General features: G+C 72.3%; 56 protein-coding genes (1 of these 56 running past the window's edge). 45 read left to right on the plus strand and 11 right to left on the minus strand.

The annotated features are described in order from the left end of the window. The 3 genes from J2X60_RS12320 to J2X60_RS12330 all read left to right on the plus strand — a co-directional run. Window positions 1-271: the final stretch of a sugar ABC transporter permease gene (locus tag J2X60_RS12320; protein ID WP_309778796.1), read on the plus strand. Its footprint begins 746 nt before the window's first position; the window shows 271 of its 1,017 coding nt (coding positions 747-1,017); its start codon lies beyond the left edge, outside the window; it ends in the stop codon at window positions 269-271. Then, the gene (locus J2X60_RS12325; RefSeq protein WP_309778797.1) at window positions 268-1,143 is read left to right on the plus strand and encodes a carbohydrate ABC transporter permease; all 876 of its coding nucleotides are present in this window, start codon (window positions 268-270) and stop codon (window positions 1,141-1,143) included. Before J2X60_RS12320 ends, J2X60_RS12325 begins: the two co-directional genes overlap by 4 nt. Window positions 1,144-1,253: 110 nt before the next feature. After that, entirely contained in the window at window positions 1,254-3,587 is a 2,334-nt protein-coding gene (locus tag J2X60_RS12330) for a glycoside hydrolase family 3 N-terminal domain-containing protein (RefSeq protein WP_309887949.1), read from the plus strand. Window positions 3,588-3,668: 81 nt separating this feature from the next. Here the strand turns inward: J2X60_RS12330 and J2X60_RS12335 are convergent, their stop codons facing one another. Then, window positions 3,669-4,460 (minus strand): SDR family oxidoreductase, encoded by a 792-nt coding sequence (locus J2X60_RS12335; RefSeq protein WP_309887822.1) that lies wholly within the window; start codon window positions 4,458-4,460, stop codon window positions 3,669-3,671. A gap of 92 nt (window positions 4,461-4,552) precedes the next feature. On the opposite strand from J2X60_RS12335, the gene J2X60_RS12340 reads away from it, so the two are divergent. Continuing rightward, the gene (locus J2X60_RS12340; protein WP_309887824.1) at window positions 4,553-5,044 is read left to right on the plus strand and encodes a MarR family winged helix-turn-helix transcriptional regulator; all 492 of its coding nucleotides are present in this window, start codon (window positions 4,553-4,555) and stop codon (window positions 5,042-5,044) included. Between the two features lies 1 nt (window position 5,045). On the opposite strand, the gene J2X60_RS12345 is transcribed toward J2X60_RS12340, so the two are convergent. After that, the gene (locus J2X60_RS12345; RefSeq protein WP_309887827.1) at window positions 5,046-5,984 is read right to left on the minus strand and encodes an NAD-dependent epimerase/dehydratase family protein; all 939 of its coding nucleotides are present in this window, start codon (window positions 5,982-5,984) and stop codon (window positions 5,046-5,048) included. A gap of 55 nt (window positions 5,985-6,039) precedes the next feature. Here J2X60_RS12345 and J2X60_RS12350 point away from each other — a divergent pair, with 55 nt between their 5' ends. From J2X60_RS12350 to J2X60_RS12365, 4 genes are all read left to right on the plus strand, one after another. Next, a complete protein-coding gene (locus J2X60_RS12350) occupies window positions 6,040-6,387 on the plus strand; it encodes a MerR family transcriptional regulator (RefSeq protein WP_309887829.1) in 348 nt (115 codons plus the stop codon). A 55-nt stretch (window positions 6,388-6,442) separates the two neighbouring features. Continuing rightward, on the plus strand, window positions 6,443-8,005 hold the full coding sequence (locus J2X60_RS12355; RefSeq protein ID WP_309887831.1) for an LCP family protein: 1,563 nt from the start codon (window positions 6,443-6,445) through the stop codon (window positions 8,003-8,005). A gap of 37 nt (window positions 8,006-8,042) precedes the next feature. Then, window positions 8,043-8,804, plus strand: a complete 762-nt coding sequence (locus J2X60_RS12360) for a sulfite exporter TauE/SafE family protein (RefSeq protein WP_309887833.1) — start codon at window positions 8,043-8,045, stop codon at window positions 8,802-8,804. A 62-nt stretch (window positions 8,805-8,866) separates the two neighbouring features. After that, window positions 8,867-9,442, plus strand: a complete 576-nt coding sequence (locus tag J2X60_RS12365; protein ID WP_309887835.1) for a TetR family transcriptional regulator — start codon at window positions 8,867-8,869, stop codon at window positions 9,440-9,442. A gap of 3 nt (window positions 9,443-9,445) precedes the next feature. Here J2X60_RS12365 and J2X60_RS12370 read toward each other — a convergent pair whose 3' ends face one another. Then, on the minus strand, window positions 9,446-9,787 hold the full coding sequence (locus tag J2X60_RS12370; protein WP_309887837.1) for a DUF4190 domain-containing protein: 342 nt from the start codon (window positions 9,785-9,787) through the stop codon (window positions 9,446-9,448). An 87-nt stretch (window positions 9,788-9,874) separates the two neighbouring features. On the opposite strand from J2X60_RS12370, the gene J2X60_RS12375 reads away from it, so the two are divergent. Continuing rightward, entirely contained in the window at window positions 9,875-10,264 is a 390-nt protein-coding gene (locus J2X60_RS12375) for a hypothetical protein (RefSeq protein WP_309887839.1), read from the plus strand. A 20-nt stretch (window positions 10,265-10,284) separates the two neighbouring features. Here J2X60_RS12375 and J2X60_RS12380 read toward each other — a convergent pair whose 3' ends face one another. The 3 genes from J2X60_RS12380 to xylA form a co-directional block, all read right to left on the minus strand. After that, window positions 10,285-11,271: an acetylxylan esterase gene (locus J2X60_RS12380; protein ID WP_309887840.1), complete on the minus strand. Its 987-nt coding sequence runs from the start codon at window positions 11,269-11,271 to the stop codon at window positions 10,285-10,287. A 107-nt stretch (window positions 11,272-11,378) separates the two neighbouring features. Continuing rightward, complete coding sequence (locus J2X60_RS12385) at window positions 11,379-12,848, minus strand: FGGY family carbohydrate kinase (protein WP_309887843.1); 1,470 nt, start codon at window positions 12,846-12,848, stop codon at window positions 11,379-11,381. Next, complete coding sequence (xylA, locus tag J2X60_RS12390) at window positions 12,841-14,034, minus strand: xylose isomerase (protein ID WP_092384350.1); 1,194 nt, start codon at window positions 14,032-14,034, stop codon at window positions 12,841-12,843. Before xylA ends, J2X60_RS12385 begins: the two co-directional genes overlap by 8 nt. A 97-nt stretch (window positions 14,035-14,131) precedes the next feature. On the opposite strand from xylA, the gene J2X60_RS12395 reads away from it, so the two are divergent. The 14 genes from J2X60_RS12395 to J2X60_RS12460 all read left to right on the plus strand — a co-directional run bounded on the left by J2X60_RS12395 (window position 14,132) and on the right by J2X60_RS12460 (window position 28,749). Then, on the plus strand, window positions 14,132-15,310 hold the full coding sequence (locus J2X60_RS12395) for a Gfo/Idh/MocA family protein (RefSeq protein ID WP_071295275.1): 1,179 nt from the start codon (window positions 14,132-14,134) through the stop codon (window positions 15,308-15,310). A gap of 51 nt (window positions 15,311-15,361) precedes the next feature. Then, window positions 15,362-16,009: a ThuA domain-containing protein gene (locus J2X60_RS12400; RefSeq protein ID WP_070419197.1), complete on the plus strand. Its 648-nt coding sequence runs from the start codon at window positions 15,362-15,364 to the stop codon at window positions 16,007-16,009. Next, the gene (locus J2X60_RS12405) at window positions 15,994-17,106 is read left to right on the plus strand and encodes a Gfo/Idh/MocA family oxidoreductase (protein ID WP_309887847.1); all 1,113 of its coding nucleotides are present in this window, start codon (window positions 15,994-15,996) and stop codon (window positions 17,104-17,106) included. The genes J2X60_RS12400 and J2X60_RS12405 overlap by 16 nt, the downstream gene beginning before the upstream one ends. 31 nt (window positions 17,107-17,137) lie before the next feature. Next, window positions 17,138-18,187, plus strand: a complete 1,050-nt coding sequence (locus tag J2X60_RS12410) for a sugar phosphate isomerase/epimerase family protein (RefSeq protein ID WP_309778812.1) — start codon at window positions 17,138-17,140, stop codon at window positions 18,185-18,187. Window positions 18,188-18,312: 125 nt separating this feature from the next. Then, window positions 18,313-19,575, plus strand: a complete 1,263-nt coding sequence (locus J2X60_RS12415; protein WP_309887849.1) for an ROK family transcriptional regulator — start codon at window positions 18,313-18,315, stop codon at window positions 19,573-19,575. Then, window positions 19,572-20,609 (plus strand): NAD(P)-dependent alcohol dehydrogenase, encoded by a 1,038-nt coding sequence (locus J2X60_RS12420; RefSeq protein WP_309887851.1) that lies wholly within the window; start codon window positions 19,572-19,574, stop codon window positions 20,607-20,609. The genes J2X60_RS12415 and J2X60_RS12420 overlap by 4 nt, the downstream gene beginning before the upstream one ends. A gap of 109 nt (window positions 20,610-20,718) precedes the next feature. Further along, window positions 20,719-22,095 carry an MFS transporter gene (locus J2X60_RS12425; protein WP_309887853.1) on the plus strand — a complete coding sequence of 459 codons (1,377 nt, stop codon included), beginning with the start codon at window positions 20,719-20,721 and terminating at the stop codon, window positions 22,093-22,095. A 68-nt stretch (window positions 22,096-22,163) separates the two neighbouring features. Continuing rightward, window positions 22,164-22,457 carry a hypothetical protein gene (locus J2X60_RS12430; protein WP_070416800.1) on the plus strand — a complete coding sequence of 98 codons (294 nt, stop codon included), beginning with the start codon at window positions 22,164-22,166 and terminating at the stop codon, window positions 22,455-22,457. Continuing rightward, window positions 22,454-24,328: an alpha/beta hydrolase gene (locus J2X60_RS12435; protein ID WP_309887855.1), complete on the plus strand. Its 1,875-nt coding sequence runs from the start codon at window positions 22,454-22,456 to the stop codon at window positions 24,326-24,328. The genes J2X60_RS12430 and J2X60_RS12435 overlap by 4 nt, the downstream gene beginning before the upstream one ends. After that, window positions 24,325-24,822, plus strand: coding sequence for a hypothetical protein (locus J2X60_RS12440; RefSeq protein ID WP_309887857.1), 498 nt, complete (start codon window positions 24,325-24,327; stop codon window positions 24,820-24,822). The genes J2X60_RS12435 and J2X60_RS12440 overlap by 4 nt, the downstream gene beginning before the upstream one ends. Window positions 24,823-24,871: 49 nt before the next feature. After that, on the plus strand, window positions 24,872-25,381 hold the full coding sequence (locus J2X60_RS12445) for a hypothetical protein (protein WP_309887859.1): 510 nt from the start codon (window positions 24,872-24,874) through the stop codon (window positions 25,379-25,381). 126 nt (window positions 25,382-25,507) lie between these two features. Then, a complete protein-coding gene (gene glmU, locus J2X60_RS12450; protein ID WP_309887861.1) occupies window positions 25,508-26,941 on the plus strand; it encodes a bifunctional UDP-N-acetylglucosamine diphosphorylase/glucosamine-1-phosphate N-acetyltransferase GlmU in 1,434 nt (477 codons plus the stop codon). A gap of 54 nt (window positions 26,942-26,995) precedes the next feature. Further along, entirely contained in the window at window positions 26,996-27,973 is a 978-nt protein-coding gene (locus J2X60_RS12455; protein WP_022907051.1) for a ribose-phosphate diphosphokinase, read from the plus strand. Continuing rightward, entirely contained in the window at window positions 27,970-28,749 is a 780-nt protein-coding gene (locus tag J2X60_RS12460; RefSeq protein WP_217637356.1) for a putative protein N(5)-glutamine methyltransferase, read from the plus strand. Before J2X60_RS12455 ends, J2X60_RS12460 begins: the two co-directional genes overlap by 4 nt. A gap of 100 nt (window positions 28,750-28,849) precedes the next feature. Here the strand turns inward: J2X60_RS12460 and J2X60_RS12465 are convergent, their stop codons facing one another. Next, window positions 28,850-30,433 carry a molybdopterin-dependent oxidoreductase gene (locus J2X60_RS12465; protein WP_309887864.1) on the minus strand — a complete coding sequence of 528 codons (1,584 nt, stop codon included), beginning with the start codon at window positions 30,431-30,433 and terminating at the stop codon, window positions 28,850-28,852. 179 nt (window positions 30,434-30,612) lie between these two features. On the opposite strand from J2X60_RS12465, the gene J2X60_RS12470 reads away from it, so the two are divergent. Further along, entirely contained in the window at window positions 30,613-31,302 is a 690-nt protein-coding gene (locus J2X60_RS12470) for a hypothetical protein (RefSeq protein WP_071303141.1), read from the plus strand. A 77-nt stretch (window positions 31,303-31,379) separates the two neighbouring features. Here the strand turns inward: J2X60_RS12470 and gndA are convergent, their stop codons facing one another. Then, the gene (gene gndA, locus J2X60_RS12475) at window positions 31,380-32,837 is read right to left on the minus strand and encodes an NADP-dependent phosphogluconate dehydrogenase (RefSeq protein ID WP_083414028.1); all 1,458 of its coding nucleotides are present in this window, start codon (window positions 32,835-32,837) and stop codon (window positions 31,380-31,382) included. Window positions 32,838-32,948: 111 nt separating this feature from the next. Between gndA and J2X60_RS12480 the strand changes: the two genes are divergently transcribed. Continuing rightward, window positions 32,949-33,488, plus strand: a complete 540-nt coding sequence (locus J2X60_RS12480; protein ID WP_309887868.1) for a gluconokinase — start codon at window positions 32,949-32,951, stop codon at window positions 33,486-33,488. On the opposite strand, the gene J2X60_RS12485 is transcribed toward J2X60_RS12480, so the two are convergent. Next, window positions 33,475-33,714, minus strand: a complete 240-nt coding sequence (locus J2X60_RS12485; RefSeq protein WP_309887870.1) for a hypothetical protein — start codon at window positions 33,712-33,714, stop codon at window positions 33,475-33,477. The genes J2X60_RS12480 and J2X60_RS12485 overlap by 14 nt on opposite strands. Window positions 33,715-33,928: 214 nt before the next feature. Here J2X60_RS12485 and J2X60_RS12490 point away from each other — a divergent pair, with 214 nt between their 5' ends. The 5 genes from J2X60_RS12490 (at window position 33,929) to J2X60_RS12510 (ending at window position 37,445) form a co-directional block, all read left to right on the plus strand. Then, window positions 33,929-35,248, plus strand: coding sequence for a histidine kinase (locus J2X60_RS12490; RefSeq protein WP_309887872.1), 1,320 nt, complete (start codon window positions 33,929-33,931; stop codon window positions 35,246-35,248). Next, window positions 35,245-35,937: a response regulator transcription factor gene (locus J2X60_RS12495; RefSeq protein WP_309887874.1), complete on the plus strand. Its 693-nt coding sequence runs from the start codon at window positions 35,245-35,247 to the stop codon at window positions 35,935-35,937. The genes J2X60_RS12490 and J2X60_RS12495 overlap by 4 nt, the downstream gene beginning before the upstream one ends. 44 nt (window positions 35,938-35,981) lie before the next feature. Next, a complete protein-coding gene (locus J2X60_RS12500; RefSeq protein WP_305739221.1) occupies window positions 35,982-36,185 on the plus strand; it encodes a ribbon-helix-helix protein, CopG family in 204 nt (67 codons plus the stop codon). Next, on the plus strand, window positions 36,182-36,562 hold the full coding sequence (locus J2X60_RS12505) for a type II toxin-antitoxin system death-on-curing family toxin (protein WP_309778827.1): 381 nt from the start codon (window positions 36,182-36,184) through the stop codon (window positions 36,560-36,562). The genes J2X60_RS12500 and J2X60_RS12505 overlap by 4 nt, the downstream gene beginning before the upstream one ends. A 64-nt stretch (window positions 36,563-36,626) precedes the next feature. Beyond that, window positions 36,627-37,445 carry a sugar phosphate isomerase/epimerase family protein gene (locus J2X60_RS12510; RefSeq protein ID WP_309887875.1) on the plus strand — a complete coding sequence of 273 codons (819 nt, stop codon included), beginning with the start codon at window positions 36,627-36,629 and terminating at the stop codon, window positions 37,443-37,445. 102 nt (window positions 37,446-37,547) lie between these two features. Here the strand turns inward: J2X60_RS12510 and uxaC are convergent, their stop codons facing one another. Both uxaC and J2X60_RS12520 read right to left on the minus strand, forming a co-directional pair. After that, window positions 37,548-38,987: a glucuronate isomerase gene (uxaC, locus tag J2X60_RS12515; protein ID WP_309887877.1), complete on the minus strand. Its 1,440-nt coding sequence runs from the start codon at window positions 38,985-38,987 to the stop codon at window positions 37,548-37,550. A gap of 11 nt (window positions 38,988-38,998) precedes the next feature. Next, entirely contained in the window at window positions 38,999-40,036 is a 1,038-nt protein-coding gene (locus J2X60_RS12520) for a LacI family DNA-binding transcriptional regulator (RefSeq protein ID WP_309887879.1), read from the minus strand. A 187-nt stretch (window positions 40,037-40,223) separates the two neighbouring features. Here J2X60_RS12520 and J2X60_RS12525 point away from each other — a divergent pair, with 187 nt between their 5' ends. From J2X60_RS12525 to pth, 15 genes are all read left to right on the plus strand, one after another. Beyond that, complete coding sequence (locus J2X60_RS12525) at window positions 40,224-41,582, plus strand: extracellular solute-binding protein (RefSeq protein WP_309887881.1); 1,359 nt, start codon at window positions 40,224-40,226, stop codon at window positions 41,580-41,582. Beyond that, window positions 41,582-42,613, plus strand: coding sequence for a sugar ABC transporter permease (locus J2X60_RS12530; RefSeq protein ID WP_309778831.1), 1,032 nt, complete (start codon window positions 41,582-41,584; stop codon window positions 42,611-42,613). The genes J2X60_RS12525 and J2X60_RS12530 overlap by 1 nt, the downstream gene beginning before the upstream one ends. Continuing rightward, window positions 42,610-43,563: a carbohydrate ABC transporter permease gene (locus J2X60_RS12535; protein ID WP_071303147.1), complete on the plus strand. Its 954-nt coding sequence runs from the start codon at window positions 42,610-42,612 to the stop codon at window positions 43,561-43,563. The genes J2X60_RS12530 and J2X60_RS12535 overlap by 4 nt, the downstream gene beginning before the upstream one ends. Window positions 43,564-43,656: 93 nt before the next feature. Continuing rightward, entirely contained in the window at window positions 43,657-44,493 is an 837-nt protein-coding gene (locus J2X60_RS12540) for a sugar phosphate isomerase/epimerase family protein (RefSeq protein ID WP_309887883.1), read from the plus strand. Next, the gene (locus J2X60_RS12545; protein WP_309887885.1) at window positions 44,490-45,686 is read left to right on the plus strand and encodes a Gfo/Idh/MocA family oxidoreductase; all 1,197 of its coding nucleotides are present in this window, start codon (window positions 44,490-44,492) and stop codon (window positions 45,684-45,686) included. The genes J2X60_RS12540 and J2X60_RS12545 overlap by 4 nt, the downstream gene beginning before the upstream one ends. Beyond that, window positions 45,683-46,570 (plus strand): sugar phosphate isomerase/epimerase family protein, encoded by an 888-nt coding sequence (locus J2X60_RS12550; RefSeq protein WP_309887887.1) that lies wholly within the window; start codon window positions 45,683-45,685, stop codon window positions 46,568-46,570. The genes J2X60_RS12545 and J2X60_RS12550 overlap by 4 nt, the downstream gene beginning before the upstream one ends. Continuing rightward, window positions 46,567-47,853 carry a mannitol dehydrogenase family protein gene (locus J2X60_RS12555; RefSeq protein WP_309887890.1) on the plus strand — a complete coding sequence of 429 codons (1,287 nt, stop codon included), beginning with the start codon at window positions 46,567-46,569 and terminating at the stop codon, window positions 47,851-47,853. The genes J2X60_RS12550 and J2X60_RS12555 overlap by 4 nt, the downstream gene beginning before the upstream one ends. Further along, on the plus strand, window positions 47,850-49,202 hold the full coding sequence (manD, locus tag J2X60_RS12560; protein WP_309887892.1) for a D-mannonate dehydratase ManD: 1,353 nt from the start codon (window positions 47,850-47,852) through the stop codon (window positions 49,200-49,202). The genes J2X60_RS12555 and manD overlap by 4 nt, the downstream gene beginning before the upstream one ends. Before the next feature lie 17 nt (window positions 49,203-49,219). Then, complete coding sequence (locus J2X60_RS12565) at window positions 49,220-50,191, plus strand: hypothetical protein (protein ID WP_309887893.1); 972 nt, start codon at window positions 49,220-49,222, stop codon at window positions 50,189-50,191. An 83-nt stretch (window positions 50,192-50,274) separates the two neighbouring features. Next, window positions 50,275-51,492 (plus strand): histidine kinase, encoded by a 1,218-nt coding sequence (locus J2X60_RS12570; RefSeq protein ID WP_309887895.1) that lies wholly within the window; start codon window positions 50,275-50,277, stop codon window positions 51,490-51,492. Next, the gene (locus J2X60_RS12575; protein ID WP_309887897.1) at window positions 51,489-52,145 is read left to right on the plus strand and encodes a response regulator transcription factor; all 657 of its coding nucleotides are present in this window, start codon (window positions 51,489-51,491) and stop codon (window positions 52,143-52,145) included. The genes J2X60_RS12570 and J2X60_RS12575 overlap by 4 nt, the downstream gene beginning before the upstream one ends. A gap of 7 nt (window positions 52,146-52,152) precedes the next feature. Then, entirely contained in the window at window positions 52,153-53,118 is a 966-nt protein-coding gene (locus J2X60_RS12580) for a hypothetical protein (protein WP_309887899.1), read from the plus strand. Window positions 53,119-53,414: 296 nt separating this feature from the next. Continuing rightward, on the plus strand, window positions 53,415-54,791 hold the full coding sequence (locus J2X60_RS12585; RefSeq protein WP_309887901.1) for an RbtT/DalT/CsbX family MFS transporter: 1,377 nt from the start codon (window positions 53,415-53,417) through the stop codon (window positions 54,789-54,791). A gap of 278 nt (window positions 54,792-55,069) precedes the next feature. Beyond that, the gene (locus tag J2X60_RS12590; RefSeq protein WP_309778841.1) at window positions 55,070-55,702 is read left to right on the plus strand and encodes a 50S ribosomal protein L25/general stress protein Ctc; all 633 of its coding nucleotides are present in this window, start codon (window positions 55,070-55,072) and stop codon (window positions 55,700-55,702) included. 30 nt (window positions 55,703-55,732) lie between these two features. Beyond that, window positions 55,733-56,317 carry an aminoacyl-tRNA hydrolase gene (gene pth, locus J2X60_RS12595; RefSeq protein ID WP_070416779.1) on the plus strand — a complete coding sequence of 195 codons (585 nt, stop codon included), beginning with the start codon at window positions 55,733-55,735 and terminating at the stop codon, window positions 56,315-56,317. The last annotated feature ends 56 nt before the right edge of the window (window positions 56,318-56,373 follow it).

A 56,373-nucleotide genomic window follows, 5' to 3' on the forward strand; every position in this document is an offset into this window, starting at 1 on the left:
CCGCATCTGGGCGTTCCTGTCGATCATCGGGTCGCTCCAGCTGTTCGACCTCGTCTACATCATCTGGGGGCAGTACATCGCCTCGACCGCCGGGACCTCGACGATGGCGACCTACATGGTCGGCAACGGCCGCCTGTCCGGCAACTACGGGTACGGCAACGCCGTCGCCGTGGTGATCTTCCTCATCTCGCTGGTCGTCGCCCTCGTCTACCAGCGGTTCGTCCTGCGCCGCGACACCGCCGGCGCCCTGACCGAGAAGAGCGACCGATGACCGCCACCGCCTCCATCGTCGCGCCGAAGCGCCGCCAGCGTGACACCGGACCCGTCCGGCGTGAGCGCAACCTCGGCACGTACTTCATCGCGCTGCTGTTCATCGCCGTGTGCATCGGGCCGGTCGCGTACATCGTGCTCGGCGGGTTCCGCACGAACTCGCAGATCACCGCGAGCCCGGCAGGGCTGCCGAACCCGTGGCAGATCGGCAACTACGTCAACGTCCTGACGAGCGGCGTGTTCTGGCAGCAGCTCGGCAACTCGGTGATCGCCGGCGTCACCACCACCCTCGGCGTGGTCGTGCTCGGCCTCATGGTGAGCTTCGTGCTCGCCCGGTACCGGTTCCGGGGGAGCGGCGCGCTCTACTCGCTGTTCGCGGCCGGTCTGATGTTCCCGATCACGGTCGCCATCACGCCGCTCTACATCCTCGTGAAGGACCTCGGCCTGACGAACAACCTGGCGGGCGTGATCCTCCCGCAGATCGCGTTCGCCCTGCCGACGACGGTCATCATCCTGGTGCCGTTCCTCCGGGCGATCCCGGACGAGCTCGAGGAGGCGGCCGCCATCGACGGCGCGAGCAAGCTCGGGTTCTTCTTCCGGATGGTCGTCCCGCTCTCGCTCCCCGGCGTCGTGACGGTTGGCATCCTCGCGTTCATCGGCAGCTGGAACAGCTACCTCCTGCCGCTGTTCATCCTGAACGACGCGTCGACCTACACGCTGCCGCTCGGGGTCCAGGCGTTCGCGTCCCAGTACTCGGTCGACACCGCCCGGGTGCTCGCGTTCACCTCGCTCTCGATGATCCCGGCGCTCGTGTTCTTCGCGATCTTCCAGAAGCGCATCGTCGGCGGCCTGACCGGGGCGGTGAAGGGGTGACGGCGACGGACGCGACACGGACCGTCGGACGCGAGCCGTGCCTCCAGTCCGACCCGCGCCGCGTCGAGGACGCGACCGGCGCCGACCGCGCGACCGCCCTGCTCGCCGCCATGACGCTCGAGGAGAAGACCGCGCAGCTCGTCGGCTACTGGCTCGACCAGAACGGCGTGGTCGCCCCGATGCAGGGGGAGATGGCGGCGCACGACGACGCCGACGGCCGCACCCTGGCCGACGTCACGCGCCACGGCCTCGGCCAGTTCACCCGCGTCTACGGCACCCGCCCCGTCGAGCCGGACGAGCGCGCGGCGTGGCTGTGGTCGGAGCAGCGACGACTCAAGCGCGAGACGCGACTCGGGATCCCCGCACTCGTGCACGAGGAGTGCCTCACCGGGCTCGCCGCCTGGAAGGCCGCCACGTTCCCGACGCCGCTGGCGTGGGGCGCCGCCTTCGACCCGGAGCTCGTCGAGCAGGTCGGCGAGGCGATCGGCGACTCGATGCGGCAGCTCGGCGTGCACCAGGGCCTCGCCCCGGTGCTCGACGTCGTCCGCGACCCACGGTGGGGGCGGGTGGACGAGTGCATCGGCGAGGACCCGTACCTCGTCGGGACGATCGGCACCGCCTACGTCCGGGGCCTGCAGCGCGCCGGGGTGGACGCGACGCTCAAGCACTTCCTCGGGTACTCCGCGTCGCAGGCGGGGCGGAACCACGCTCCCGTGCACGCCGGGCCGCGCGAGGTCGCGGACGTCTTCCTGCCGCCGTTCGAGATGGCGCTGCGCGACGGCGGGGCCCGGAGCGTCATGAACTCGTACGCCGAGGTCGACGGCGTGCCGGTCGCGGCGAACGGTGACCTGCTCACCGACCTGCTCCGGGGACGGCTCGGATTCGACGGCACGGTGGTCGCCGACTACTTCTCGGTCGCGTTCCTCGAGGTCATGCACGGCGTCGCCGCCGACCGTGGCGAAGCGGCCGCACTCGCCCTCACCGCGGGCATCGACGTCGAGCTGCCCACCGGGGACGCCTACCTCGGGCCGCTCGTCGACCGTGTCCGCTCCGGTGACGTCGACGAGTCGCTCGTCGACCGTGCGGTGCTCCGTGTGCTCCGGCAGAAGGAGCGGCTCGGGCTGCTCGACCCGGACGCGTTCGAGGACGAGCCGCCGACCGGGATCGACCTCGACACCCCTCGGCACCGGGCGCTCGCGAAGGCGCTCGCGGCGCGGTCGCTCGTGCTGCTGTCGAACGGACCCGAGGCCCCGGTCCTGCCCCTGGCCCCGGGGGCGTCGGTGGCGCTGATCGGGCCGAACGCCGATCGCGCCGAGGCCCTGCAAGGGTGCTACTCCTTCGCCAACCACGTGCTCGCCGCGCACCCCGACCTGCCGCTCGGCTTCGCCATCCCGACCGTGCGCGAGGCGCTGACGGAGTCGCTCGGGGCCGACACCGTCCGGTTCGCCGCGGGCTGCTCCGTGACCGGCGACGACCGCTCCGGGTTCGACGACGCGGTCGCGGTCGCGGAGCGCTCCGACGTCGCGGTGGTCGTCGTCGGCGACCAGGCCGGACTGTTCGGCCGCGGGACCGTCGGCGAGGGGAACGACACCGAGTCCCTCGACCTGCCGGGCGTCCAGCGCGAGCTCGTCGAGGCGGTGGTCGCCACCGGCACGCCGACCGTCGTCGTGCTCCTGACCGGACGGCCGTACGCCATCGGGTGGGCGCTCGACGGCGACGCTCCCCGTCCGGCCGCGGTGGTGCAGGCGTTCTTCCCCGGCGAGGGCGGTGGTCTCGCGATCGCGGAGCTCCTCACCGGCGCCGCCGCACCGTCCGGTCGCCTGCCGGTCTCGCTCCCGCGGGCTGCCGGTGCCCAGCCGTACACGTACCTGCACCCGCGCCTCGGCGGGCCGTCCGACGTGACCGCGACCGACTCGACGCCCGTCCGGCCGTTCGGGTTCGGGCTCTCGTACACCTCCTTCGCGTACGAGGACCTCGTCGTCGACCCGACCGTGTCCAGCGCGGGGGCCTTCGACGCGTGGGTGACCGTCCGGAACACCGGGGAGCGTGCGGGCGAGGACGTGGTGCAGGTGTACGGGCACGACGTGCAGGGGAGCGTCACCCGGCCGGTCGCCCAGCTGCTCGGGTACGCCCGGGTCGCGCTCGGCCCGGGGGAGTCCGTGCGCCTGCGGTTCAGCGTGCCCGTCCAACGCTTCGCGTTCACCGACCGCGCCCTGCGGAAGGTGGTCGAACCCGGGGACGTGGAGGTCTGGATCGCGTCCCACGCCGCGGCGTCCGGACCGACCGGTGGGGTGCGCGCCGACGGGATCGTCGCGGTGGGCGGCGGGACCGGCCCCGCGCCCGTCCCCGGGTCCGCCACGGCGCGTGCGGTCGTCCGCGTCACCGGGCCGGTGCGCGAGGTCGAGCCGTCCGACCGGCGCACGGTCACCTGGGAGCGGGTCTGACCGCACCGACGACGGGACGGACGGGAGGCGCGGTGCGGGCTCGCACCGCGCCTCCCGTCCCGTTCGTGGCCGGTGTCCGGATCAGAGCATCCCGGTGAGCACCCCGCCGTCGGCGCGGACCGCCGCCCCGTTCGTGGCGGACGCCCGCGGGCTGGCGAGGTAGGCGACGAGGTCCGCGATCTCCTCGGGCCGGATGAACCGTTCGAGCAGGGTCGTGTGGTTCTGCCCGATCACCGCGGCCTGCACGGCCTCGACCGGGGCGTCCTGCGCGGCCGCGATCGTCTCGATCGTGGCCGCGACCCCGTCGGACCAGGTCGGGCCGCCGAGGACGGTGTTCACGGTGACGCCGGTCCCGCGGGTCCGCTTCGCCAGGCCGTTGCCGAGCGCGATCACGGCGGCCTTCGTGACGCCGTAGTGCACCATGTCGACGGGCACGTTCACGCCGGACTCGCTGCCGACGAACACGATCCGGCCCCAGCCGCGCTCGAGCATCGGGTCGAGCAGTGCCCTGCACAGCCGGACGCCACTCATCAGGTTGACGTCGAGGTACCGCTGCCACTCGGCGTCGTCGACCGATCCGAAGTCGGCCAGGCCGAACAGTCCGACGTTGTTCACGAGCACGTCGACCTCCGGGAGCTGCTCGAGCAGCGCGTCCACCTGCGCCGGGTCGGCGAAGTCCGCCGGGATCCCGGACACCTCGGCGCCGGGAAGTGCCGCTCGCAACCGGGCGACGGCAGCGTCGACCCCCGTGCGTTCCCGTCCGTTCAGCACGACGCGGGCTCCCTCCGCCGCGAGGGCTGCTGCGACGGCGTACCCGATGCCCTGCGTCGAGCCGCTGACGAACGCCGTCCGGCCTCTGATGTCGAGATCCACGTCGTACTCCTGTCGTGTCAGTTCACTTGCCTGGGCAAGTCAATGTACGCAGGTTCACTTTCCTGAGCAAGTCATGCTGGTACGCTCTCCCCATGCTGGACGACGCCACCACCACCGGGCTCACCGCTGAGGAGCTCGAGGTCTGGGTCGCCCTCGCGACCGTGCTCGAACGACTGCCGACCGCGCTCGACGCGCAGCTGCAGCGTGACAGCGGCCTGACGCACTTCGAGCACGGCGTCCTGTTCGCCCTCGACAGCGAACCCGACCGGACGCTGCGGATGAGCGTGCTCGCCGCCGCCGCGAGCTGCACCCTGTCGCGGCTGTCCCGCGCGGTGACGCGGCTGGAGCAGAAGGGGTGGGTCCACCGCGTGGTCGACCCGACCGACGGGCGGTTCACCCTCGCCGTGCTCACCGACAGCGGGCACGAGCGGGTCGTGGCGTCCACGCCGGCGCACCAGGCGCTCGTCCGGCGGGTGGTCTTCGACGCGCTCACGCCGGCCCAGGTGCGGCAGCTCGGCGCGGTCAGTCGACGCATCGCCGAGGCCGTCGGCGGGACACCGGTCTGGTCCCCGCCAGCGCGGTGAGTCAGGGGCGCGGCGGAGCCGTGTAGGACCCGTTCCGGACGTCCTCGACGAGTGACCGCTCCGACGGGTCCCAGCCGTAGGTGGCCCGTGCCTTCGTCGCGAGGAGGTGCGTGGACGTCGTCAGCGTCCGGACCGCCGGGCCCATCTGCGCCTCGGCGACCTCGAGCGGGACGGAGACGCTCGGGGTGCCGGTGAGGGTGCCGATCGCCTCCGCGAGTTCCCGGAAGGTGAACGGCACCGAACCGACCGCGTTGACGACGCCGGCGACCGGGTGCTCGATCGCCCGGACGTACAGGTCGGCGAGGTCGTCGACGTGCACGGGGTACCAGGCGTTCGTACCGTCGCCGATGTACGTCGCGGCGCCGTTCGTGACCGCGGCCTCGATGAGGCCGGTGACGAGCCCGGTCCCGCCGCGACCGAAGACGAGCCCGGCGCGGACGGCGATCCCGGTGATGCCCGGCGCGCCGAGCACGATGCGTTCGGCCTGTGCCTTGACCGGCTGGGCGCTGACCTCGGGGAGCACTGCGTCCTCGGTGACGTCCGTCGGGTCGAAGCCGTAGACGAGTCCGGTGGAGGTGTAGACGACGGGCTTCGGGGCGGTGCCCGAGGTCCCGGTGGTTCCCGGCGTTCCGTTCGTTCCGGCGGGTTCTGCTGCTCCGGCGGTGACGGCGCGGACGGCCGCGAGCTCGTCCTCGGTCGACTGCGCGGTCGGTGCGTAGTCCGAGGCGGCGTACACCACCGCGTCGGCCGCCGCGGCTGCGGTGCGGAGCACCTCGGTGTCGGTGATCGAGCCGGCGACGGGTACTGCGCCGGCCGCTCGCAGGCGGGCGGCGCTCTGCTCGGAGCGGGCGAGCGCGGTGACGGAGTGGCCGGCGGAACGGAGGTGTTCGACGAGGACCGAGCCGAAGTAGCCGGTGCCGCCGATGACGAAGATCTGCATGGACGGCACGCTAAACTCTGACATCAGTGTCAAGGTCAAGCGAGGAGCAGCGACGATGCAGATCGGCGATCTGAGCCGGGCCAGCGGGGCGAGTGCGCGGTCGCTGCGCTACTACGAGCAGCTCGGGTTCATCCGACCGGAGCGCCGGGCCAACGGCTACCGCGACTACGACGAGTCCGACGTCGAGACCGTCGGCACGATCAAGATGCTCCTCGACCTCGGGCTGCCGACGGCGCTCATCGAACAGGTCCTGCCGTGCACCCGCGGCCGGAAGGTCGAGGACCAGTGCTCGGGCATCATCGACCAGGTCGTCGCGATCCGGGACGACATGGACGCGCGGGCGCAGCGGCTCCTCGCGACGAGGGACGCCCTGTCGGAGTCGCTCTCGCGCGTCGGACGCTGAACCGCTCCGCAGGCGGATTCCGCACGCGTGCAGCGACCGTCCCTAGGGTGACGCCATGCATGACGAACCTGACGGGGGCCAGCACCCGATCGTGCCGACCGAGCGCGGTGCCGTGCGACACGGTCGCCAGCGGCGCGCAGCCCGCACCCTCTTCCCGGCGATCGGCGGCGTCCTCGCGATGGCACTCGTGCTCACGGGCGGGTACGCGGCCTGGTCCTACGCGCAGCTCGACAGCGCCGTGACCAAGGTGCACGTGGCGCTCCCGCACCCCTCGGCGTCCGCCGACGTCGACGGGTCGGCCGAGAACATCCTGCTCGTCGGGGACGACCACCGTCCGGCCGACGCCACCCCGCAGGAGCTCGCCGAGCTCGGCACGCAGCTCGACGACGGGGCGACGAACACCGACACCATGATCGTGCTGCACATCCCCGCGGGCGGGGGCAGCGCGACGATGATCTCGTTCCCGCGCGACTCGTGGGTGCCGATCCCCGGCCACGGCACGTTCAAGCTGAACAGCGCGTTCTCGGACGGCGCGGCGAACGGCGGCGGCGACGCCGGGGGCATGCGCCTCCTCATCCAGACCATCGAGAACATCAGCGGCCTGCAGATCGACCACTTCGTGCGCGTCTCGCTGCTCGGCTTCTACCAGCTCGTGAAGGCGCTCGGGCCGATCCAGGTCTGCCTGAACGAACCCGCCCACGACCCGAACTCGAACGTCGACCTCCCGGCGGGGAACTCGACGCTGAACGCCTCGCAGGCGCTCTCCTTCGTCCGGCAGCGCGACGGGCTCCCGCGCGGTGACCTCGACCGCGAGGTCCGCCAGCAGTACTTCCTTTCGCAGGAGGCCCGCAAGGTCCTCTCCGCCGGCACCCTCCTCAACCCGGTGAAGGTGTCCGACCTGCTGCACGGTGTCGGGGACGCCGTGCAGATCGACGACGGCCTGAGCATCCCGAGCCTCGTCAACACGTTCCGCAGCATCGACCTGTCGAGCATCCGGTCGACGACCATCCCCACCGCGGGGACCCCGACCATCGACGGCTACTCGACGGTGGCGGTGGACTTCGGCGCGGTGCCGGCGTTCATCCAGGGCATCGTGGGCGCGCCCGCGGCGTACACGGCGGCAAAGGCGGCGTCCCCGTCGAGCGTGCACGTGTCCGTGCAGAACGGCGGCTCCCTGCCGGGAGGTGCGACGGCCGCCTCGGCAGCGCTCACGGCGAAGGGGTTCGTGGTCGGGGCGCCGAGCGACACCACCACCACGGCGGCCACGGTCGTCGAGTACCCGAAGGGCGCCGAGGCCGCCGCGAAGGCCGTCGTCGCGGCGGTCCCCGGAGCCACGGCGGTCCGCTCGACCACGGTGTCGGGGGTGACGCTCGTGCTCGGGACCGACGGGCGCACGGTCGGGGCCGCGGGGGCTGCCGGGTCCGGTTCCGGCGCGGGTTCGGGTTCGCCCGGCTCCGGCTCTACTGGCTCGGTTTCGGCTGGCTCGGGCGCTCGCTCCGGGTCGTCCGGCTCCGGCGCCTCCGGTTCGTCCGGTGCCGGGTCGTCCGCGCCCGCGGCCACCCCGTCGTCCACCCCGGTCGGCAACGCGTACGGCAAGCAGGGCACCTGCATCAACTGATCGCACCCCCGGCCACCGCGCCGTGTCAGCATGGAGCGTGCTGACCGTCGGGATCCTCGTCGTCGCGGGCGTGGTGGCCGGGGTGATCGGCACCGCCGGCGGCATCACATCGCTCGTGGCCTACCCGGCGCTGCTCGCCGTCGGGGTCCCACCGCTCGCCGCGAACGTCACGAACTCCGTCGCGCTGATCGGCAGCGGTGCGAGCTCCGCGTTCCGGGCTCGTCACGAGGTCCGCGCCGAACCCGCGGTCCTGCGTCGCTGGATGCCGACGACCGTCGCCGCCTCGCTCGCGGGCGCGGTGCTCCTGGTCGTCACACCGGCACACCTCTTCGACCGCATCGTCCCGTTCCTCGTGCTCGCCGGGGGACTGCTCCTGCTGCTGCAGCCGTTCATCGACCGTCGTCGTGCCCGGGCCGCCGGTGACGCCGCGGGTGGGCACGGCACCGCCGCAGCGGCCGGGATCGTCGGGGTCGGCGTCTACAACGGGTACTTCGGCGCCGGGTCCGGTGTGCTCATGATCGCCGTGCTGCTGCTCACCGGGGAGCCGTCCCTGCACCGTGCGAACGCCGTGAAGAACGTGCTGCTCCTCGCCGCGGACCTGTTGCCGGCGGTCGTGTTCGCGGTGTCCGGGCACGTCGTGTGGTCCGCCGCCGTGGCCCTGGGCGCGGGGGCGGTGGTCGGCGGTCTCATCGGACCGACCGTCGCCCGGCGGGTGCCGCACGGGGTCCTCCGCGTCGCGATCGCGTGCTGCTCGGTCGCGCTCGCCGTGTACCTGTTCGTCACGGTGGCGTCGTCCTGATCCGCGGGGACGGTGGTCGCTGACGCCCCGGGACGACCGTCCGGATCGGTACGGTGGTCGGCATGGCACGATTCACGCCCCCAGCCGCCGACGCCGTCCGCGTACGCCTCCTGCTCGCCGCGCGCGACGAGTTCGCCGCGGCGGGGCTCGTCGGCGGCAAGGTCGAGCGGATCGCCGCCGCCGCGTCGAGCAACAAGGCGCAGGTCTTCCACTACTTCGGCAGCAAAGAAGGGCTGTTCGACGCCCTCGTCGAGCAGACCGTTGCCGAGACCTTCGACCTCGTCCCGCTCGACACCGACGACCTGCCCGGGTTCGCCGGCCGGTTGCACGACTCGTGGACCGAGCGGCCCTGGGCCCAGCGGCTGGCGACCTGGCACCGGCTCGAGCGTGCGGCGGCCGCTCCGCTCGAGGCGATCGTCGAACGCCGGACCACGATGGTCGCCGAGGTCGAGCGGGCGCAGCGGGCCGGCGTCCTGCCGCGCAGCTACCGACCCGCGGTGCTGCTCGGCCTCGTGCTGCACCTCGCGGCGTTCTGGAGCGAGGCCTCCGCGGAGTCCGAGGCCCTGACGCGCGCGGTGGTGCCGACGCGGCGACGGCAGATCGTCGTCGACGCGGTAACGTCACTCGTCGGTAACTGACGGTCAGGAGCCCTCGCCGAACGGCAGGCCGAGGGCGAAGGGCACGCCCAACCCGAGGAAGCCGGACGCGGCGACGGCGGCCGGCAGCACGACCGTGACGAGCGTCAGCGTCGCGCCGATGAGCACCGCCGCGAAGGCGAGGCCGTCGCCGCGCTCGCCGGTGCGCCGGACCTCACGGCGGGCGATGAACCCGACGATGACCCCGCCGATCGGCGCGACGAAGGCGAGCGCGATGGCCACGACCGCGATGAGGCTCAGCGGAGCGACCGCGGTCGGAGCACCAGCGGTCGGCGCGGCGTCGGGTCGGGTGGCGGGCACGTGGGCTCCGGGAGCGATGTCGGTCACGGCGACCGAGCCTACGAGTGCGACGACCGACGGGGGAGTACCCAGTCCTGGTGGCGTGGAGGCACTCCGGTGTGCCACGCTCGGTCCGTGGATGACGGACTCCTCTACGACCTCTGCAGCCGGGCGCGGCGCGTGCAGATGCGAGCCGGCGGGTCGGAGCCGGCGCTCCGCGGGCTGACGGACTTCATCTCCGCCGCAGCCGACCCCCGGGGTACCTACTCCGACGCAGCCCTCGTGGCGCTCGTCGAAGCGGCGCCGGACCCGGTCGGGTTCCGGTGGGGGTTGGAGCGGCTCGAGGCGGTGAGCGCCATCCGGACCGTCCCGCCGTCGGACTACTCCGCCGACGAGGTGGCCGAGTACGAGGATGCCCAGGCGGCCCTGCTGCGCCGGATCGGCCGCGACAGCGGGGAGCCCACGTCGGGCCCGGTCCAGGTGGTGAAGAACGTCCTGGAGCAGTTCGTCCGCCGCTGGTACTGACCCGCGCGTCGCCCGGCCGCTCAGTCCCGCTCGCGCAGGAACGCCACCTGCCGCTCCCAGTGCGCGAACCCACCACCCTCGTGCCCGTTGTACGGGTACACCTCGATCGCCTTGTCCACCGAGCCGAGCGCGTTGTACGCCGCGAAGGTCGTCCGCGGCGGGACCACGTCGTCCATGAGCGCGACGGAGAACAGCGCCGGCGCGGTGATCCCCGCCGCGAAGTGCACCCCGTCGAAGTACGCGGCCGTGTCCCACACGGTGTCGATCGCGTCGCGGTGCACGGACAGGTACCGCGCGAGCTCGAGGTACGGACCACCCACGGCGACGGCGGTGCCGTTCTCCCAGTCGCTGAGGAACGCGACGTCGGGCAGCAGCGCCGTGATCGGGCCGACGTGGGCCTCGACGAGCGCGGCCGCGGCGATGGTGATCCCGCCGCCCTGGCTCCCACCGGTCAGCGCGATGCGGTCCGGGTCGACGCCCGGCAGCGAGCGGACGGTGTCGACGAGTCGGACGGCGTCGGTGTACACGCGCCGGTAGTAGTGGTCGGCGGGGGACCCGATGCCGCTCGTCATCCAGCCGCCGATGTGCGGGCCGGAGCCGTGCGGGTCCGGGGTGTCGCCGCCGGAGCCCCACCCGCTGCCCTGGCCGCGGGTGTCCATCACGACGTGCACGTACCCGGCGAGGGCCCACGAGACGCGTTCGCCCGGCAGCCCGCGACCACCGTTGTAACCGAGGAACTCGACGACGACCGGCAGCGGCCCGGCGGCGTCGACCGGCCGCGAGACCCAGGCCCGGACGGGGTCGCCGGCGAAGCCCGGGAAGGTGAGGTCCTCGATGACGAGTCCGGTCACCGGGGTGTCGGCGGCGGCGAGGACGGGGTCGGTGCCCGACCCGGCGGCCCGTGCGTCGGCGACGGTGTCGGCCCAGAAGGCGTCGAAGTCGTCCGGCCGGCGGACGTCGGGTCGGTAGGCGCGCAGGGCGTCGAGGGGCAGGTCGGTGTACGGCATGTGGTCTCCTCCGGGGACGATGATGCCCCCGACGCCGTGGTGGACGGCGTCGGGGGCGGGAGTGTCCGCGAACGGACGAACGGACGGACGGACGGACAGGCAGCCGCTCAGCGCGCGGCGGCCCGGTACTGCTCGAGCACCTCGGGGTGCGGGTCGCCGGCCACGACCGTGGTCGCCGTCTCCCACGCCGGCAGGCTCCCGGTGAGCACCCACGCCGCCTGCTTCGCCGCGCCGGCCGCCACGTACTCGCCCGGCTCCGGCACGAGGACGTCACGACCGAACACCTGCGCAGCGACGACCCGCACGGCCTCGTTGCGTGCGGCACCGCCGATGAGCAGCAGCCGCTCGACGGTGACACCGGTGCCCTCGACCGCAGCGAGGCCGTCCGCGAGCGCGCACAGCATCCCCTCGACCGCGGCCCGGGCGAGGTGCGCCCGGTCCGTCGTCCCCGGCGTCATGCCGAGCAGCGAGGCCGTCGCGTCCGGTCGGTTCGGCGTGCGCTCGCCGACGAAGTACGGCACGAGCACGAGCCCGTCGGCACCCGCCGGCGCCTGCAGCGCCAGCTCGCCGAGCGCGTCGTGGTCCACGCCGAGCAGGCCGCCGATCACCTCGAGCACGCGCGCCGCGTTGAGCGTCGTGACGATCGGGAGGCGCGACCCGCTCCCGTCGGCGAAGCCCGCCACGGTCCCGCTCGGGTCGCGCACCTCGGCGTCGGTGACCCCGAAGACCGTGCCGCTCGTGCCGAGGGACACCGCGACGTCACCCGGGCCGAGTCCGAGGCCGAGCGCTGCCCCGGCGTTGTCGCCGAGTCCGGCGCCCACGAGCAGCCCCGCAGGTGCGTCGGCACCGTTCGGCAGTGGCACGTCCGCGGTGAGCGTGCCCATCGCCTCGTCGGGCAGGACGACCCGCGGCACGACGACGGAGTCCGGGGAGCCCGTGGCACCGGCGACGCGCATCGGTCGTCCGAGCGCCGACTCGAACAGCTCCGCGTCGTACTCGCGCCGCACCGGGTCCCAGTAGGCCGTGCCGCTGGCGTCGGAGCCGTCGGTGGCGAGGGCGTCGAGGTCGGGGCCGAGCGGACTCTCGTCGGCCGGGCCGTACCCGCGCAGCCGCCACGACAACCAGTCGTGGGGGAGGGCGACGGCCGCGACCCGGCCGGCGTTCTCGGCCTCCGCGTCGCGGAGCCACCGCAGCTTGGTACCGGTGAACGACGCCACCGGCACCAGACCCGTGCGGGCGACCCATGCCTCCTGGCCGAGCTCCGCGACCATCTGCGCGGCCGCGTCGGCACTGCGGACGTCGTTCCACAGCAGCGCGTCGCGGACCACGCGGCCGTCCGCGTCCACCGCGACCATGCCGTGCTGCTGCCCGGCGATCGCGACGGCACCGACGTCGGCGAGCCCGCCGGCGTCCGCGACGGCGGTGCCGAGCGCGTCCCACCAGTGGCGGGGGTCGACGGACGTGCCGTCCGGGTGGGACGCGCGTCCCTCCCGGACGACGGCGCCGGTCGCGGCGTCACGGATCGTGACCTTGCAGGACTGGGTCGACGAGTCGACCCCTGCGACCAGGTCAGCCACGAGCGCCCATGAGGTGCTCGATGGCGAGCTGCTGCAGCTTCACGAAGCCGAAGCCCTTGCCGCCGAAGTACGCGTCGGCGTCGAAGTCCTCGTACGCGGAGCGGTCCGCGAGGAACGCGTCGTACGACTCGCCGTCGTTGAGGGTGGGGGTGCTGAGCTCGCCGACCTTGGACGCCTCGAGCGCTGCCTGCACCTCGGGGTCGGCGCGGAACGCCTGCGCGCGCTCCTTGAGCAGGAGGTACATGCGCATGTTCGCGGCCGCGGAGTCCCAGACGCCCGTGATGTCCTCGGTGCGGCTCGGCTTGTAGTCGAAGTGGCGGGGGCCGTCGTACGCCGGGCCGCCCTGGGGTGCACCGTGCTCGAGCAGGTCGACGAGCGAGAACGCGTTCTGCAGGTCGCCGTGCCCGAAGACGAGGTCCTGGTCGTACTTGATGCCGCGCTGACCGTTGAGGTCGATGTGGAAGAGCTTGCCCTGGTAGAGCGCCTGGGCGATGCCGGCCGTGAAGTTCAGCCCGGCCATCTGCTCGTGGCCGACCTCGGGGTTGATGCCGAAGAGTTCCGGACGCTCGAGCGTCTCGGTGAACGCGATGGCGTGGCCGAGGGTCGGCAGCAGGATGTCGCCGCGGGGCTCGTTCGGCTTCGGCTCGATGGCGAACCGGATGCCGTAGCCCTTGTCGGTGACGTACTGGGCGAGCAGGTTCACGGCCTCGCGGTAGCGCTCGAGCGCGGCCTGCACGTCCTTCGCGCTGTCGTACTCGGCACCCTCGCGGCCGCCCCACATCACGAACGTCGACGCGCCGAGCTCGGCGGCGAGGTCGATGTTGCGCAGGACCTTGCGGAGCGCGAACCGGCGCACCTGGCGGTCGTTCGAGGTGAAGCCGCCGTCCTTGAACACCGGGGCGGAGAAGAGGTTCGTCGTGACCATCGGCACGACGATGCCGGTGGCGTCGAGAGCACCCTTCAGGCGGTCGATCTGCGTCTGGCGCTCGGCGTCGGTCGAGCCGAACGCGAAGAGGTCGTCGTCGTGGAAGGTCAGGCCGTAGGCGCCGAGCTCGTCGAGCTTCTCGACGGCCTCGACCACGTCGAGGGCGGGGCGGGTCGGGCCGCCGAAGGGGTCGGATCCGTTGTAGCCGATGGTCCAGAGACCGAAGGAGAACTTGTCTGCACGGGTGGGCGTCGTTGCCATGGTGGTCACCGTTCGTCGTCGAAACAAAATGTTGCCGCGCCCAACATAAGCGGTAGTGTTGACTCTGGCAAGGACGTGATCGCAAGGGAGCGAGCGGATGGCACAGGACCGACTTCGAGTGGCCATGGTGGGCCACGGCTTCATGGGAGCCGCGCACTCACAGGGGTGGCGCACCGCACCGAGGTTCTTCGACCTCGGGGTCGAACCGGAGATGGCCGTCATCGTCGGCCGTGACCCGGAACGGACCGAGGCGGCGCGGCAGCAGTACGGCTGGCAGGCCGCGTCCACCGACTGGCGCGCCGTGGTCACCGACCCGGACATCGACGTCGTCGACATCTGCTCGCCCGGCTCGTCCCACGTCGAGGTCGCGATCGCGGCGCTCGAGGCCGGCAAGCACGTCCTGTGCGAGAAGCCCCTCGCCAACACCGTCGCCGAGGCCGAGGCGATGACCGCGGCGGCCGCCGCCGCACGGGCGGACGGCGTCCGCGCGATGGTCGGGTTCAGCTACCGCCGGGTGCCCGCCATCGCGTTCGCGAAGCGGCTGGTGGAGGACGGGAGGCTCGGCACCGTCCGACAGGTCCGCGCGCTCTACCTGCAGGACTGGCTCGCCGACGAGGACGGCCCGATGACGTGGCGGCTCGACAAGGCGCTCGCCGGCTCCGGCTCGCTCGGTGACATCGGCGCGCACGCGATCGACCTCGTCGAGCACGTCACGGGCGCACAGCTGTCGACCGTGTCCGGCACCCTCGAGACCTTCGTGACCGAACGTCCGCTGATGGCCGAGGGCGTCGGGCTGTCCGGCACCGCCTCGACCGAACGCGGGCAGGTCACCGTCGACGACGCCGCCTTCTTCCTCGGACGGCTCGCCGGTGGCGCTGCCGACGGGGCGATCGGCACGTTCGAGGCGACGCGCTACGCGACCGGCCGGAAGAACGGCCTCACGCTCGAGATCAGCGGGTCGGCGGGCGCGATCCAGTTCGACCTCGAGTCGATGAACGAGCTGCGCTTCTACGACGCCACCGCACCCGCGGGGGAGCAGGGCTTCCAGCGGATCCTCGTCACCGAGCCCGAGCACCCGTACATGGCCGCCTGGTGGCCGACCGGGCACCTCATCGGGTACGAGCACACCTTCAGCCACGAGGTGAAGGACTTCGTCGAGGCGATCGTCGCGGGCACCGACCCGTCGCCGTCGTTCGAGGACGGGCTGCACGTGCAGCGGGTCCTCGACGCGGTCGAGCGGAGCGCCGCCGACGGCAGCGCCTGGACGGTGATCTGAGTGGCTCCGACGAAGCACGCCCTCGTCGTCCGCGGCGGGTGGGACGGGCACATGCCGGTCGAGACCACCGACGCGTTCGTGCCATTCCTGCGGGACAACGGGTTCGACGTGCAGGTGTCGGACTCGACCGCGGTGTACGCCGACGAGTCGGTCATGGCGGACGTCGACCTGATCGTGCAGGTCGTCACGATGTCCACCATCGCCGACGACGAGTTCGCCGGGCTGCAGCGGGCCGTCCTCGGCGGCGCCGGCCTCGCGGGCTGGCACGGCGGGATCGCGGACGCGTTCCGCAACACCGCCGACTACCTCCACATGATCGGCGGCCAGTTCGCGCACCACGCGGGCAAGCACCCGTCGGAGCGCACCGGCGAGCAGTCCGACAACTACATCCCGTACACGGTGCACATCACCGACCTCGGCCACGAGCACCCGATCACGCAGGGCATCGAGGACTTCGACCTCGTGACCGAGCAGTACTGGGTGCTCTCCGACGAGTACAACGACGTGCTGGCGACGACCACGCAGGAGGCGCGGGACTTCGACGCCTGGAACCGTCCGGTCACGGCGCCGGCGATCTGGACCCGGCAGTGGGGCGAGGGACGCGTGTTCGTCTCGGCACCCGGGCACCGGCTCGAGGTCGTCGAGTCGCAACCGCTCCGCACGATCATCGAGAGGGGACTCCTGTGGGCAGCCCGGTGAACGGTCCGGCACTGCGGGTCGGTGTCGTCGGTGTCGGCAACATCAGCCAGCAGTACTTCGAGCACTTCCCGGCGCTGCCCGGCCTGGCGCTCACGGCCGTGGCGGACCTCGACGTCGACCGTGCCCGGTCGGTCGGCGACGCCCAGGGTGTCCGGGGCACGAGCGTCGACGAGCTCCTCGCCGCGGACGACGTCGACGTCGTGCTCAACCTGACGATCCCGGCCGCGCACGCCGAGGTGGCCACCCGGGCCCTCGACGCCGGCAAGCACGTCTACGGCGAGAAGCCGCTCGCACTCGCGACGGCCGAGGCCGCACCGGTGCTCGAACTGGCCGAACGCTCGGGCCTGCGGGTCGGCAGCGCGCCGGACACCGTGCTCGGGACGGGGATCCAGACCGCGCGCGCAGCACTCGACGACGGGCTGATCGGCGACCCGGTCGGTGCCGCGGTGTCGTGGAGCGCCCCGGGACACGAACTCTGGCACCCGGCGCCAGCGTTCTACTACCAGCCCGGCGGCGGCCCGCTGCTCGACATGGGGCCGTACTACCTGACGAGCCTCGTGCAGTTCTTCGGCCCCGTCGCCCGGGTCAGCGGCAATGCCACCCGCTCCACTCGTGAGCGGACCATCGCGACCGGGCCGTTCGCCGGCGCACCGATCCCCGTCGACGTCGACACCCACGTCGTCGCCGTGCTCGAACACGCCAGCGGAGTCGTCTCCACGGTCACCGTCTCGTTCGAGGTGTGGGCGACCCGGGCGCCGCTGTTCGAGGTGCACGGCACCGCGGGCAGTCTCGCCGTCCCGGACCCGAACCGCTTCTCGGACCCGGTGTCGATCGCGACGGCCGACGACCGCGAGTGGCGCGAGCTGCCCGTGTCGGCCGGGTACGCCGACGCCGGTCGCGGGTACGGACTCGCGGACATGGCGCACGCGATCGCGACCGACCGGCCGCACCGGGCGTCGGGGGACCTCGCGTTCCACGTGCTCGAGGTCATGGAGGCCGTCCAGACCGCCTCGCGGGAGCACACCGTCGTCACGGTGGCGTCCCGCGTCGACCGGCCGGAGACGGTCCCCGCCGGCGCGACCCCGGGATCATGGTGACCAGCACACGCAGCGAGGAAGGACGACGACGATGACGACGACGGACGGAACCGACGAGGCCGGGACGACCCGCGCCTCCAGGCCGGTCACCCTCTTCACCGGCCAGTGGGCCGACCTGCCCTTCGAGGAGGTCGCACGTCTCGCTGGCGAGTGGGGGTACGACGGCCTCGAGATCGCCTGCTGGGGCGACCACCTCGACGTCCGCCGCGCCGCGACGGACCCGGCGTACGTCGCGGACCGCAAGGCGATCCTGGAGCGCAACGGGCTGCAGGTCTGGACGATCGCGAACCACCTCACCGGCCAGGCCGTGTGCGACGACCCGATCGACCAGCGGCACGAGGACATCCTCGCGCCGCACGTGTGGGGCGACGGCGACCCCGAGGGCGTCCGGCAGCGTGCCGCCGAGGAACTGCAGTGGACCGCGCGTGCCGCCGCGGCGCTCGGCGTCGACACCGTCACCGGGTTCTCCGGATCCTCGATCTGGAAGACCGTCGCGGGCTTCCCACCCGTGCCCGCGTCGATGATCGACGCCGGGTACCAGGACTTCCACGACCGGTGGTCGCCGATCCTCGACGTGTTCGAGGAGGTCGGCGTCCGCTTCGCGCTCGAGGTGCACCCCTCCGAGATCGCCTACGACTACTGGACGGCGAAGCGGACGCTCGAGGTGTTCGCCGACCGCCCCGCGTTCGGGTTCAACTTCGACCCGTCGCACTTCGTCTGGCAGGACCTCGACCCCGCCGCGTTCCTGCTCGACTTCGCCGACCGCGTGTACCACGTGCACTGCAAGGAGTCGGTGAAGCAGCTCGACGGGCGCAACGGACGACTGTCGTCGCACCTGCCGTGGGGCGACCCCCGGCGCGGGTGGGACTTCGTCACCGCCGGGCACGGGGACGTGCCGTGGGAGCGGGTGTTCCGCGTGCTGAACCACATCGGGTACGCCGGGCCGACGAGCGTCGAGTGGGAGGACGCCGGCATGGACCGGCTCGTCGGCGGCCCGGAGGCACTGGCGTTCGTCCGGAAGCTGGGCACGATCGCGCCACCCGAGGCCGCGTTCGACGCGGCGTTCTCGCGCTCGCGGTAGCGCGGCCCGCGGCGCCGAGACTCGGCCATGCGGACGGTTTCGCGGCGCGGAGTCCGCGAAACTGTCCGCCGGCCCGAGACTCGGGCCGGCGCCAACCCACCCACCACCGACCAGACGAGGGACCGATGACGAGCACGACCGCCGCGACGCCTGCGCCCGCGCCGGGCAACGCGGCGCGCGTCCTCCGGCTCGTCCACGAGGAGGGGCCGATCACCCGCGCCGAGATCACCCGGCGCACCGGCCTGAACCGCTCGACGACCCTCGCGCTCGTCGGCGAACTCGTCGACCGCGGCCTCCTCCACGAGGACCTCCCCGCAGCCGGTGCACCGGGGACCGGCGTCGGGCGGCCGAGTCCGGTCGTCCGGGCCGCGCCGGACGTCGTGGCCGCCGCGGTCACGGTCGAGGTCGACGCCGTCTCGGTGGCCCTCGTCGGGCTCGACGGCACGGTGCGGAGCCGCCTCGTCGAACCGCAGCACCGTCCGCCCACGCCCGCAGAGGCCGTCGGGACCGTCGCCGGGCTGCTCGACCGGATCCGTCCGGGGTCGGCCGGCACCGCGACGCTCCGGCTCGTCGGGATCGGGGTCGCCGTGCCCGGGACGGTCCGGGTGGAGGACGGGACCGTCCAGTACGCACCGCACCTCGGCTGGCACGACGCGCCCTTCGCCGGGCCCCTCGCCGAACGGACCGGGCTGCCGGTGCGGGCCGCGAACGACGCCAACCTCGGCGCCTGGGCGGAACGGCTCGCCGGCAGCGGCCGGGGCGTCGACGACCTCGTGTACCTCAACGGCGGCGCGAGCGGCATCGGCGGCGGGGTCATCACGGCCGGCCGACCGCTGAGCGGTACCGACGGGTACGCGGGCGAACTCGGACACACCTTCGTCGCGGCGAACGGCATCCGGTGCCACTGCGGTGCCGTCGGCTGCCTCGAGACCGAGGCCTCCCGTGACGCCCTGGCGACCGCGGCCGGGACGGCTCCGGACGACCTGGTCGCCCTCGCCGCGGCGCTCGCCGAGGGCCGACCCGAGGTCGAACGGGTCGTGGACCGCCAGGTGGCAGCCCTCGCCACGGCCCTCCGCAACGCGATCCACACCGTGAACCCGTCGGTCGTCGTGCTCGGCGGCTTCCTCGGCGTGCTGCTCGACCACGTCGGCGACCGGATCCTCGACGACGTCCGAGCGCAGTCGATGACCGGGACCGCCGACCGGCTCCGCATCGTGCCGGCCGCGCTCGGGTCCGACGTGCTCGTGCACGGGGCCGCCGAGATCGCGTTCGGCGCCCTGCTGCGCGACCCGGACCGGATCACCGACGCGGTGCCGGCCACACCCACCCCCACGATCACCCACCACTCCGGCCGCGACGACGCGGCCGAGGAAGCGAGAACCGCATGACCTCCACCCAGCGTGTCAGCGTGCTGCTCGGCACCCAGGACCTCACCGTCGAGGACCGCCCCGTCCCCGCCGTCGACCCCGGCGACGTCCTCGTCCGGGTCGCCGCGGTCGGCGTGTGCGGCTCCGACGTGCACTACTACCGGCACGGGCGGATCGGGGACTTCGTCGTCGAGGAGCCCCTCGTGCTCGGCCACGAGCTCTCCGGCACGATCACCGCGGTCGGCGAGGGCGTCGACCCGTCCCGCGTCGGGGAGCGCGTGGCGATCGAGCCGCAGCGACCGTGCCACCGCTGCGCCCAGTGCCTCGCCGGGCGGTACAACCTCTGCCCGCAAATGCGCTTCTACGCGACGCCCCCGGTGGACGGGGCGTTCGCCGAGTTCGTCACGATCGAGTCCGAGTTCGCGCACACGCTGCCCGACTCGGTGTCGTTCGAGGCCGGAGCCCTGCTCGAGCCCCTCTCCGTCGGCATCGCCGCGGTCCGCAAGGCCGGGATCGTCCCCGGGTCGAGCGTGCTCATCGCCGGGGCCGGTCCGATCGGCATCATCTGCGCGCAGGCCGCGAGGGCGTTCGGCGCCTCGCGGATCGTCATCAGCGACCTCGTCCCGGAGCGCCGCGAGCGTGCGCTCTCCTTCGGTGCGACCGAGACCGTCGACCCCACCGTGGTCTCCGTGGCGCCCGACTTGCCGCCGTTCGACGCCTTCATCGACGCCAGTGGTGCACCGCGGGCCGTCTCCGACGGCATCAAGGCCGTGGGACCGGCCGGGGCCGCCGTCCTCGTCGGGCTCGGCAACTCCGAGATGACGCTGCCGGTCGAGCACATCCAGAACCTCGAGGTCACCGTCACCGGGATCTTCCGGTACACCGGCACGTGGCCGGTCGCGATCGAGCTGGTCGCGTCGGGACAGGTGGACCTGGACTCGCTGGTCACGGGTCGCTTCGGTCTCGACGACGTCCGCGAGGCCCTCGAGAGCGACACCGACCCCGAGTCGCTCAAGTCGGTCGTCTACCCGGGCGGCGTGCCGTCCGCGACGTGACCGGACGACGGACGGGAGGGACGGGGCGGGCCCGCACCGTCCCTCCCGTCCGTCCTGTGGTCCCCTCTGGGGCCACCGCCGCGACACCCGGACGCGCTACGGTTCGCGCATGACGGCTTCACCCGCGGCTGCCGTGCCGCAGCGCACCGACCGCCGCGCCCTCGTGTCCTGGGCCATGTGGGACTGGGGATCCGCGGCGTTCAACGCGGTCGTCACGACCTTCGTCTTCAGCACGTACCTGGCGAGCCGTGCGTTCGTCGACCCGGTGCTCGTCGCCGACACGTCCGCCGCCGGGAAGGCGCTCGTCGAGCGGGAGCTCGCGCACAACGCGGCCGTCGTCTCGACGGCACTGACCATCGCCGGCGTCGTCGTCGCGCTCGTCGCCCCGGCGGTCGGACGCCTGGCGGACACGTCCGGGCACCGGCGCCGGTCGGTGCTCATCGCCACGATCGGCATCGCGCTCTCGATCGGCGGCATGGTGTTCGTCGCGCCGAGCCAGCCGTACCTGCTGCTCGGGGCGGCCCTGCTTGGCATCGGGACCGTCGCCTACGAGATCGCGAGCGTCGGCTACAACGCGATGCTCGGACAGGTCGCGTCGGGGGAGCAGACCGGACGCGTCTCGGCGATCGGCTGGGCGGCCGGGTACTTCGGCGGCATCGTGCTGCTCGTCGTCCTGCTCGTGCTCTGCATCCAGGACTTCGGCGGGGGCGACGTCGCGGGGCTCCTGCAGCTCCCCGCGACCGTGGCCTCCGGGCAGTGGGACGTCCGCGTCGCGATCGGCATCGCCGCCGTGTGGCTCGCCGTGAGCTCGATCCCGCTGTTCGTCACCGTCCCCGAGGCCGCGCCGGACCGTTCGCGCGCCGGCAGCCTGCTCGGGGCGTACCGGGACCTCGGGCGGGACATCGCTCGGCTCTGGCGCGAGCGCCGGAACGTCCTGGCGTTCCTGCTGGCGAGCGCGGTGTTCCGCGACGGCGTCGGCGCCGTGTTCACCTTCGGCGGGATCGTCGCCGCGCAGGTGTTCGGCTTCAGCCCGTCGCAGGTGATCCTCTTCGCCATCGCGGCCAACATCGTCGCGGGCATCGCCACGTTCCTGTCCGGCCGGCTCGACGACGGGTTCGGGTCACGCGCGATCATCACGGTGTCGCTCGTCGGTCTCGCGGTGTGCGGGATCGGCGTGTTCGCGGTGGGGAACGTCACCGCGGGCTTCTGGGTCCTCGGCCTGACGCTGGCGCTGTTCGTCGGGCCGGTCCAGTCGTCCTCGCGGGCGTACCTGGCGCGGTTGGCGACGCCCGGCCGCGAGGGCGAGCTCTTCGGCCTGTACGCCACGACCGGGCGCGCGGCGTCGTTCCTCGCGCCGGCGCTGTTCGGGGTGGCGGTGACGGTCGGCGGGTCGACGCGGTACGGGATCCTCGGGGTCGTCGTGGTGCTGGTGGCGGGGCTGGTGCTCACGGCGTTCGTGCGGCGGGAGCCGGTGGGCGGGCGCTGAGTCCGAGCGTGTCGGAGACCGTGGTGCTATCGTCTCCGACGTCCACGGGGGAACGACGGGGGGAACACATGGGGGCCGCAGAACTGCGGATCGAGTCGGAGACGCTCGCGGCGGTCGCGACCGCGCTGACCGACGCCCGGACCGCGCTCGGTGCGGACACCGCCCGGTTCACGGGCCTCGACACCGGTTGCCTCGGCGTGACCGAGGTGGTCAGCCGCACCGCCGGCCTGTCGCTCGCCCACCAGGGCATGATCGACGCCGTCGACGCAGCCCTCGAGCAGGCCGCGACCTTCCCGCACGACCTCGGTGCGCAGGTCGACGCGCAGGAAGCCGCCCTCGCGAAGCAGGCGGACGGCAAGTGAGCGGCGAGGAGCCGGACGTCGGCGACCCCGCCGGCATCACCGCATTGGGGAAGCACTGGCACGACCGGGCCGACGCCGTGCAGGACGCCCTGGCGAAGATCGCCTCGGCGTCCGACGTCACCGCGTCGCCGACGTGGAAGGGCGACGCGCAGACCCGCTTCGCGGCGCTGCTCGACGAGATGCGGCCGAGCGCGTCCGGCCTCGTGGCGCTCTTCGACGCCGCCGGGGACGCCTTCGACCAGTACGCGAAGGACGTCCAGCGCATCAAGGACGACGCGGACGCGGTCCGCCTGCAGCGCGGGACCGTCGCGGCCGAGCTCGCCGGACAGCAGCTCACGCTGCCGGCCCTCCGCTCCGCCGCGAAGGCCGACGACGCGACCGAGGCGGACGCCAAGAGCCTCGCGAACGCGGAGCGGGCGATCACCGATGCCGGCGACCGGTCCGCGGCGCTCGACGCGCAGTGGGAGCAGCTCGTGCAGGACCGCACGACGGCCGACCAGGCGCTGCTCCGGGTGATCACCGGCCCCGAGACGCTCGGACGCCTCGGCAGCATCGAGGGACGTGGCGTCGGCGCGTCCGACGAGGACCTCGCGTCGATGCTCGCGGGCCTGTCGCCGACCGAGCTCGGCGCGCTCCTGATGCTCGACCGCAACCTCGCCGACCGCATCGCCGACATGTCGCCCGACGAGGTCGCCGCGCTCTGGAAGACCCTGGGCGGTGGGAACGACACGACCGGCGCCGAGCACAGCGCCGCCCAGGACGCGCTCATCGCATCGCTGCCCGCGGTCGTCGGCAACCTTGCGGGGCTGCCGGCCTGGGCGCGGGACCGGGCGAACCGGATGACGCTCGTGTCGGCCGTGGCCCAGGCCGAGCAGGACCTCGCGGACGCGAAGGACCGGCGCGTGGGGCTCGGGTGGCCGGCGTCGCAGGCGGCGGACCAGTCGATCGAGGCGGCGCAGGCGAACCTCGACGCGTACCGGAACATCGAGAAGACCCTGGCATCGACGGCGAAGCCCGGTCGCGCGCTGCTCACGCTCGCCACGGACCACCAGCCGCCGCTCGCTGCGGTGGCGGTCGGTGACGTGGACACCGCGGAGAACGTGACGTACATGGTGCCCGGGATGGGGACCACCACGAAGGACACCTCGGGGTGGACGACCGGGGCGCAGAACCTCTGGCGGGCGCAGGAGGACCTCGACGACTCGGGCACCTCGCACGCTGTCGTGGCCTGGATGAACTACGAAGCTCCTCCTGCCCCGCCGGCTTCCTGGGGCGTGCTCCACGGCGACGCGGCGCGAGCGGGTGCGACCCGCCTCGCGGACGACCTGTCGGGCTTCCAGGCAGCGCGGACCGACCATCCCACACTCAACGTCGTCGGACACTCGTACGGCACGACGACCGGCGCCGACGCGCTGCACGGCACGGGCGTGCACGTCGACAACTTCGTGGCCGTCGCCTCCGCCGGCATCGAAGGGGACGTCGGTGGTGCGAAGGGGATCGACGCCGACCACGTCTACGCCGGACAGGGGACGTCGGGGCTGCCGACGGCGGACCCGAACGACAACCCACGCGACCAGTACGCGTGGCTCGGCCGGCTCGGCAGCGGTCGTGCGGACCCGATGGACTCGTCGTTCGGCGCCACGACCTTCGGGACGAACGGTGGGGACCCGTCGGAGGGCGCCGGGGTCACGATGCACGACCCGATCGGCTACGGCGGGGGGACCGGCTACTTCAACCTCGGAACCGAGTCCCTGAACAACGTCGCGAGGGCCACGATGCACGACGGGGTCGGCATGACGCCCGCTGACGACGCCGGGTTGAGCGATCATGACAAGACCCTGCTCGACAACATGATGGGACCGTCACTGTGATCAGACGATCGACGACGATCGGGATGGTGCTGCTCGCCACGATCCTGCTCGCGGGCTGCGCGGCGGGCACCCCGACCAAGGAGGACACCGTGCAGGCTGCACCGACCGCAGAGCACCAGCGCCGACAGGCGGCAGACTACGTCGAGGAGACGATGCGCCGTTCGGGGGTCGACTGGGACGCGGACCAGTCCGACGAGTACGCGCAGGACTGCGTGCTCGCGGACGGCTCGGCGGGCGCGCTCTACAACATCGTCCGGACCGGTGCGGGCGTCGACGACCCGGAGGCCGTGACGAAGGCCGTGGGCACGGCCTGGGTGGCGGACGGACTGAAGGTGGAGTACTCGACGGACGAGATGACGTCGGGTGCGAAGCGGTACCTTGTGAACGGCGGCGGCGGCGCCGTCGAGCGCATCCAGTTCGGCGCGGCGACGACCAAGACCACCATGAGCGGCGTGTCGAAGTGCGGCACCGGGAACGCGGCGGACCTCGGCTGACCGCGCGCCTCGCAGCCGGACTCCTCCGACATCCGACGGGACCGAGACGGTGAGCGGACGCGCCCGAGGCGCGGCAGCGGGGACCGTGCTCGCCCTGACACTGACGCTCGCCGCGTGTTCCGTTCCGCCGACCGGCCGCACCCCGGTGCAGAGCACACCGAGCACACCGACCGTCCAGCACCAGCGTGATCTCGCCGCCGCCTACGTCGACGCGACCATGCAGACCTCGGGCGTCACGTGGGACGACTCGCAGGCGAACGAGTACGCCCAGGAGTGCCTCCTCGGTGACGGCACGTCCGGAGCGCTCGACAACCTCGCCCGCATCGGCGCGGGTGTCCCCGATCCCGAGGCTGCGGTGCGGACCGTCGGCCGGTCGTGGGCTGCGGACGGGTTGACCGTCAAGTACTCGAAGTCGTCGCTCAACGACGGCAGTCGGGAGTTCGTGGTCAAGGGGGCCGGTGGTGACGTCGAACGCATCGAGTTCGGGGCGGCGAGCACGCGCAGTTCGCTCGCTGCGGTCTCACACTGCGGCACGGGTGACGCGGCGGACCTCGGCTGACGCCTCCCGTCGGGCGGTGCCCGGAGGCGCGGTGCAGGCCCGCCCGCCGGCTGCGGTTCCGCGCACGGTTGCGCCCCTGGCGCGGTTCCGCCGGACTCCGCAGCGAGCGTGCGCCAGGATGGAGCCATGACCGACCAGCGCATCGCCGTCGTCGTCCTCGCCGCCGGGCAGGGCACGCGCATGAAGTCGTCCACCCCGAAGGTCCTGCACCGCCTCGCCGGGCTGCCGCTCATCGCGCACGTGCTCCGGACGGCGTCGTCCCTCGAGCCCGAGCACGTCGCCGTCGTCGTGCGGCACGAACGGGAGCTCGTCGCGGCCGAGGTCACCGAGCGTGCCCCCGACGCCATCGTGGTCGACCAGGACGACGTCCCCGGCACCGGCCGTGCGGTCGAGGTCGCGGTGCAGGCGCTTCCGGCGGACTTCGACGGCGCCGTCATCGTGCTGTCCGGCGACGTGCCGCTGCTCGACGCGGCGTCGCTCCGAGCACTCGTGGACGCTCACGTCGGCGGCGGCAACGGCGCCACCTTCGTGAGCGCGATCGCACCGGACCCGACCGGCCTCGGCCGCATCGTCCGCGACGCCGACGGGGCGTTCGTCGGGGTCGTCGAGCACAAGGACGCGACCGCCGAGCAGCTCACGATCACCGAGGCCAACGCGGGCATCTACGCCTTCGACGTCACGCACCTCCGTGCGGTCCTGCCGTCGCTCACCACGGCGAACGCGCAGGGCGAGAAGTACATCACCGACGCGCCGGCACTCATCGGAGCGCGGGGCGCGCGCATCGACGTCGTCACGCTGACCGACCCGTGGCTGGTCGCCGGCATCAACGACCGGGCGCAACTCTCCGACGCCGCCCGGGTACTCAACGCGCGCATCGTGCGCCGCCACCAGCTCGCCGGGGTCACCGTGCAGGACCCGGCGACGACGTGGATCGACCTCGACGTCTCGATCGAACCCGACGCCGAGGTCCTCCCGGGCACCCAGCTCATCGGCGCCACTGCGATCGCCTCGGGCGCGGTCGTCGGGCCGGACACCACCCTGCGGGACACCGAGGTCGGCGTCGGCGCCGTGGTGAACCGCGTCGACGCGACCCTCGCGGTGATCGGTGACGGCGCCTCCGTCGGACCGTTCGCCTACCTGCGACCGGGCACGATCCTCGGCGACGGAGGCAAGATCGGCACCTTCGTCGAGACGAAGAACGCGACGATCGGCCGGGGCAGCAAGGTGCCGCACCTGTCGTACATCGGCGACGCCGAGGTGGGCGAGGACTCGAACATCGGCGCGAACACGATCACGGCGAACTACGACGGGGTGCACAAGCACCGGACCGAGGTCGGCTCGAACGTGCGTACAGGGTCGCACAACGTGTTCGTCGCCCCGGTTAGGATTGGTGACGGAGCGTACACCGGCGCGGGTACGACCGTCCGCAAGGACGTCCCTGCCGGGTCGCTGGCGATCAGCTACGCCCCACAGCGCAACACCGACGGATGGGTCGAGGAACACCGACCCGGTTCGCCGGCTGCCGAGGCCGCTCGGCGCGCGAACGGCGAACAGATCTGACGGCTCTCGGGCCGATCAACACGGCCCCGCGGGGTCAGGGAGTGAGCACCGCACTTGTCCGGAATCAAAACGACCGGCCAGAAACGACTCGTCCTCGTCTCAGGGCGAGCACACCCGGCGCTCTCGGCCGAGATCGCCGAGGAACTCGGCGTGGACCTCGTCCCGACCGATGCACGGACCTTCGCGAACGGGGAGCTCTACGCCCGCTTCGACGAGTCGGTCCGCGGCTGTGACGCGTTCGTCATCCAGTCCCACACCGCGCCGATCAACGAGTGGCTCATGGAGCAGCTCATCATGGTCGACGCCCTGAAGCGCGCGTCGGCGAAGCGCATCACCGTCGTCGCGCCGTTCTACCCGTACGCGCGGCAGGACAAGAAGGGCCGTGGTCGCGAGCCGATCTCGGCGCGACTCGTCGCCGACCTGTTCAAGGCCGCTGGTGCGCACCGCATCATGAGCGTCGACCTGCACGCCGCACAGATCCAGGGCTTCTTCGACGGCCCGGTCGACCACCTGTTCGCCATGCCGGTCCTGCTCGAGCGCTTCCAGCAGACCCTCGACCCGTCGACGCTGACGGTCGTCTCGCCGGACATGGGCCGCGTGCGCGTCGCCGACATCTGGTCGGAGAAGCTCGGCGCGCCGCTCGCCATCATCCACAAGCGGCGCGACCCGCTCGTGCCGAACCAGGTGTCCGTGCACGAGATCGTCGGTGACGTCTCGGGTCGCGTGTGCCTGCTCGTCGACGACCTGATCGACACCGGCCGCACCATCGCCAAGGCAGCAGAGGCGCTCAAGGCCGCCGGTGCCACCGGCGTGGTCGTCGCGGCGACGCACGCGGTGTTCTCCGACCCCGCGACGGAGCTGCTCCAGAGCGAGTTCATCGACCGGGTCGTCGTCACCGACACCCTGCCGCTGCCGGAGGACAAGCGCTGGGACCGCCTCGAGGTCCTGCCGATCGCACCGCTCATCGCCCGCGCCATCCACGAGGTCTTCGACGACGGGTCGGTCACCTCGATGTTCGACGGCGCCGCTTGACCGCACCCGTGCGCGACGCGCTCGCGGCCCGGCTCCGGGCCGCGGGCAGCGTCTTCGCCGAGGACGAGGCGGATCTCCTGCTCGAAGCCGGCGACGGTGACGCGGTTCGTTTGCGGGCGCTCGTGCAGCGGCGGCTCGGCGGCGAACCGCTCGAGTACGTGCTCGGCTGGGCGGCGTTCGACGGGCACCGCCTCCGCGTGACACCGGGCGTCTTCGTGCCCCGGGCCCGCACCACCGTCGTCGTGGAGCAGGCCGCACGCCGGTTGCACCGCTACGACCGTGTCGTGGACCTCTGCTGCGGTGCCGGGGCGATCTCGGTCGCCCTGCTCGGTCGCGTCGGTGCCCTCGACCTCGTCGCGGCGGACATCGATCCGGCGGCGGTCGACGTCGCTGCGGAGAACATCGGCGACCGCGGCATCGTCGTCGCCGGGGACCTCTTCGCGCCGTTGCCCGACCGGTTCCGCGGGCTCGTCGACGTCATCGCCGTGAACGCGCCCTACGTGCCGACGGGGTCCATCCCGATGATGCCGTCGGAGGCTCGCGACCACGAGCACCGTGTCGCGCTCGACGGCGGGGCGGACGGGCTCGACCTGCACCGGCGGATCGCGTCGGGGGCGGGGGAGTGGCTCCGACCTGGCGGTGCGGTCGTCATCGAGGTGTCGGCTGCGCAGGCACCGACGTCGGCGGCCGTCTTCGAGGCTGCGGGCCTCGCGGTGGCCGTCGAGTCCGACGACGAGGTCGACGGGACCTGTGTCGTGGCGACGCGTCCCGCATGAGACGATCCGCGTCGTCGAGGTGGCCCGCGTCGTCGAGGCGACCCGCGTCGTCGAGGCGGGTCGCGCCTCCTGTCCGTGACGGTGGACGGCCCGCACCGTCTCAGGCCGCGCGGACCTCGACCGTGTGCCATCCCGACGCCCCGTTCGGAGCCGGGGGCCGCTCGACGCTCGTCTGCACCTCGCCGTCGGCGCTCACCGCGCGGACCTGGATGCGGTGCGACCCCTTCGTCGGCGTCCACCGGTAGACCCACTGCCGCCACGTGTCGGCCGAGACGGAGTCCGCGAGGGTCGCCTCTTCCCACGCGCCGTCCCCGACCCGGACCTGCACGCCCTTCACCCCGGTGTGCGGCTGCCACGCGACCCCGGCGATCGCCACCGTCGAACCGGCGTCGACCGTCGCGCCCGCGCGCGGGGTGTCGATGCGCGACTCCAGCTTGACCGGACCGCGTTCCGACCAGCCGCGCGGCGTCCAGTAGCCCTGGGCGTCGGCGAACCGCGTGACCTCGAGCTCGGTGACCCACTTCGTCGCGGACACGTAGCCGAAGAGCCCGGGGACCACCATGCGCACCGGGAACCCGTGCTCCGGCGGCAGCGGCTCGCCGTTCATCCCCACGGCGAGCAGCGCGGCCGTCCCGTCGTCCTGCAGGACGTCGAGGGGCGTGCCCGCCGTGAACCCGTCGATGCTGCGGGACAGCACCATGTCGGCGCTCGCGTGGGGCACGGCACGCTCGAGCAGCTTCCGGATCGGGTAGCCGAGCCAGAGCGCGGTGCCGATGAGGTCCCCGCCCACCTCGTTCGAGACGCAGCTCAGCGTCGCGTGGTGTTCCTCGAGCGGGAGGGCGAGCAGGTCGTCCCACGTGAGCTCGACCTCGTGGTCGACGGCTCCGTGGATGCGGAGCTTCCAGTCGGCGGTGTCGACCGACGGCACCCGCAGCGCGGTGTCGATCCGGTAGAAGTCGCTGTTCGGGGTGACGTAGGGCGTGATGCCCTCGACGTCGAGCGAGGCCCCGGCCGGGACCGCGGGGGCGGTGGTCGCCGGCGCCGGCAGCCGGACGGCCCGGCGTGCGGCAGCGGTCGCCTGCGCCGCGGCGGTGCCCAGACGGGAGGCGCCGCCCACCACGACCGCGACGGCCCCCGCCGTCACACCCCAGACCAGGAAGGCGCGACGTTCCGCAGAGGCGGGTCGCGGTGCGCCGGAGGGCACGGCGGCTGCCGACTCCCACCGGCGGAGCTTGGCGGTGAGCAGCCGGAGCACGACGACGGCCGCGGCGACCCCGAGCACGGACGGAGCCCCGTCCAGCGTGCCGCTGCCGGACCGGGTGGTGACGGCCAGGAGCGAGAGGACACCGCCGACGGCGAAGACCAGGGCCCCGAACGGCGGGCGGGCGCGTTCGAGGATGCCCGCCCCGGCGCTGACCACGGCGACGATGACCGCCATGAGCACGAACAGCGCGACCTTGTCGCCGGTACCGAAGAGCGTGACCATGAGGTCCTTCGCGCCCGGGGGTGCGAGGTCGATGACCGCCGAACCGACCGCGACGAGGGGGCTGCCGGCACCACCGAGGACGAGGGCACCGAGTTCCGCGGCGGCGAAGAACGCGAGCGCGGCGACGATGCCCGTCGCGGCCGCGAGCAGGCGGGGGCGCGAGACCGCCACGGGGGCGGGCGCGAGGTCAGTGGTCACGGGCCGAGCGTAGGTCGACCGTGCCGCGTGTGTGCTGACAGTCGTGCATGCGGTGGACAGAGTCGGCGGTGTCCGCGCCCGTGGACGACCCGTACCCCGCACGAGCGGGTCCGCCGGTTCGTCGGGCGTTCACCGGTGCCGGCCAGCCGGTCGCGGGTGGAGCATGCGAGGATCGAGGGGTGCTGAGGCGTCCCGACCGTGTCCCGCGCTTCGGTCGCGCCCGGCGACGGGACCGCCACCCGATGTCGCAGGCACGACGCCTCCTGGTGCTGCGCTGGATCATCGTCGGCGTGTGGGCGGCCCTGCTCACGGCACGCATCATCGTGGTGTCCACCACGCCCGACGCCGACCTGACCTTCTTCGGCATCGCCGAGGTCGCCGTGATCGGTGTCGGCCTCCTCGTGATCGCCGGTGCCGTGCTGCGGGGCTGGTCGCTCCGACGGCGGCACGAGGACGAAGCCCTGGCCCTCGCGATCCGCCGGATCGACCCGACGGTGTGGCTCGTCCCGGCGGCCCCGACCCCGGAGCTCCGGGCATCGGTGGAGTCCGTCCGGCCGGACGTCGCGCTCGGGCACCGGGTGACGTGGGCCTTCGGTGCGACCGAGGCCTCGCTGTGGGAACTCGAGGAACGTCGTGCGACCCGGCTGCTCGTGATCCGGTGGAGCCGGATGGTGCACGTCGGCCTCGAGGACGTGCACGGCGACGGCCGATCGTGGGCGATCGCCATGCACTACGTCCGGCCCGACGACACGACAGCGGTGGCGACGTTCTTCGTCCGTGCGGCGCCGGGCTCGCGGCGGATGCTGGGCCGGGGCCCACGGATGGAGCGGCTCGTGGCCGACCTCGCGCGCGAACGCATCGTCGCGTAGCGCGTAGCGCGTGGCGGGGAACACGGAGGGCCCCGCCGATCGGCGAGGCCCTCTCGTGGTGCGGTCGTCGCCGCTGCCTAGTGGGTCGACGGTTCCTGTTCGACCTCACGCCGGTCGTCGTCAGACCAGAGCGTGTGGAAGGTGCCGTCCTTGTCGATGCGCTGGTAGGTGTGCGCGCCGAAGAAGTCCCGCTGCCCCTGGATGAGCGCGGCGGGCAGGCGGTCGGAGGCGAGCGAGTCGAAGTACGACAGCGCGGACGAGAACCCCGGCGCCGGGATGCCGGACGCGGCGGCGATGCCGACGATGCGACGCCACGCGGCCTCGCCTTCCTGCACGGCGTTCGCGAAGTACGGGTCCACCAGCAGCGACTCGAGCGAGGGGTTCTTGTCGTACGCCTCGACGATGCGGTTGAGGAACTGCGCGCGGATGATGCAGCCGCCGCGCCAGATCTTGGCGATGTTGCCGAGGTTGATGTCCCAGCCGTACTCCTTGGCCCCGGCGATGATGAGGTCGAAGCCCTGCGCGTAGGCGACGACCTTCGACGCGTAGAGCGCCGCGCGGACGTCGTCCTCGAACCCGTCCGGGACCTCGGCGATGGCGGGACGGTCCGGGAAGGCCTTCTGCACCGCAGCGCGCTGGACCGGCTTGGACGAGACCGCGCGGGCGAACACCGCTTCGCCGATGCCGGAGACGGGGATTCCGAGGCCGACCGCGTTCTGCACGGTCCACACGCCGGTGCCCTTCGACCCGGCCTCGTCGCGGATGACGTCGACGAGGGCCTTGCCCGTGTCGGCGTCCTGCTGCTTGAGGACCTCGACGGTGATCTCGATCAGGTAGGACTCGAGGTCGCCGCCGTTCCACTCGTCGAACACCTTCACCAGGTCCTCGACGGAGAGCCCGCCGACGCGGCGGAGCAGGTCGTACGACTCGGCGATGAGCTGCATGTCGGCGTACTCGATGCCGTTGTGCACCATCTTCACGAAGTGGCCGGCACCGTCGGTGCCGATGTGGGTCACGCACGGCTCGCCCTCGGCGACGGCGGCGATCGACTTGAGGATCGGGCCGAGGGTCTCCCAGGCCTCCTTCGAACCGCCGGGCATGATCGACGGCCCCTTCAGGGCACCCTCTTCACCGCCGGAGATACCGGTGCCGACGAAGTTGAGACCCTTGTCGCGCAGGTCGTGCTCGCGGCGGATGGTGTCGTGGAAGTTGGCGTTGCCGCCGTCGACGATGATGTCGCCTTCCTCGAACCGTTCCGCGAGCTGCTCGATGACCGCGTCGGTGCCCTTGCCCGCCTGCACCATGATGATGGCCGTGCGCGGCTTGGACAGCGAGGCCACGAAGTCGTCGATCGACTCGGACGCGATGAAGCCGGCGTCCGCGTGCTCGTTCAGCAGTTCCTCGGTGCGGGCGTACGTGCGGTTGTAGACCGCGACGGTGTTGCCCTCCCGCGAGGCGAGGTTCCGAGCGAGGTTCGAACCCATCACCGCCAGACCGACCACGCCGATGTTCGCCTGTCCGTTGTTCTCTGCCACGAGGTCTCCTTCGTCCTGACGTTCGGCACCAACCTACGGTCCGCAGCCTGGGACCGCCCGGGTGTTACGGCAACTGGGGACGACTGTTCACCGGTCCAATACGGTGGAGGGATGACCGAGCGCGCTGTCCTCCCGCCCCTGCTCGTGATGGGGGTCTCCGGTTCCGGCAAGTCGACGATCGGGCAGGCCCTCGCCGACGCCCTCGCCGCCGAGGGGCAGCCCACGGTCTTCGTGGACGCGGACGACCTGCACCCCGCCGCGAACAAGGAGAAGATGCGGCAGGGGATCCCGCTCACGGACGATGACCGCTGGCCGTGGCTGGACGCCTGCGCCGCGCGGATCGCCGAGGTCGAGGACTCCGGCCACCGCTGCGTGATGGCGAACTCGGCGCTCAAGCGTGTCTACCGCGACCGGCTCCGCGCCTCGGCGCCGACCCTCGTGATCGCCTTCCTCGACGGCTCGCACGACCTGATCGCCGACCGCCAGGCGCACCGTCATCACGAGTACATGCCGAGCTCCTTGCTCGACTCGCAGTTCGCGACGCTCGAGCGACCGCAGCCGGACGAGGCCGCCGTCACCGTGTCGATCGAGGGCTCGGTCGACGAGACGGTGACGGCGATCCTCTCCGCGCTCTCGGTCACTTCCGGCTGAGCTCGGACAGCCGCGACCGGTACTCCTCGGCGTCGATGTCGCCGCGGGCGAACCGGTCGGCGAGCACCGCGCGGGCGTCCGACCGCGCCCGCCAGTTGCCGCGTCGGAGCACGCCGAACACGAGGAACACGACGAGGAACGCGACGAAGAAGAACGCGGGGAAGACGGGGAACTGGAACCCGCCGCCGTTCCAGTAGGGCCCGGTGGCGGCGATGGTGGTGAGCATGGTGACCTCCTGTGGTCGGTTCGGCGTCGCTGTCACGACCGTCCAAGACTCGGCCCGGGAGGCGCGGCGCGCGTCCGTCCCGCAGCCCCACTTCCGCCTGCTCCCGCAGGCGTAGTGCACGTCCTCCTCCACACCCGACTACTCCCGCGGGAGTAGTCCACAGGTCGTGCGCACGCCCGATGCCGCGGGCGGGAGCCGACCCTAGGCTCGAGCCATGGACACCGCCCCGACCCTCGCCGACCCGGCGAGCGACGGCACCCGCTGGGTCGGGCGCCGTCGCTTCGCCCGGGTCGGTCGGGTCCTGCCGGTGGCGTTCCTGCAGATCGTCGGGACGCTGCTCGCATCGCGCGTGCTGGTCGGACCCGGTGTCGGGACGGGCTCGGCCGGCCCACCCTGGGCACGGCACGCGTTCACCGGTGCGGTCGACCCGATGCACCTGGGCCCGCTCGCGATCGGGTTCCTCGTGGCCGGCGTCGTGGTGCTCCCGTGGCGCTGGCGGTGGCCACGGTCGGTGCTGCTCCTGACCCTCGCGACCACGATCGGCTACGCCCTCGTCGTGAGTCCGCGCGGGCCGTTCGTCGCCGCGCTGACGATGGCGCTCGCCAACGCCTGGCTCCGCGGACACCGCTGGTGGGTCGTCGCCTCGGCGGCGCTCGCCGTCGTCGTGCTGCCGACCGCCGATGCCGTCCTCGGCCGCTCGTCCGTGCTCGACCTCAGCGCCGTGCTGCTCTGCATCGCCTGGGTCACCGTGACCATCGCCGTGTCCGAACTCGTCCGGGTCCGGCTCGAACGGGTCGCGGAACGCCGTCGTCAGCGCGCCGAGGCCGACCGGCGTCGGGCCGCCGACGAACGGGTGCGGATCGCCCGCGAGCTCCACGACTCGGTCGCCCACAGCATGTCCCTCATCAACCTCCAGGCCGGGGTCGCACTCCACCTCGGCGCCGACCTCCCGGACCAGACGCGGGACTCCCTCGCGAACATCCGCGACTCCAGCCGCGAGGCCCTCGTCGAACTCCGCACGATCCTCGGCGTGCTCCGCTCCGTCGACGGAACGCCCGACGGAACACCCGACGCAGCGCCCGACCGCGAGGGGGCGGAGCGCGCCCCGACCGCCGGCCTCGACCGCGTCGCCGACCTGGTGGAACGAGCGCGTGCCGCGGGCGTCGACGTCACCCTGGCCGTCGACGGCGACCGATCGGCGGTGCACGGCATCACGGACCGGAACGCGTTCCGCATCGTGCAAGAGTCGGTGACGAACGTCATGAAGCACGCCCCCGGACACCGGGCCGACGTGTCGATCTCGATCGGCCAGGACGTCGTGGACCTCGTCGTCGCCGACCGGCCGTCCCAGCCGCAGGTGGCCGACGTCGGCTCGACCGAGCCGCTCGCCCCGACCGGCAACGGGATCATCGGGATGCGCGAACGTGCGAACGCCGTCGACGGCACTCTGTCCGCCGGACCGACGACCGACGGCGGCTGGCGGGTGGCAGCGCGCCTCCCGGTGGTCGGCACCGACCCCGAGGACGCCCGATGACCACGGACAGCATCGCCCCGGACCCGATCCGCGTGCTCCTCGTCGACGACCAGGTGCTCGTCCGCGCCGGACTCCGCGCACTCGTCGACGCCGAACCCGGCATGACCGTCGTCGGCGAGGCGGGCGACGGCGACGCCGCGGTGGACGTCGCACGGCGGGAACGCCCCGACGTCGTCCTCATGGACATCCGGATGCCGGGCACCGACGGACTCGTGGCGACGCAACGGATCTCGGCCGAGCCCGAACTCGGGGGCGTGCACGTGGTCATCCTCACCACCTTCGAGGAAGACGACTACGTGTTCGAGGCGATCCGCGGTGGCGCTGCCGGATTCCTCGTGAAGGACACCGAACCGGCCGAGCTGCTCCGGGCGATCCGGACCGTCGTCGCGGGGGAGTCCCTGCTCTCGCCCCGGGCGACCCGTTCCCTGGTCGAGGCGTACGCCACCCACGCGAAGCCGTCGTCCCTCGCGCCGGAGCTGGGCGTCCTGACCGACCGCGAGCGTCAGGTCATGCAGCTCGTGGCCGTCGGCATGACGAACGCCGAGATCGCCCAGCACCTCTTCGTCAGCCCGATGACCACGAAGACCCACGTCTCCCGGGCGATGATCAAGCTCGGCGCCCGCGACCGCGCCCAGCTCGTCGTCTTCGCCTACGAGACCGGCCTCGTGACCCCGGGCTGGCGCCCGTGATCAGCCTCCTCGCTGCAGGTATCACGAGTGATACCATCAACCGCATGGCCATGACGCTCCGACTCGACGACGACGAAGCGAGCGCGCTGCGGAAGCGCGCCGATCTCGAAGAGCGCTCGATGCAGGAGATCGCCCGGGCCGCGATCCGTGAGTACATCGAGCACCACAGCCGGAGCGACCTGATCGACAGCATCCTCGACCGCGAACTCCCGCGGTACGCCGAGGCGCTGGAACGGCTCGGTCGGTGATCCACCTCACCACCGACGAAGCGCTGCACATCGCTCGTCGGACGCTCGGCGACGGATTCCTCCTCCGCGATGTCGGGTTGCTCGAAGCCGCCGTCGCGCGGCCGGCGACATCGGTCGGCGGTGCTGATGCCTACCCGACCATCGTCGAGAAGGCCGCGGCGCTCGTGCACTCGGCGGTGCGGAACCACGCCCTCGTCGACGGCAACAAGCGCGTCGGGCTCATGCTCCTCGTCGTCTTCCTCAGCGTGAACGGACGGCGGCTGACCGCGACGAACGACCAGGCGTACGAGTTCATCGTCGCCATCGCGGAGGGGCGCCTCGACGCAGTGCCCGAGATCGCCCGAGCGCTCTCCGAGCTCGTCGAGTCCGCCGACTGACCGGACCCGTGGCAACGGACGGCAACGACTGCCGGACCGCCGCACCCCGAGTTGCATGGACCCCATGTCCTTCACCGGATTCGGCGTCGTCGCCGGAGCAGCACTGACCGAGGCCGTCCGTCGCGCGGGCGCCGACCACGTGGAGCCGACGATCGCCGGCAACCTGGCGATCCGGCCGAACGGCCACGACGGCGGCCACGGCCACGGCGGCGGCTGGGTGCTCGACGACGGCTACACCGGCGACCGTTTCCCGTCCTTCGCGATCCTCGTCCCCGGTGACCTCCCGCTGCTGACCGCCGACCCCGACGCGGTCCGGGACTACTTCGAGGCCGTCCTCCCGATCGTCCACTCCGTCGCCGACCCGGGCGCGAAGATCGTGTTCGGCTCGGGGACCGCACGCACGGCACCCGACGGCATGCCCGAGACCGAGGCCCACCGCCGCTTCGCCGAGGTGCTCCGCACAGCCCGGGACACCGCCGCGGCGAACGACCTCCGCATCGTGCTCGAGCCGCTGAGCCGTTCGGAGACGAACGTCCTGCACTCCGTCGCCGAGACCGTCCGGTTCCTGGACGACGCGGCCGTCAACGGGGTGGATGTCGTCGCCGACCTGTTCCACATCCGGAACGAGGGGGAGTCGCTCGACGTCCTCCGGGAGCACGGCGCCCGCATCGGCCACGTGCACGTCAGCGATCGCGACCGTCGCCCGCTCGGTGCCGAGGGCGGCGACGACGTCTGGCGTGACTTCCTCGCGGCCGTGCACGACGGCGGCTACCGCGGCTCGGTCTCGCTGGAGTGCAACTGGTCCCCGACTCCGGACGCGGCCGAGGCCGAGATCCGGCGGTCCCTCGACCTCCTCCGAGGATCGGGTGCCGAACTCATGTGACACAGATCCGCACGGTGCGAGGTTCCGTGCTGCGTGCGACGCCGCGAGCGTCCCACCGAGCACGGAACCTCGCACACAGCGGCCCGGCCCGGAGCCGCCGCCTCAGAGCTTGAACGTCGCCCTCGGGATGTCCGACACGATCCGACGCGCCGTCCGCACCGCGTCCTCCTCGGACAGCTCGTGCGTGACCACGAGCGACGCCAGGTAGGCCGCGTCCGCTCGGCGAGCCATGTCGTGCCGCGCCGGGATCGAGCAGTACGCCCGGGTGTCGTCGATGAACCCCGAGGTCTTCGTGAACGACGCCGAGTCGGTGATGGCCGCCCGGTACCGGCCGATCGCCGCGGGGGTGTCGATGAACCACCAGGGAGCGCCGGCGTACACGGCGGGGTAGAAGCCGGCGAGCGGGCCGATCTCGCGGGAGAACACGGTCTCGTCGACGGTGAAGAGCACGAGGTGGAACCCCGGCGCGGTCCCGAACGACTCGAGCAGCGGCCGCAGCGGTTCGGTGAAGGACCCGACCGCGGGCAGGTCGTGCCCGGTGTCCGGCCCGAAGCGCTCGAGCGTGGGGGCGTGGTGGTTCCGCAGCACACCGGGGTGGAGCTGCATGACGAGACCGTCCTCGACGCTCATCTCGGCCCACCGGTAGAGCATGTCGTGGCGGTACGCGACGGCCTCCGACGCGGTCACAGCGGACGGACCCTGCATCGCGGCCGCGTGGATCCGCGAGCGCTCCGAGGCCGACAGCGGCGTCGACCCGGCGTCGAGGACCCCGGTGTCCGTGGCGGTGGCACCGTGCTGGATGAAGTACTGGCGACGTGCGCGCAGAGCCGCCAACAGCCCGTCGTGGCTTCCCGTGTCGATGCCGGCGGCCTCACCGATCGACGCGACCACGTGCCTCCAGTCCGACCCCGACGGGTCGAACACGGCGTCCGCGCGGAACGTGGGGACCACCCGGCCGGTGAAGGTGGGGTCGGCGGCGAGCCGCGCGTGCGCGGCGAGGTCGGCGGTGGGCGCGTCCGTGGTCGCGAGGACCTCGATGCCGAAGGCGTCGAACAGGGCGCGCGGACGGAACGCGGGCGTGGTGAGGAGCTCGGCGATGTGGTCGTACTGGGCGTCCGCGTTCGCGGCCGACGGCTGCTCCGTCAGTCCGAAGACGTCGTGCAGCTCCGTCTCGAACCAGTAGCGGACGGGGGTGCCGAGGAAGTCGTCCCAGTGCTCGGCCAGGTTCCGCCAGATGGATCGTCCTGGAGGCACGGTGCCGGTTCCCGACAGGTCGACACGACCCAGCGCCTCCAGTCCGACACCGTTCGCGTGCAGGAGCCGCAGGACGTAGTGGTCCGGCGTGATGAGCAGCGACGCGGGGTCCTCGAACGGTTGGTCGTCCGCGATGAGGGCGGCGTCGACGTGCCCGTGGGGGGAGATGATCGGCGCGTCCTTGACGGCGTCGTAGACCGTGCGGGCGACCGCTCGCGCTCCCGGGTCGGCTGCGAAGAGCCGGTCCGGGTGCGGGGCGAGCGGCGTGGCGGTGGTGGTCTGGGTCATCGTCGACTCCTTCATGACGCGTGGGGGACGGGTGCGGGACCGGTGGACTCGCGGACGGTGAGGTGGGTCGGCAGCGCGACCGCGCTGCTCATGTGCTCGCCGGGCAGTTCGTCGGCGGGGATCGCGCCGAGCCGGCCGAGGAGCATCCGGATCGCGACCCGGCCGGCCCGCTCGATCGGCGAGGTCATCGTGGTGAGCGGCGGGTTGCAGAAGTCGGCGCCGAAGATGTCGTCGCAGCCGACGATGCTCATGTCCTCGGGGACGCGGACGCCCCGCTCCCGGAGTCGGGCGAGCATGCCGATCGCGATCAGGTCGTTGAACGCGATGCAGGCGGTGGCACCGGCGTGCACCGCGGCGTCGGCGGCCGCTGCTCCGGAATCGACGAACGGCGCGTGCGGCCCGACGCGGCCGACCCGCACACCGAGGCGCTTGGCGACGCGGACGAGGGCCTTCCACCGGCGTTCGTTCGACCACGAGCTGTCCGGGCCGGCGACGTAGAGGATGTCCCGGTGGCCGAGGGACACCAGGTGCTGCACGGCCTGCTCGACCCCGCCGGGGGTGTCGATCAGCACGGAGGGGACCCCGGCGGGCCGGCGGTTCACCACGACGAGCGGGGTGCGTTCGGCGAACCGGGCGATCTGCGCGTCGGACAGTCGCGACGCGGTGAGCACGGCCCCGTCGGCCTTCCCGGCGATCGCGCTGAGGGCGGCCATCTCGGCGTCGGCGGACTCCTCGGTGTCGACGAGGAGCTGCGTCCACCCGGCACCGGCGAGCTGGTGCTGCGTCCCGCGGATGACGTCGAAGTAGAAGGGGTTCGTGATGTCGGACACGAGCACGGCGACCGCGCGGGTCCGGCCGGACGTGAGCGCCCGGGCCTGCGAGTTCGGGACGTAGCCGAGTTCCCGGGCGGCCTGCTGGATGCGCTGTTGCGTCGCCTGGTTCACACGGTCGGGCAGGGAGAGCGCCCGGGACACCGTGGACGGCGCCACACCGGTGGCGTCGGCGATGTCGCGGATGGTCACCCGCCGAGCGGTGTCGGTGTCGGTCACGCTTCCTCCGTCGTCCGGCCTGCGCCTCGGTGCGCCGGTGCGGTCTGCCGGTGCCTCGGTGCGCCGGTGCAGCGAACGTAAACCGGTCTGGCAACAAGTGGCAACCGATTGCCGCATGTTGCCAACCGCGCGACAGTGGGTCGACCGGGCAGTGCCGCCCGGAGGAGGTCTCGAGGAGGAAACCCCCGTGAAGACGCGAAGACTTCATGCCCGCACCGTGATCGGTGCCGCGGCCGTGGTCGCCCTCGCTGCGCTGTCCCTCCAGGGATGCGCCGTGGTGAACGGCAGCGGCGACGACCCGAACACCCTCCGCGTCATGATGGGCGCGGACACCACCTACCCCAAGGAACGCAAGCAGTGGCAGCAGGACGTCGCCGCTGAGTTCAAGCGCACCACCGGTGCGAACGTCCAGTGGGAGACGTACTCGTCCGCCCAGGAGGAGCTCACCGCCATCCAGACCAGCGTCATCTCGGGGCAGGGTCCGGATGTGTACGCGATCGGCAGCACGTTCACGCCGACCGCGTACGCCACCGGCGCCTTCGTCGAGATGGGCTCGAAGGAGTGGAAGGCCGTCGGGGGCAAGGACCAGTTCGACCCCGCGTCCTTCGGGATCTCCGGACCGAGCACCTCGAAGCAGATCGGCATCCCGTTCGCCAGCCGACCGTTCGTGATGGCGGTGAACAAGGACCTGCTCGCCGACGCGGGGATCACGGAGATGCCCACGACCTGGGACCAGCTGACCGAGGACGCGAAGGCCACCACCACGGGCGGCCGGCACGGCCTGGCGATCGCCTACGCCGACGGCTTCGACCCGTGGAAGTTCGTCTGGGGCATGGCGCAGAACGCCGGCAACACGATCGTCTCGAAGGACGGCAAGGCGGAGATCGACTCGAATGCCGTCGAGAACGCCTACCGCACCTACTTCGACTGGGTCACCAAGGACGGCGTCGTCGACAAGGCCGCGATCGGGTGGAACAACGCCCAGGCCCTCGCGCAGTTCACCGAGGGCAAGGCGGCGTTCTTCCCGATGACGACCACCACCGCGATCAACTCGTTCAAGAACACCCCCGTCGACGGCAAGTACGAGTTCGCACTCCTGCCGACGGTGCCCCCGGGAGCCACGTCGCGTCCATCCGGCGGCATCGAGGCGGCGAGCATCCTCTCCGGCGACAACTGGGTCGTGGCCGACTACGGCAAGAAGCAGGACCTGTCGTTCGACTTCATCAAGCAGCTCAGCACGCCGAAGGCGCAGCTCGAGTACTACAAGCTCTTCGGCAACCTGCCGACGAACTCCGACGCCGCGGCCGAACTCGCGGCGGCGAACCCCCAGCTCAAGCCGATCATCGACGCCGGCAAGCTCTCGAAGCCGACCGCCTTCACCGGTGCCTGGTCGGACATCCAACTCTCCCTCGTGGACGTCGTCGTGCAGTCCATCCCGTCGCTCAAGAGCGGCGAGGTCACCGACGACCAGCTCCGGAAGCGTCTGCAGGACGCCCAGAAGGACGCCCAGTCCACGCTCGACCGGCAGAAGAACGGAGGCCTGTGATGACGCAGGTCCAGACCCCCGCGCCGCGCGCGACCGAGTCGCGTGACCGCGAGGTCCGTCCGCACGGCACGACCCCGCTGTACAAGCGGGAGCGTCCCCTCTGGATGCTCCTGCCCGGCGGCGTCCTCATGCTCGCCGTCATCGTGGTGCCGCTCCTCGTGGGCTTCTACATCGCGATGCTCGACCTCGACCAGTACACGCTCCGCCAGTGGTTCAGCGCCCCGTTCGTCGGGTTCGCGAACTTCGCCGAGGCGTTCACCGACTCGCCCCTGCTCCACTCGATCTGGATCTCGGTGTCCATCTCGGTGCTCGTCACCGCGGTCACCGTCCCGATCGGCGTCGCCGCGGCGATCTCGACGCAGAACCGGTTCCCCGGTCGCGGCCTCGTCCGGTCGATCTACCTCATCCCGTACGTGCTCCCCGCGTTCGTCGTCGGCACGTTCTTCCGGACGATGCTCCAGCCGCAGGGCGTCGTGAACTCGATCCTGCACACCGACGTGCTCTGGCTGAACGGCTCCGCGTCGTACTGGGCGCTCGCCGGCGTGATGATCTGGACGAGCTGGCCGTTCGTCTACCTGCTCTCCCTCGCCGGACTGCAGGCGGTCGACAACGAGGTGCACGAGGCCGCCGCACTCGACGGGGTGACCTGGTGGGCGAAGCTCCGCTACATCATCTTCCCGTACCTGCGCGGACCCCTGAGCCTCGCGGTGATCATCGCGATCCTGCACAACATCAACAACTTCACCCTCCCGTTCGTGCTGTTCGGCATCCCGCTGCCGTCGAGCGTCGAGGTGATGCCCGTCCTCACGTACATCGCGAGCTTCCAGTCGTTCCGCTTCGGCCTGTCCGCGGCGATGGCGATCTGCTCCCTCGTGATCGTCGCGATCCCGCTGTTCGTCTACCTGCGGGCCGTGAAGCTCGACACCGGTGACGACGCGGGCCCCGACCGCAAGCAGCGTCGTGCCGACCGGCGCACCCTCGCGGCAGCGACCCCGGCCGCTGCCGCCGACATCGACGGAGCCCGAGCATGAGCGCCTTCACCACCTCCACGCGGACCCGCCCCACGGCGACGCTGACCGAGAGCATCACCGCCGGCGACCGCGGCCGTCGGCACAAGCGCCCGTACGACACCGACGTCACCCGGCTCCTGCCGCGCTGGCTGCTCATCCTCGTGATCGCGGTGATCATCGCGTTCATCGCCGTCCCCGTGCTCTACATCCTGTTCGGGTCGGTCAACTCCGACGTCGCGGTCGCCCGGGGCGAGTACTTCCCCTCGGAGTTCACGCTCGCGAACTACGTGGACATCTGGTCGACGGTCGCACTCGGCGAGGGGCTCGTGAACTCGATGCTCACCGCCGGTGCCGTCGCCGTCGCGAGTGCGGCGCTCGCCGTCTCCACCGCGTACGTGCTGGTCCGGTTCCGCTTCCTCGGACGCCTGACGTTCCTCCGCGGCCTGCTCGCGCTGCAGTCGATCCCCGGCACGCTCCTGCTCCTGCCCGTGTTCGTGGTGTTCTCGAACATCGCGAGCGCCACCGGCGTGCAGATCATCGGCACCCGCTGGGGACTGTTCGTCACCTACCTGACGTTCGCCCTACCGTTCTCGACGTGGGTGATGGTCACGTACCTGCGCGGCCTGCCGAAGGAACTCGAGGAGGCCGCCCGCATCGACGGCGCGTCCAGCACCAAGATCCTCACGAAGATCGTCCTGCCGCTCTCGTGGCCCGGCATCGTCGTGTCGGCGATCTTCGCCTTCCTGCTCGGCTGGAACGACGTCCTGTTCTCGACGATCATGACGACCCCCAACACCCGCACGGTGGCGGTCGTCCTGCAGGTCCTCGGCACCACGCAGGAGGGCGGCGCCGTCCCGATCTACGGCCAGATGATGGCCGCCTCGATCGTCTGCGCGGTTCCGGTCGTGGCGCTCTACCTGATCTTCCAGCGCTACCTGGTCGGCGGTCTCACCGCCGGCTCCGTCAAGTAGCGCTGTGCAGTCTGCCGACTTGTCCACAGACTGCCTGGAGGCGCGGTGCCAGCCCGCCCCGCGCCTCCAGGCTGGTCGCATGAAGGGAATGCAATGACCCAGCCCAGTTGGGAACTCTCCGGTTTCGGCGACGAGATCGACGCCGATCCGGCGATCCAGGTCGCGGTGCTGCAGGCGCTCGGCGCCAGCGCCATCGAGGTCCGCAGCGCGTGGGGGGTGAACGTCGTCGACCTCGACGAGGACCAGCTCGCCGGCCTGCACCGTCTGTTCGAGGACCGCGGGCAGACCGTGTCCGCCATCGCCTCGCCGATCGGCAAGGTGTCGGTCGACGAACCCGTCGAGCACGAGGTCGGACGCCTCGGCCGCGCGATCGTCGCCGCGCACGCCCTCGGCACCACGAACATCCGGATCTTCTCGTTCTACTTCGAGGGCCGGCAGCCCGAAGCCGTCCGCGACGACGTCCTCGTCCGGATGCGCGCCCTGGCCGACCTCGCCGAGCGCGAGGGCGTCACGCTGCTGCACGAGAACGAGAAGGACATCTACGGCGACGTCCCCTCACGCGTGCTCGACATCGTCGAGAGCGTCGGCTCGCCCGCGCTCCGACTCGCCTGGGACAACGCGAACTACGTCCAGTGCGGCGTCAAGCCGTTCACCGACGGATGGGCACAGCTCGCGCCGTACGTCGACTACCTGCAGGTCAAGGACGCCCTCGCCGCCGACTCGTCGGTGGTCCCCGCGGGTGAGGGCGACGGCGAACTGCTGCAGACCCTCACCGCGCTGCGCGACGCCGGGTACTCCGGCTACGCCTCGCTCGAGCCGCACCTCAGCGACTTCACCCACCTCGGCGGATTCTCCGGCCCCGCGGCGTTCGGCCGCGCCGGTCGTGCCCTCCGGAAGCTCACCGACCAGATCGGAGTCACCCTGCGATGACCGAACCCACCCCGCTCAAGCTCGCCGTCGTCGGCGCCGGCGTCATCGGACGCCACCACGCCAAGGTCGCCGTCCACCACCCGGACCTGCAGGTCGTCGCCCTCGTCGACGCGATCCCCGCAGCGGCCACGAGCGCCGCCGACGAGATCGAGGCGATGGGCGTCACCCGCCCCATCACGACGTCCACCATCGAGGAAGCGATCGCGCAGACCGACATCGACGTCGTCGCGATCTGCTCGCCGTCCGGCATGCACGTCCAGCTGGCCGAAGCCGCCCTCGCCGCCGGCAAGCACGTCGTCATCGAGAAGCCCCTCGACACCACGATGCCCCGCGCACGGCAGATCGCCGCACTCGCCGCCTCCGCACGAGCGCGCGGACTGGTGACGAGCGTCATCAGCCAGCACCGATTCGACCCGGCCTCCGCCGCCGTTGCAGCAGCCGCCCACGACGGCGGGTTCGGCACCGTGACCTCCGGCCTCGCGAGCGTCGCCTGGTACCGCTCGCAGGGCTACTACGACTCCGGCGACTGGCGCGGCACCTGGGCGCTCGACGGCGGCGGCGCGGTGATGAACCAGGGCGTGCACACCGTCGACCTGCTCGTCTGGGCGCTCGGCCGTCCGGTCGAGATCTCGGCGCAGACCGGCCTGCTCGCGCACGACCGGATCGAGGTCGAGGACACTGCGGTCGCCACCGTCCGGTTCGCCGGGGGAGCGCTCGGCGTCATCCACTGCACGACCGCCGCGTACCCGGGCCTCTCCGCCCGCTACGCCGTCTACGGCACGCACGGGTCCGCGATCGTCGACGACGACCGCCTGGCGTACTTCCACATCGCCCCCGACGCGGCGACGCTCGAGTCCGCGTCCACCACCGCGAACGCCACGGCCGTCGCCGGCGCGGTCGACCAGAAGGACGAGGTCGTCCCGCCGGAGCACGTCGTCGGCGGTCCGGCCGAACCCGACCACTTCGCCGCCGGTCACGCGCGGCAGTACACCGACATCGTCGCGGCGATCCGCGACGGCCGCGAACCCGGCGTCACGGTCGACGCGGCCCTCGTGTCCCTCGCCACCGTCCGCGGCCTCTACATCAGCGCGACACTCGGCAAGCCCGTCCGGATCGACGACGTGATCGAGGGCGCGTACGACGACGTCGTCCCCGTCGTCGGCGCACACGCAGCAGAAGGAGCCACCCGATGAAGTTCTCCGTGTTCACCGCCTCCACCCCCGACTGGACCCCGTCACAGGCCGCGCAGACACTCGCCGAGCAGGGCTGGGACGGCATCGAATGGCGCATCGTCGACGACCGTCCGGCCTCCGGCGAGACGGTGCCCGCCGGGCGCTCGTTCTGGGCCGGCAACAACTCCACGTGGCAGTTCACCGGCATCGAGGACCAGGTCGGCGAGATCGCCCGCACCACCGACGCCGCCGGGCTGGAGTACTCCGGCATCGGCGGGTACCAGCAGGCGTCGAACCGTGACGGCGTCGACACCATGCTCCGCGTCACGAGCGAGCTCGGCGCCCGCCAGGTCCGCGTCTCGATGCCGATGTACCGGCAGGAGAAGGAGCGCACCGGCGAGACCTACACGCAGATCTTCGACCGCACCCGGGCGGACCTCGAGTGGGCCGTCTCCCGTGCGACGGAGCTGGGCGTGAAGGCGCTCGTCGAGCTGCACCACATGACGATCACGCCCTCGGCGTCGGCGGCGCTCCGGCTCGTCGACGGCCTCGACCCGGAGCACGTCGGCGTCATCCACGACCTCGGCAACCTCGTGATCGAGGGGTACGAGGACCACCTCGCCGCGTTCGAGCTCCTCGGCCCGTACCTCGCCCACGCGCACGTGAAGAACGCCCGCTGGGTCGACACCGGCGACACCCGGGCCGACGGCAGCACGATCTGGCAGAACGAGTGGGCACCGCTGCGCACCGGCCAGGCGTCCGTCTCCGAGTACCTCGACGCGCTCCGCCAGGTCGGCTACGACGGCTGGGTCACGATCGAGGACTTCTCCACCGACCTCCCGCTCGAGGCCCGCACCGCCGACAACCTGGCGTACCTGCGGTCCCTCGTCCCGGTGTCGGCATGACCGATCGCCGACCCGGCATCGTGCACCTCGGGGTGGGTGCGTTCGCGCGCGCCCACCCCGCCTGGTACACGGCGCACGCCGACGGCGAGCCCTGGGGCATCACCGCCTTCACCGGACGCTCGCCGGACACGGCCGACGCGCTGCAGGTCCAGGGGTGCCGGTACACGCTCGTCACCCGGGCCGCCTCGGGCGACGACGCCGAGGTGGTCGACACGATCGTGGCCGCCCACCCGGGCAGCGACTCCTCGACCTGGAGGCACGTGGTCGCGTCCCCGGAGACCACGATCGTCACGCTGACGGTCACCGAGCAGGGCTACCGGTCCGGTTCCGACGTCCCGGCCCGCCTGGTCGAGGGGCTCGAAGCCCGCCGCGCCGCGGGGTCGGGGCGCATCGCGCTCGTCAGCCTCGACAACCTGACCCACAACGGCGACGTGCTCCGTGACGCGGTGACGTCCGCCGTGTCCGACCCGGCGCTGCAGGACTGGGTCGACGCGAACGTCTCGTTCCCCTCGTCGATGGTCGACCGGATCACCCCGGCCACGACCGACGACGACGTGGCGGCGCTGGCGGAGCTCCCCGGTGCGCTCGACGGCGACCGGGTGCCCGTGGTCACCGAACCGTTCGCGGAGTGGGTGCTCGAGGACGGCTTCGCGGGGATCGACCGTCCGGCGTGGGAGACCGCCGGCGTCCGCATCGTCGACGACGTCACCCCGTACGAGCAGCGGAAGCTGTGGCTCCTGAACGGGTCCCACTCACTGCTGGCGTACCTCGGTCTGCAGCTCGGCCACGACACGGTCGCCTCCGCGATGGGCGACCCCGTCTGCCGGGCGGCCGTCGAGCAGCTCTGGGACGAAGCGGCGCTCGAGCTCCCGCTGCCCGCGGCCGAGGTCGCCGCGGCGCGCGACGCCCTGGTCGACCGGTTCGCGAACCCCCGGATCCGGCACACCCTCCGGCAGATCGCCGCCGGCGGCTCCGAGAAGCTCCCCGTCCGCGTGGTCGACGTGCTCCGGCGCCGGCTGGACCGCGACCCGTCCGCGGGCATCGGTCCCGGTGCCGCGACCGCCATCGCGGCGTGGTGGCTGCACCTGACCGAGCAGCCCGACCTGGTGAGCGACGACGGAGCCCCCGGGGCAGACTCGGACGTGCACGACGTGCTGCGCGTCATCGCCACCGACCTCGACACCACCCCCGTCGTCGCGGCGATCACCGCCGCGGCCGACCGCATCCGTGCCGCGCGGGACACCGCGGAGCGCACGAGAACCGACGAAGGAGTCCACGCATGACCGACACCACGACGAACCCCGCGACCCCGGTGCCGGGTGCGACCGACGCCGGCGCGGCGACCGATCCGACCGCCGGACGTCCGGACACGTGGGCGTCGGCCGACCGTGGGCAGCTGATCGACCGCGCCGAGGTCATCGTCACGAGCCCGAACCGCAACTTCGTGACGCTGAAGCTCACCACCGCCGACGGCGTCACCGGGCTGGGCGACGCCACCCTGAACGGTCGTGAGCTCGCCGTCGCCACCTACCTGTCCGAGCACGTCGTGCCGCTGCTGGTCGGCCGCGACGCGAGCCGGATCGAGGACGCCTGGCAGTTCCTCTACCGCTCGTCGTACTGGCGGCGGGGTCCGGTCACCATGGCCGCGATCGCCGCGGTGGACATGGCGCTCTGGGACATCAAGGGCAAGGTCGCGGGAATGCCCGTGTACCAGCTGCTCGGCGGCGCCTCCCGGACCGGGCTGATGGCGTACGGCCACGCCTCGGGCAAGGAGCTGCCGGAGCTGTTCGACTCCATCCGTGAGCACCAGTCCGAGGGCTACCGTTCGATCCGCGTGCAGACGGGCGTCCCCGGCCTCGAGTCGATCTACGGCATCGCGTCGAACAAGACGACGACGGGGAACGAGGGCGTCCGCTACGACTTCGAGCCCGCGCAGCGCGGTGCGTTCCCCGCGATGGAGGACTGGGACACCCGGGCGTACTTGCGCCACGTGCCCACCGTGTTCGAGGCCGTCCGGAACGAGTTCGGCCCCGAACTGCCCCTGCTGCACGACGGCCACCACCGGATGACCCCGCTGCAGGCGGCGAAGCTCGGCAAGTCGCTCGAGCCGTACGACCTGTTCTGGCTCGAGGACTGCACCCCGGCCGAGAACCAGGAGGCCCTGAAGCTCGTCCGGCAGCACACCACGACGCCGCTCGCGATCGGCGAGGTCTTCAACACGATCTGGGACTTCAAGGACATCATCCGCGACCAGCTCATCGACTACGTCCGCGGTGCCGTGACCCACATGGGCGGCATCTCCCCGCTCAAGAAGACGATGGACTACGCCGCGATGTACCAGATCAAGTCCGGGTTCCACGGGCCGACCGACATCTCGCCGGTGGGCCTCGCGGCGCAGATGCACCTCGGGCTGGCGATCCACAACTTCGGCATCCAGGAGTACATGCAGCACGGCCCGAAGACGAACCAGGTGTTCCGGCAGACCTTCACCTTCACCGACGGGTACCTGCACCCCGGCGACGAGCCGGGCCTCGGGGTCTCGCTCGACGTCGACGAGGCGGGCAAGTACCCCTACGAGCAGGCGTACCTGCCCTTCAACCGCCTCGCCGACGGCACCGTCCACGACTGGTAGCGGGCAAGCTGGGCCGCATGGGGTTCGCGGACGTGGCGAGGGAACTGCTCCTCGTCGCGCCCGCGGACTTCGTCGCCGAGCGGACGGCTCGTCAGCGGGCGGTCCGGAAGGACGACCGTGCCCTCGCGACGGCGATCGGCGGCCTCCGGAAGCCGGCGCCGGCCGCCTGGGTCATCGACCTGCTGGCGCACGAGGGCGCACTGGACGAGGCCGTCGACCTCGGACCCGCCATCCGCCAGGCACAGGCGGACGCCGACCCGACCGTCATCCGGAAGCTCCGGCGTCAGCGAGCGGGCGTGGTCGACGCGCTCACGCAGGCCGGTGCCGACCTCGCGTCCGATGCCGGGCACCCGGTGACACCGGCCGTGCTCGACCAGGTGCGGGCGACGATCGAGGCCGCGATGGCGGACCCGCACGCCGGTGCCGCGGTGCGCTCCGGGCTCCTCGTCCGCGCGCTCGAGAGCGCCGGGTTCGACGACGTGGACCTCGACGGGGCGCTCGCCGATCCCGATGCGGTGCCCGATGCGTGGTCGGGGAGCGGCGCGGCGCCGATCCCCATCACGGAGGGGAGACGCGCGGCGGAGACGACCCGCGCCCCCCGGAAACCCGACCGCAAGCCCGAACGCAAGCCGGGCCACAAGCCCGAACGTAAGCCGGACCGCGAGCCGGACCGCGAGCCGGACCGCGAGCCCGAGCCTGCCCGGGACTCCTCACGCGAGACCGACCCGGCCGCCGAACGCCGCGCAGCGCGCGAGGCCGAGACGGCCGCACGGACGGACTCCCGCGACGCCGACGCCGCACTCGACGCGGCCGAGGACGCCCTCGCGACCGCCGAGGCCCGCCGGACCGACCTCGAACGCCAGCTCGCCGACGCCACGGCCGAGGTCACGCGACTCGGGCACGCCCGTGACGATGCCGAGACCACGAGCGACCGAGCCCGCGAAATCCTCGCGGCCGCCCAGCAACACCGACGCGAGGTCGGCCGCTGACCACTGGCCGAGCCTCATCCACTCGGATGAAAGCCGCCTCCAGCGCTCGCTCCCCGCCGGACACCGCCCCTACGCTCGGCCGCATGCGCTTCTTCCTCCGTCGCCGTGCACGGCACCTCGTCGCCCCGATCGCCGGGGCCGTCTACCTCGTGCTGTGGCTCGTCGCCGAGGCCAGCCGCACGGACGCCGACCACGTCGTCGTCCTCGTCGCCTTCGCGGTCGCGATCGGGCTCGCGGCCTGGATGCCGGCGACCGCGCTCGGGATGATCGCCGGTGTGCCACTGCTGCAGGCGCTGCGGCTGCTCGCGCGCCCCGATGCGACGGTCTGGCCCGAGTACCTCGCGATCGCGATCGTCGCCGGCATCGTGGGGGCGGGACGCTCCGACCTCCTGCGGTGGCTCGCGATCCCGGCGCTCGGCGTCGGCAGCGCTGCCGCTGCCTGGGCGATGGTGGTCGCCTCCGCGGCGGACCAGGACGTGTGGGCGACCTGGACGGGGTCCACCGCGGGCACCCGCTCGGACCTGGTGTTCCTCGCGCTGACCATCGCCGGCGGCAGCGGGATCGCCTGGGCGGTCGGCGTGGCGATCGGAGCGACGTGGCGGATCGGCCTCGCCCGGGTCCGCACGGCGCGGGCCGAGCACGAGACCGAGGTGACGAGCGCCGAGTTGCGGGCCGAGCAGGAGCGCGCGCGGATCGCCCGGGACGTGCACGACTCGCTGGCCCACTCGCTCGCCGTCGTGGTGTCGCAGGCGCAGGGGGCGGCGGCGATCGCGGTGCGGGACGAGCACGCTTCCCGGGCACTGCAGGACATCGCCGAGGTCAGTCGTTCCGCACTCGGCGACGTCCGGGCACTCGTCGAGCGGATCCAGGGCGCCGGACCCGACGCGCCGCACGGGCTGACGGATCTGCCCGACCTCGTCGCCGACATGCGCGAGCTCGGTATGGACGCCGTCCTCGAGGAGCACGGCGAGCCCGGTTTCCTCGCTCCGGCCGCGCAGGGCGCCGTGCACCGGATCGTGCAGGAGAGCCTGACCAACGCGCTCAAGCACCAGGGACGCACGGCGACCGTCCGGGTCGTCCTCGACTGGCGGGGCCCCGGGCTCGGCGTGGTCGTCACGTCGACGGGGGCGGTCCCGCTCGTCGTCGCGGACGGTCGCGGTTCCGGCATCGCGGGGATGCAGGAGCGGGCCCGACTGGTCGGCGGGTGGCTGCGGGCCGGGGCCGGCGACGAGGAGCACGAGTTCGTCGTCACCGCGTGGTTGCCCGTGGCGGTCGTCGGCGAGCTGGAGGCGGCCCGGTGACCCCGGTCCGCGTGGCGGTCGCCGACGACCAACGACTCTTCGCGTCGGGCATGCAGATGCTCCTGGACGCACAGCCCGACATGACCTGCGTGGGGACCGCGGGGGACGGTGCCGCGGCCCTGGAATTGTGCGCGTCCGTGCAGCCCGACGTCCTCCTGCTCGACCTGCGCATGCCGGTGCTGAACGGCATCGAGACGCTCGCCCGGCTGGCTGCGACCGGCGAGAACCGGCCCCGGGTGGTCGCCCTCACCACGATCCGCCGCGACGACGCGGTGCTCGCCGCACTCCGGGGCGGGGCGGCGGCGTTCCTCACGAAGGACGCGCTCCCGGACGTCGTGACCGCCACGATCCGCGACGTGCACGAGGGGCGCCCGGCGCCGACCGAGGCCGAGGCGCTCGACCTCCTGCGCGCCCAGGGCGTGCCCGTCGAGACGCACCGACGTGACGAGGTCCTCGACGCCCTGACCGCCCGCGAGCGGGAGGTCTTCCTGCTCGTCGCGAAGGGGCTCAGCAACCAGGAGATCGCCGCTGCCGTGTTCCTCAGCGAGGCGACCGTGAAGTCCCACGTGCGCGCGGTGCTCACGAAGCTCGGACTCCGGAACCGCATCCAGGTCGTCATCACCGCACACGAACGCGGCCTCGTCCGCGCCTAGGGGAACCATGCGACTCACCATCCGTGCCGCGAAGACCGGCACCCTCGCCCTCGTGCTCGTCGGACTCGGCGCCGGCGTCGTGCACGCCCTCCCCGAACCGGCGGACCGAGCGATCGAGCCGACCGTCGAGCGGGACGTCGCCACGTGGGCGATGCCGTTGGACGGCTGGGTCCAGCCGGGGTCGGACAAGGCCTCCTACGGCGAGGACCTCGTCATGCAGCCGTGCCTGCGGAAGGCGGGCATCGACTTCCCGCCGCCGTGGGCGACCATCGACGGCCTCGAAGCGGCCTCGGATGCGGCGGAGCCCCCCGAGCGCGGCAACCCGGCCCCGGCGCTGTCGTCGACCCGCCCGCTCGACGAGGACACCGCGCGGACGCGGGGCTACCACGCGCCGTCGACCGTCGGCGCGAACCGGGACGGCCGCCGCGCGTGGGGTGACGACCCGGAGCGGAACGCCGCCTTCGCCGACGCCTCGCAGTCCGCCGTCACACGCTGTTTCCGCCAGGCCGAACGCACCGTCGGGACCGCCGACGCGGACGGCAGCGTGCAGAGCGCCTCGATGACCGCGAAGCGTCTGACGTTCCTCGCCGGGACGGCCGCGCGGAACGACGAGACGGTCGTGACGGCAGCGGCGCGCTGGCGGACGTGCATGGCGGACGCCGCCGTCGCCGACCTGCCCGGAGCGCCGAGCGAGATGCCCTCGCAGTCGATGCGGATGGACTACGGCACGAACCTGGTGTCGACGCCGGTGCAGGACGCCGAGGTCGCGATCGCCGAGCGGGACGTCGCCTGCCAGGACTCGTCGGGCTACCGCGAGGCGCTGTACGACGCCGAGTGGCAGCGGCTTCTGCACGTGACGGCCTCGGACGCCGCGGTCCTGCGCGCGGCGGAGCCCGATCAACGCGAGGTCGACCGGCACCTCGACGAGTTCATCCGCGACCTGGCACCGGCGGCGCCGTCCGACGTGGACTGACCAGTACTCTGCGAGCGGCCCCGGAGCCCACATCGTTACCCAACAGTTGTCGTTCTTGACGGACTGCGTTGGAGCGGTCTAATCTCGGGCACCATGCTTCGGGCCGGCGATGGTCCGCCGGGTCCGCCCCGACGACAGCACCGGGCGGCCCGGGTACAGGACTCGCATCATCGCCGACGCAGCACCCCACCCGCAGCCACTGCGCGGGCGAGGTGCTGCACGGCGCGCGGCGCACCCCGGAGACATGCCGCGATGCCGGGTCGAGCACTCCGGGGCCCCTCCAGGAGAGACGACACATGTCGGAACCCCGCACCGCCCGCACCACCACCCTCACGCCGCCGAACGGCGTCACCGCACCCGAGTCCGGCACCGCCGCACCACCGCCGGCCGCCGCCGTCCGCGAGGGACTCCTCGCCCGCCTCGGCATCCCGCACCCGCTGCGCTGGGGCTTCCTCGGCGTCCTGGTCTTCATGACCGGCGACGGCATCGAGTCGAACTTCATCTCCCCGCACATCGCGGCGGCGCTCGGCTCCGGCGGGGTCGACAGCGCCGCGATGGTGATCGGCCTCTACGGCGTCGCGGTCCTCGTCGCGTCGTACTTCGCCGGAGTGCTGTCCGAGCTCTGGGGCCCGCGCCGGGTGATGACCATCGGCGCCGTGCTCTGGGTCGTGTTCCAGGTCGCGTTCCTCGCGGCGCTGCCCACCGGGTCGGTCGGCCTCATCGCGCTGACGTACTTCCTGCGGGGCCTCGGCTTCCCGCTGTTCGCGTTCTCGTTCCTCTGCTGGGTGAACCACACGGTCGCCCGCGAGCGGAACGCGACCGCCGTCGGCTGGTTCTACGTCGTGTTCACCGGCGGCCTGCCGACGCTCGGCTCGCTCATCGCGATCGGCACCATCCCCGCGTTCGGCGGCGGCCACACCGGGGAGACCTGGTCGATGGCGCTGTCGCTGCTCCTCGTCGCGGTCGGCTGGGCGATCGTCCGGTTCGGCGTGCACGAGCCCACCGGCCTCGGTCGGATCGCGCCGCGCTCGCACTCCGCTGCCCGGGTGATCGCGAGCGGCATCGAGGTCTGCGTCAAGCGCCCGAAGGTCCTGCTCGCGGTCCTCATCCGGCTCGTGAACACCGCCCCGGAGTTCGGCATGTTCGTGATCATGCCCGCGATCATCGGCACGGAGCTCGGTTGGGGCCAGTCGAAGTGGCTGACGATGACCGTGATCGTCTACGCCGGCAACATCCTGTTCAACGCGTTCTTCGGCGCCCTCGGCGACCGCATCGGCTGGATCCGCACCGTGAAGTGGTTCGGCATCGGCGCCTCGGCGATCGGCCTGCTCGCGTGGTGGTACGTCCCGCACCTCGTGCCGGCCGGCTCCGAGTGGGGCTTCTGGCTGGCGACCGCCGCCGGCACCGTCTTCGGCATCATGCTCGCCGGGTTCACGCCGATGGGCGCGATCGTCCCTGCCTTCGCCGGCGAGGAGCGCCGTGGCGCCGCGATGGCCATGTACGCCACCGCAGCGGGTGGTGCGACGTTCCTCGGCAACGCCGTCGTCAGCGCCGTGCTGCCCTGGGGCGGCCCCGGCGGCGTCGTCTGGACGTTCGTCGGCCTCTACGTGCTCGCGTTCGTGGTGCTGTCCTTCCTCAAGGTGCCGGAGGGCGCCGAAGCGGCGGGCCACTGACGCGACCACCTGCGTCCTGGAGGCGCGGTGCGGGCCCGCACCGCGCCTCCAGGCCGCCTGCGCCGACGTCCAGGGCACGGTGCGACACGCCCGGATCGGTCCTGCTAGACTCGGTGACTGACTTCGGCGAGGGCCGCGCATGCGCGGCCGTGATCGACGCGGTGGGAGACCCGGCCCAGCTTGGGAACGTTCCTCACGCGTGCACGCGTTCGAGTTGCAACACCACAGACCCCCACGATGCCGGCACCCCGGTGTCGTCCCCGAGACCAGGAGACACCATGGCCGACTACACCAAGCTCGCAGCGGAAGTCCGCACCAAGTTCGGCAAGGGCGCTGCTCGCAAGCTCCGTGCCGCCGACAAGATCCCCGCGGTCGTCTACGGCCACGGCACCGAGCCGAAGCACATCACGCTGCCCGGCCACGAGACCATGCTGCTCGTCCGTACCGCCAACGCGGTCGTCGACCTCGACATCGAGGGTGCGGCCCAGCTCGCCCTCGTCAAGGACGTTCAGCGTGACCCGGTGCGCCAGATCATCGAGCACATCGACCTCGTGGTCCTGCGCCGCGGCGAGAAGGTCACGGTCGACGTGCCCGTCGTCGTCGAGGGCGAGTCCTTCTCCGGCACCATCCACGTGCAGGACCTCAACACGGTCTCGCTCCTGGTGCTCGCCACCTCGATCCCCGAGCACGTCGTCGTCGACGTCGAGGGCCTCGAGGACGGCACGCAGATCCACGCCTCGCAGCTCCAGCTCCCCGAGGGCGCCGAGCTCGAGACCGACGCCGAGGCACTCGTCGTCGCGATCGTCACCCCGCGTGGCACCGCCGACGACGACGCCGCCGACGAGGCCGCTGCCGAGGCGGGCGCCGAGTCCGGCACCGAGGGCGGCTCCGCCCCGGCCGACTCCGAGTAACACCCCTCCACGGACATCTGGCCGACGCTGATGACAGGCAAGACGCTCGTCGTGGTCGGGCTCGGGAACCCCGGGCCCGGCTACGCGGGCAACCGTCACAACGTCGGCCAGATGGTCCTCGACGAACTCGCCGCTCGCATGGGCGCGACGTTCAAGAAGCACAAGACCCCGAACCAGGTCGCCGAGGGGCGCCTGGTTCCCGGGGGACCCCGCCTGGTGCTCGCCAAGCCCGGGTCGTTCATGAACACCTCGGGTGGCCCGGTCTCGAGCGTGCTCGGGTTCTACAGCGCCACCCCGGCCGACCTCGTCGTCGTGCACGACGAGCTGGACCTGCCGTTCGACACCGTCCGCCTGAAGGGCAGTGGCGGGCACGGCGGGCACAACGGCCTCCGCGACATCATCAAGGCAACGGGGACCAACGAGTTCACCCGCGTGCGGATCGGCATCGGCCGACCCCCCGGGCGCCAGGACCCCGCCGACTACGTGCTGCGTGACTTCTCGCCGACCGAGAAGAAGACGCTGCCGAACCTGCTGGCGGACGGCGCGGACGCGGTCGAGGCGATCGCGGACCTCGGGCTCCTCGCCGCGCAGCAGCGCGTGCACGCCCCGTCCTGAGCGGCGCTGCCCGGTGCCGTGCGTTCGCCGGTCGCGCACAGAGCGGCCGGTGTCAG

Source organism: Curtobacterium sp. 320, from assembly GCF_031455235.1.
Taxonomy (GTDB): Bacteria; Actinomycetota; Actinomycetes; order Actinomycetales; family Microbacteriaceae; genus Curtobacterium.

What these genes read in the sequence shown, in the direction of transcription:
- J2X60_RS12350 (WP_309887829.1), top strand. Translation starts at nt 6,040, where the DNA reads ATGCAGATCGGCGATCTGAGCCGGGCCAGCGGGGCGAGTGCGCGGTCG.
- J2X60_RS12420 (WP_309887851.1), top strand. Translation starts at nt 19,572, where the DNA reads ATGACCTCCACCCAGCGTGTCAGCGTGCTGCTCGGCACCCAGGACCTC.
- J2X60_RS12565 (WP_309887893.1), top strand. Translation starts at nt 49,220, where the DNA reads ATGGGGTTCGCGGACGTGGCGAGGGAACTGCTCCTCGTCGCGCCCGCG.
- J2X60_RS12365 (WP_309887835.1), top strand. Translation starts at nt 8,867, where the DNA reads ATGGCACGATTCACGCCCCCAGCCGCCGACGCCGTCCGCGTACGCCTC.
- pth (WP_070416779.1), top strand. Translation starts at nt 55,733, where the DNA reads ATGACAGGCAAGACGCTCGTCGTGGTCGGGCTCGGGAACCCCGGGCCC.
- J2X60_RS12480 (WP_309887868.1), top strand. Translation starts at nt 32,949, where the DNA reads ATGACCGAGCGCGCTGTCCTCCCGCCCCTGCTCGTGATGGGGGTCTCC.
- J2X60_RS12330 (WP_309887949.1), top strand. Translation starts at nt 1,254, where the DNA reads ATGACGCTCGAGGAGAAGACCGCGCAGCTCGTCGGCTACTGGCTCGAC.
- J2X60_RS12410 (WP_309778812.1), top strand. Translation starts at nt 17,138, where the DNA reads ATGACGACGACGGACGGAACCGACGAGGCCGGGACGACCCGCGCCTCC.
- J2X60_RS12490 (WP_309887872.1), top strand. Translation starts at nt 33,929, where the DNA reads ATGGACACCGCCCCGACCCTCGCCGACCCGGCGAGCGACGGCACCCGC.
- J2X60_RS12495 (WP_309887874.1), top strand. Translation starts at nt 35,245, where the DNA reads ATGACCACGGACAGCATCGCCCCGGACCCGATCCGCGTGCTCCTCGTC.
- J2X60_RS12550 (WP_309887887.1), top strand. Translation starts at nt 45,683, where the DNA reads ATGAAGTTCTCCGTGTTCACCGCCTCCACCCCCGACTGGACCCCGTCA.
- J2X60_RS12395 (WP_071295275.1), top strand. Translation starts at nt 14,132, where the DNA reads ATGGCACAGGACCGACTTCGAGTGGCCATGGTGGGCCACGGCTTCATG.
- xylA (WP_092384350.1), bottom strand. Translation starts at nt 14,034, where the DNA reads ATGGCAACGACGCCCACCCGTGCAGACAAGTTCTCCTTCGGTCTCTGG.
- J2X60_RS12585 (WP_309887901.1), top strand. Translation starts at nt 53,415, where the DNA reads ATGTCGGAACCCCGCACCGCCCGCACCACCACCCTCACGCCGCCGAAC.
- J2X60_RS12580 (WP_309887899.1), top strand. Translation starts at nt 52,153, where the DNA reads ATGCGACTCACCATCCGTGCCGCGAAGACCGGCACCCTCGCCCTCGTG.
- J2X60_RS12535 (WP_071303147.1), top strand. Translation starts at nt 42,610, where the DNA reads ATGAGCGCCTTCACCACCTCCACGCGGACCCGCCCCACGGCGACGCTG.
- J2X60_RS12540 (WP_309887883.1), top strand. Translation starts at nt 43,657, where the DNA reads ATGACCCAGCCCAGTTGGGAACTCTCCGGTTTCGGCGACGAGATCGAC.
- J2X60_RS12400 (WP_070419197.1), top strand. Translation starts at nt 15,362, where the DNA reads ATGCCGGTCGAGACCACCGACGCGTTCGTGCCATTCCTGCGGGACAAC.
- J2X60_RS12590 (WP_309778841.1), top strand. Translation starts at nt 55,070, where the DNA reads ATGGCCGACTACACCAAGCTCGCAGCGGAAGTCCGCACCAAGTTCGGC.
- J2X60_RS12485 (WP_309887870.1), bottom strand. Translation starts at nt 33,714, where the DNA reads ATGCTCACCACCATCGCCGCCACCGGGCCCTACTGGAACGGCGGCGGG.
- J2X60_RS12530 (WP_309778831.1), top strand. Translation starts at nt 41,582, where the DNA reads ATGACGCAGGTCCAGACCCCCGCGCCGCGCGCGACCGAGTCGCGTGAC.
- J2X60_RS12425 (WP_309887853.1), top strand. Translation starts at nt 20,719, where the DNA reads ATGACGGCTTCACCCGCGGCTGCCGTGCCGCAGCGCACCGACCGCCGC.
- J2X60_RS12510 (WP_309887875.1), top strand. Translation starts at nt 36,627, where the DNA reads ATGTCCTTCACCGGATTCGGCGTCGTCGCCGGAGCAGCACTGACCGAG.
- J2X60_RS12555 (WP_309887890.1), top strand. Translation starts at nt 46,567, where the DNA reads ATGACCGATCGCCGACCCGGCATCGTGCACCTCGGGGTGGGTGCGTTC.
- manD (WP_309887892.1), top strand. Translation starts at nt 47,850, where the DNA reads ATGACCGACACCACGACGAACCCCGCGACCCCGGTGCCGGGTGCGACC.
- J2X60_RS12415 (WP_309887849.1), top strand. Translation starts at nt 18,313, where the DNA reads ATGACGAGCACGACCGCCGCGACGCCTGCGCCCGCGCCGGGCAACGCG.
- J2X60_RS12380 (WP_309887840.1), bottom strand. Translation starts at nt 11,271, where the DNA reads ATGCCGTACACCGACCTGCCCCTCGACGCCCTGCGCGCCTACCGACCC.
- J2X60_RS12355 (WP_309887831.1), top strand. Translation starts at nt 6,443, where the DNA reads ATGCATGACGAACCTGACGGGGGCCAGCACCCGATCGTGCCGACCGAG.
- J2X60_RS12340 (WP_309887824.1), top strand. Translation starts at nt 4,553, where the DNA reads ATGCTGGACGACGCCACCACCACCGGGCTCACCGCTGAGGAGCTCGAG.
- J2X60_RS12430 (WP_070416800.1), top strand. Translation starts at nt 22,164, where the DNA reads ATGGGGGCCGCAGAACTGCGGATCGAGTCGGAGACGCTCGCGGCGGTC.
- uxaC (WP_309887877.1), bottom strand. Translation starts at nt 38,987, where the DNA reads ATGACCCAGACCACCACCGCCACGCCGCTCGCCCCGCACCCGGACCGG.
- glmU (WP_309887861.1), top strand. Translation starts at nt 25,508, where the DNA reads ATGACCGACCAGCGCATCGCCGTCGTCGTCCTCGCCGCCGGGCAGGGC.
- J2X60_RS12325 (WP_309778797.1), top strand. Translation starts at nt 268, where the DNA reads ATGACCGCCACCGCCTCCATCGTCGCGCCGAAGCGCCGCCAGCGTGAC.
- J2X60_RS12345 (WP_309887827.1), bottom strand. Translation starts at nt 5,984, where the DNA reads ATGCAGATCTTCGTCATCGGCGGCACCGGCTACTTCGGCTCGGTCCTC.
- J2X60_RS12500 (WP_305739221.1), top strand. Translation starts at nt 35,982, where the DNA reads ATGGCCATGACGCTCCGACTCGACGACGACGAAGCGAGCGCGCTGCGG.
- J2X60_RS12545 (WP_309887885.1), top strand. Translation starts at nt 44,490, where the DNA reads ATGACCGAACCCACCCCGCTCAAGCTCGCCGTCGTCGGCGCCGGCGTC.
- J2X60_RS12570 (WP_309887895.1), top strand. Translation starts at nt 50,275, where the DNA reads ATGCGCTTCTTCCTCCGTCGCCGTGCACGGCACCTCGTCGCCCCGATC.